The following is a 57,671-nucleotide window of genomic DNA, read 5'->3' as shown; positions in this document are numbered from 1 at the left end:
CATGACAAGGTTTTTAAATACCATACAAACATGAAAAACGAATATGAGATCAGTGATGGTTTGTGTGTAGAGCGTCATCAAATGCCGCAAACATTGCTGACAGATCCGCCGAATGAATTTTATGGATGGTCTGATACATTCCGTGATCAGCTGATGCATTGGGTAAATACAAACTCATATCCATCTCATATGAAGGTAGCTGATTTTGAAGATGGTTATCGCGCGCAGGCTGCGCTGAATACATGCTTCGAGAGGGAAGAGGCTGTCGTCTCTGCCCGTGCATATTAATGAAGAGGTGGAGCGGAGGATATCATAACTCCGCTCCTTTTTAGAGGAAGTGAAAAGATGAAAAAGGTGTTTTATTTTGGCTGTATCTTTTATTTTTTTATTGGGACCATTCATGTGTTTTTTGGCAGTTTAACGCCTTATTTGCTGTCTAGTTATGATAAGGGTCCTGGGGAATTATCTTCTTTAATCTTCTTTCAGTTTATTGGCTTTTTGACAGGCGTTCTTTTGTCGCCCATTCTTGTGAGGAAAAAAGGCTACGGCACTGTTCTGACGATGGGATTGCTGCTGATGATCGGAGCGCTTCTTCTTGGCCTTTTAGTGCCGGGCTGGACGATTCTTGTGGTGGCAGGTTTTTTCCTTGGGAGCGGTGCAGGCAGTCTTGAGACGACGGCCGGGGCGTATGTCATTTCAATGGCAAACAGTGCAAAGCGAATCAGCATCATGGAGGTCTTTTTTGGATTAGGTGCATTATTATTTCCTCTATTGATTCTGTTGACTGTGACAGAGGAAACGTGGCATTATGTGTTTTTATTTCAAGTCGGTGCACTGACTTTTTTTCTCATGCTCTGGCTTACCTTTATGAATAAACTCCCTCGTGGGCAGATGGCGGCTCCAATTCAAGACATGAAGAAACCGTCCTTGCTGTTTGATCGAGGGAATCGAATGATTGTGGTGTTGATGATCTGTTTTGCGTTTTTCTACGCAGGAATTGAAACGAACTTTGCGAACTTTTTACCGTCGATCATGCTAGAAAAAGGGGGAGACAACTGGGGTCTTTTTGCGGTCTCTACTTTTTGGACAGCGATCGTCATTGGCAGAACTGTCATTGCGAGAAAAGCCGATCAGCTGCATCCGCTGCGTTTTTTAAAGTTAAGCGCAGCGCTGATGATTGTGCTGCTCGCCATATTTGCTCTAGCCACCCACATCGCCGCGCAGCTAATTCTTATCTTTTTCATCGGTCTGTGCGCAGCTGGCATGTTCCCTATTGCCCTAACGGCATCTGCATTAATGATTGAAAATGCCATCGACGAGGCCACGAGTTATTTTATTGCCGCCGCTAGTTTAGGTGGAGCTTGTTTGTCCTTTTTGATTGGGTTTAGCCTTGAGTGGGCAGGTGCGGCAAGCGCCGTCTTTGTTTTCGCCTTTTTAGCTGTTCTCCTTTTTGCGGCTGCCATTCAAATGAATCGATCTCGGAAAAAAGAAACCATACCCACACAGCCGCCGGCGATGAAAGCAGATCGATAAGCAGCTGATCTGGTGGCTCCTCCTTTTGTATAGCTTATCTTCAGAAAAGGTGACGAAGGACTTGTACTAAAACAACGAAAGCGTGAATAACATGTACAAGTCAGCATCAAAAGGAGGACGTCTATGTGGCGGTGTTTTTTGGTTATATCTTTTTAGGGTTGTCACTTTCAGCGCCTGTTGGGCCAGTCAATGCAGCCCAAATCGACAGAGGGATTAAAAGTGGATTTTGGCACGCTTGGATTTTTGGTGTGGGGGCTATGGCTGCGGATATTGTCTATATGATCCTCATCTATTTTGGTGTCGCCCAGCTTTTGACTGCACCTCTTGTGAAAACCTTTTTGTGGCTGTTCGGCTTTTTCGTTCTGACCTATACCGGTATTGAAAGCCTTCGTAAAATCAATTTGCATGAAAGCCCAAAGAAGGACGGAGGAAACACGTCGATCGGGCATTCGTTCATGACGGGATTTTTCATTTCCCTTTCCAATCCGCTTAGTATATTATTTTGGCTTGGGATCTATGGCAGTATTTTAGCCAATACGATTGAAAAGTACGGGGCATCTCAAATGCTGATGTACAGCATTGCTATTTTCATCGGCATGCTCTTATGGGATTTCTGTATGGCGCTGCTCGCCAGTACGTTTAGACGGTATTTAAATGAACGGATTTTGCACGGCTTATCCGTTCTGGCAGGTCTCTCTTTACTCGGCTTCGGTGCTTACTTTGGATATCAAGGGATCATGGCGCTCATTGGATAGAATGGTTGATAAGAAAAAGGGCTAAAATCTAAATCATTTTAGCCCTTTTTCATATTTGACAATAATAGGACACTCTTCAATCATGATGGAAGATACATAAAATTGAAGGAGTTTTTGCCATGCGTATGTTCCTGCCAGCATTCAACTATGTGTGTATGATGATGTTGTCTGTGATCACAGCGACATTCGTTTATACCATGTTGTTTGCCCCACCTGAATCCAGATTCAGTTATGTGGAGGTCACCAGTCTTTTCATTTTGATCGCTTATGTCCTATTTGCTGCACCTATCCAAATGGTTTTACACCGTCATCCTGAGAAGTTTCGGCGCCGTGATTTATTGGTTTATTTTATCGGGGCGTGGGTGGTTTGTTCGGCGCTTGCTTTATGGATTGATTATGGTGTTGTCGTCTTTATTAGCTACAAAGTTTATCTATTTAGCTTTTGCGCGGCCTTTATTTATTGGCTGCTTGATTCCGTCTTTTTAAAGAAGAAACAATCATAAAGGCTTTTCCCGTTTTTTCTCTTGAACATGAACGTGTATGACCTTCGAGAGTCCGCTTGATACAAAAGCAAGAGCCGTCATCAGAAGGACCCAATATAGATTGCTAAGGTCAAATCCAGTATAAGCGAAGATGAAAATCATCGAGATCACGGACGTTAATATGAGGACAGGCCATATCCGCTTGAATAGCAGATAGCCAACAAATCCCCAAAGGAAAGCCATCACTGGTAGTGTAAATAAGATCAGATACATCGGATGGAGAAAAAGAAGACGCATGTCATTCACCCATTTCTTTTATGATGACCGACTCTATTAGATAGAGGCGGCTAAATGATGATATGCAGAAGCATACTCATACATGATTAGATAAATGGAAGTGAATTCCTGCTTCATCCGGCAAATCAACCACCCTGTGAATGTCCAGTGAAAGTCGTTGAAGGACAGTCACCACAGCTTTTTCCTCCTCATAGGCTATGGAGAAGACGCTAAAACGAGGTGGAAAAAAATGGCCCAGCTGTATGCAAAAAGTTGCCTTGATCAAAATCTACGATCACTAGATGAATGGAAGCAGGATGCTTTCACACAGTTTGGAAAAATGGTCGGGGATGAGGCAGATACATTTCCGTGTGTACCAGGCAGACAAGGATTTTTTCTCGATCATTTGCGTTATGGATTTGTCGGTGATCCGCGGGGAGAAGAGGCCGTGAATGAATTAGCAGAGCTTTTAAGGGAATACCAAAGCTGCTCTAGGGAAACCGGTCAATATGCTTCTTTCATTTGCTTTTTTGAAACACCGCAGGATATGAAGGAGTATTCGCTCGAAGAGTATGAGGAGCAGTTTTGGTCGATGGTTCAGCAATTACATCAAAAAGATGAAATGAAATGGCCAGAGGAAATTCCATCAGATCCTGAAAATCATGAATGGGAATTTTGTTTTCATGGGGAGCCTTATTTTATTTTATGTGCGACACCAGCGCATAAGCTAAGAAAAAGTCGTCACTTTCCTTATGTGATGTGGGCCTTTCAACCAAGGTGGGTGTTTGAAAAGATGAACGGTTCCACCACATTTGGTCAAAAAATGAGTAAACTCGTTCGGAAGAGGCTGAAGGCGTATGATCAAGTAGATGTACACCCAGCATTAAAATGGTATGGGGATCAGAAAAATTTAGAATGGAAACAATACTTTCTCTCAGATGATGAGGCGGAGAAACCAGCCTCCGCCAAATGTCCATTTACTGCTTTAAAAAACATGATGAAATTATGATGTGGCCTGATCCTGTTTCCACTTTTTTCTCATAAAGAGTACCATGATGCCAATGACAGCAATGATTCCAAGGCTAATAAAAAAGCCAGGTCGTCCGCTTGCCTCTGTCAGAGTACCTGAAACAGCTGCACCAATTAAGATCAGGGCAAGAACCATTTCGCACGTTTGGCGAGTGGATGGCTTTGACAGCTTTTTGCTCGAAAGCAGAATAAACACCCATGTGTACAAAAGAGTTAAACCGGCTGCTGTTGTGAGATGCTCGTAAATGTGTTTGGACAAAAAGAGTGCCAGCAAAATCGAGACAATCAACCCTGCAGCAGTTAAAAGAATTGAAGACCATCTGACATGAGATGGTTCTTTTTGTTTAAAACAAGCAGGTGCATCCTGATGCTCCGACATCGTGCCAAGCAGCGTCGTGACCGCATAGAGGGAGGCAACCAATGTGGAAAACCCGGCAATAATGAAAATGCCATTAAAGATATGAAGAAAAATGGATAAATGAAATGGCTCCAGTGATGTAATAAAAGGACTGCTATTCTCGTTAAAGGCTGTCACTGGAACAAGCAAAAGCGCAAGTCCGATGGAGACGATATAAATGACAGCAAGAATGATCAGCATCACACGTCCAGATTTTGCGGCGTCTTTCGGGTCTTTTAAATGAACCGCCATCAGCCCCATGACTTCAATCCCCCCGAAAGCATAAAACGCATAAATTAGCCCATTCCATAGACCGAGAGGACCGAGCGGCATCCATTCGTGGTCTTTATTTGGCAGGTGGAGGGTGGGCCTATGCTCTGTGAGAATGCCACATAAAACAAGAACCGCAAGGACGACAAACAATAGGATCGCCCCGGTCTTCAGCACGGCAAGGACATTTTCCGTCTTTTGAAAAGAAGAAAGCCCAATGATAATCACAAGCAGGGCAAGAGCGGAATAAATCGCTGAAAACACCCATAGTGGAATGGATGGAAACCAGTGACGAGTAAAAAGAGAAATCGCCGTCAGCTGACTCCCTGTGATGAGCATTTCTGAAAACCAATACACCCAGCCATTACTAAAACCCGCCCAGCGCCCATAGGCTTTTCGGGCATAGGAACAAAATGATCCCTTATCTGGGTTTTCGGCTGTCATCGCAGCCAGGTGTTTAAAGACGAGATATGTGCCGACTGCCGCAAGCAAAAATGAAATGCAGACGGAGTAACCGGACTTTGTAATGGCGATGCTGGAACCAAGGAAGAAACCAGTGCCGATTGTACAGCCGACTCCGATAAGAGAAAGCTGCCACCAAGATAAAGATTGTTCTTCTTTCAATGCATGTGCAACACCTTTCTGATTCAATAGCATTAGCTTGTGACCGCCTCTTTTTTTTATACATGATCAAGAGGACGTTTTGGGCATACTGTCAACATGGAAAGGAGTGCATGTGATGAACGGAGAATACGTGATTTTACCAAAGGATGGGCTTGGTTTTCGGTTAGGAAAAGGACAATGTATGCGAGTGGTTGATGTCGAAGGGCAGCAAGTAGCAGATGTGATGGCCTATCATGAAAAGGATTTTTATGAAAAATTTGATCAAGGCGCTACAATGGATAGCCTGTTCTCTTCCAAGGTGAAAAAGGGAGATCAGCTTTATTCTAATTTATATAAACCAATGTTTACGGTCATTGAAGATACAGTTGAATGTCATGATTTATATATGCCTGCGTGCCGGCAAGAAATGTATCAGCTCTTATATGGGCGTACGCACCTAGAGGTCATGCATACATGCTACGATAATCTCAGGACGGCCTTTGAGCCATTCGGGATTCCAAAAGAGGATATGTATTATCCTTTTAATGTCTTTATGAATACAGTCATTGATGACAAAGGAAAGTTGTCTGTCGAGCTGCCAAAATCGCTCTCCGGTGATTACATCCGCCTGCGTGCAGAAATGGACCTCATTGTCGCGGTGTCTGCATGTCCTGCCGACATTGGAAAATGCAATGGCTCAAGCTGTACATCCATCCGAGTGGAGATCGATTGAAAAGGAAAGACCAGTCAAAGCGGCTTGGTCTATTTCGTTTGTGAATGTTTGATCATTTATGAAAAAGGGGAACGTCTAAAAAATATCCTTTATCAAAACATGATATAATAAAGTGGCTAAAATCGTTGGTAAACCAATTGAATTGGAAGTAAAACCTGTTCTCTTCATGTAGAGGATGCTTAGGAGGAAAAGTGTATGAGTTTGCAGAAAAAAATCAGCCAAGAGTTGCATGTGCAGCCCTCAATTGACCCAAAGCAGGAGATCGAAAAACGGGTTGGATTTCTAAAGGCTTACTTGAAAAAGACCGGTGCAAAAGGATTCGTTCTCGGTATTAGCGGCGGACAGGATTCAACGCTTGCCGGCCGTCTCGCTCAGCTCGCTGTAAGTGAGCTTCGTCAAGAAGGAAAAGAGGATGCTGTCTTTATTGCAGTCCGTCTTCCGCATGGCACGCAGCAAGATGAAGACGATGCGCAGCTGGCTCTATCATTTATTCAGCCGGATAAGTCTTGGAAATATGATATCGCGCCTGCCGTGACGGCATTCAGTGAACAATATCAAAAGGAAACAGGCGGTGCGCTGTCTGATTTTAATAAAGGGAACGTCAAAGCACGCATGAGAATGATCGCACAGTATGCCGTCGGTGGACAGGAAGGATTACTTGTCATTGGAACGGATCATGCAGCTGAAGCTGTGACTGGGTTCTTCACGAAGTATGGTGATGGCGGTGCTGATGTCCTTCCGCTCACAGGTTTAACGAAACGCCAAGGACGGTTGCTGCTTGAGACCCTTCAGGCGCCGGAGCGATTATACTTAAAGAAACCGACAGCCGATCTGCTGGATGACAAGCCTCAGCAAACGGATGAAACAGAACTTGGTATTACGTACAATGAAATTGATGATTACTTAGAAGGAAAACCAGTTTCAGATCAAGCAGCAGAAGCGATTGAAAAACGCTATGTTCAATCAGAACATAAACGTCAAGTACCAGCTTCTATGTTTGATGACTGGTGGAAATAAAATAAGTGACCTCTCCAGAAGATGGAGGGGTCTTTTTATGTCAAATTTCAGCTGAATTTGACAGAATGAATCGAAAATGGTTCATTAATTAGTAGAACGATATACATAAGTCTGTTTGACTAAATAAAGGATGAATTGAAGAATAAGTGGTGAAATAATTAGTTCGATTCACTTAATTTCTCATCAAAAGACAGTATTTTCAGAAAAAATGATTGACGATAAAAAAGAATGCGCTTACAATGAAAACACATTCCAAAAAGTGAAATTGAATTCCACTAGACGGAATAAAAGGAGTCGTTCATCTCCAAATAAGTGGCTAAAGGAATGATTCACACAATGAAAAATCGAAGTGCACTGGAAATATACAAAGAAGGAGGCGCTTGGTGGGAGACTGAGATTAGTCATATTCAAAAAAATTCAATTGAACTTCGGGGCTATCCAATTGAAGAGCTTATTGGTCAATTATCGTATCCACAAATGCTTTATTTACTGCTTGTTGGTGAATTACTAGATGATTCGAAGGCAGCTCTTTTTGAAAGTGTTCTTGTCGCAGGTGCGGATCATGGGCCAAGGGCACCGTCTATTGCAGCGGCAAGAATGGCGGTTACGTGCGGCATTTCGTTTAATTCTTCTGTTGCAACAGGGGTGAATCTATTAGGTGATATTCATGGCGGAGCCGGAGAAAAGGCGATGCGTATGTTATACGAAGCCAAAGCAGCCTACGATGAACACAAGGATATCAAGTCTGCTGCAAAGCAAGTATGTCAGACATGGTTAGCTCGCAAGGAAAAAATTCCGGGAATCGGTCATCAGCTGCATGATGATGATCCTAGAGTGAGACGGCTGTATGAGCTGAGTCAAACATATGTGCAGCAAGGTGATATCAGCGGAACGTACTTACGGTTAGCTGAGGCGATTAGACATGAACTAGAACAATTAAAAGGGAAAAAAATCACGATGAACATAGATGGTGTATCTGCTGCGATCCAATGTGAATTAAACATTCCAGCTGAAGCGGCAAAAGGCATCTTTTCCTTATCCAGAGGAATGGGCATCGTGGCGCATGCATATGAAGAGCTGACAAAAGGTGCCCTAGTGAAAGGTCCTTGTCCGAATGAAGAAAGACTTGTTCGTTATGCGGGGGTCGGGACGCGTCACTTGAAGGAGGGTGAGAGAATTTGAGTGAATTGAAAGCGTTGTCATATATAAACGGCGAATGGCTGGATGCAAACCATGTCAAAGAAGACATTATCAATCCATACTCTGGGGAAATGATCGGTACATCCTATCTTGCATCCTCAGAAGATATAGAACAGGCGCTTTCTATTGCGCAGCAAGCTAAAAAACAAATAGCGGCAATATCAGCATTAGAACGCTCAACGCTTCTAACAAAGGTAGCCGCCTTATTGGAAGAACAAAAAGAGCATTTTGCAAAACTCATTTCTTTAGAATTAGGCAAACCGCTTAAAAATACAAGAGATGAAGTCTCACGATCAATTGAAACGCTGGCGCAGTCAGCCGAAGAAGCCAATCGACTAATCGGTGAGACCATTCCTGGCAATGTATCTTCCCGTGGACAGAGAGCAATGGCGATGACATTTAAAGTGCCGGTTGGGGTTGTGCTGGCGATTACGCCTTTTAATGCGCCTCTCAACTTAATTTGTCACAAAATCGGTCCAGCTTTTGCGGCAGGGAATGCCATTATTTTAAAACCAGCACCGCAAACATCAGCTGTTGCCACAGCGTTTGTTAAGCTCCTGCTTGAAGCAGGGTTTCCTGAAAAGAGCGTGCAGCTTGTGATTGGAGGAGTAGACGCCGGCAGACAGTTAGTCACTGATGAAAGAACCAATCTTGTTTCTTTTACTGGCGGTGCGGTGGGCGGAGAACATATTTCAAACTCTGCTGGATTAAAAAAGGTACTGCTAGAACTCGGAGGAAATGGAGCGACGATTGTTCATCATGATGCAGATATCGAGCAAGCCGCATCTCTTTGCGCTAAAACGGGCTTTAGCAACTCTGGTCAAAGCTGTATTTCTGTTCAAAGAATTTATGTTCACAAGCAAATTTTGTCGACATTTACTGAGACACTTAAACAAAAAGTAGAACAGCTCGTCGTTGGAGATCCGCTGTCTAGTGAAAGTGATATCGGCTGTATGGTTGATGTACAAGCAGCAAAACGTGTGGAGGCATGGATACAAGAGGCAGAGAAAATGGGTGCCGAGCTTCTATCTGGAGGACAACGAAATGGCTCAAGCATCACACCGGCTATTTTGCTAAACCCTCCAAAACAAGCCAAGGTTGTCTGTGAAGAAGTGTTCGGTCCAGTTGTCAGTGTCCTTCCATATGAGGAGCTGGATGAGGCAATCAAAGAAGCAAACGATAGTCGATACGGTCTGCAGGCAGGTGTCTTTACGAATCAGCTAGATGTTGCGTTACACGCAGCAAAAGAGCTTGAAACTGGCGGCGTAGTCATCAATGGGACATCGAATTTCAGACTAGATCACTGGCCATATGGCGGGATTAAACGAAGCGGTATTGGAAGGGAAGGCCCGCGTTTCGCCATCGAGGAGATGACCGAAACCAAAATGGTTGTGCTGCCAAATGGGCTATAAAGGGGGCAGATGGATGTGAATGTCTTTCAGCAAAAGGTAAAGAGTGCGCAGACAGGCGGTCAGCCGATGATTTGTACGCCGCTCATTGGACAAACAAAGGAAGAATTGTTTCTTGAAGTTGAGGTGTTAGCTGAGAAGAAGCCTGATGTGATAGAGTGGCGAGCGGATTTTTTCAATCACCTCAATGACAAGGAACAAGTCATCGACACCCTGAAAGGGATGATCGAAAAGGCAGGTAGCATCCCATTTTTATTCACCATTCGTTCTGAAAAAGAGGGCGGCGAACGCATCTCACTCTCAGAGGATGAAAAGGTTTCCCTGCTTGTCGAGCTTTGTGCCACTCAGCTTGTGGCTGCCGTTGATTTTGAATTAATGCATGATGTCTCGCATATCCAGCAAGTCAGTCAGGCGGCTAAGAGAAACGGGGTCATCTTGATTGTGTCGTACCACGATTTCCATCGTACCCCGGAGGCAGATCGGCTTGTGGAGCTATTCACCAATGCAGAATCGGTTGGCGCCGATATCGCAAAGATCGCCGTCATGCCGCATTCCTATGAGGATGCACTGACACTACTTTCTGCGACAGGCAAGGCGAACAAGCATCTGTCCATCCCCGTTATTTCGATGGCGATGGGAGAATATGGTGCCTTCACAAGAATGGTAGGTGGACTCTTTGGGTCTGTCATGACCTTTGCTGTAGGGAAAGAAAGCTCCGCACCTGGACAAGTTGCGATACAGGATTTGAATGCCGTTCTATCGATTGTGTTTTCAAAGAATCAGTGAGTAGCAGATTCATAGCTGCACCGTGAGAGGAGAGAAACATGAAGAAGAATATATCTACACAGGTCATTCAGTATTTAGAAAATCGAGGAGTTGAGCATATCTTCGGTCTGTGCGGTCATACGAATATTGCTTTTTTATCAGCGCTAGAAAAAAGCCGTATTCAATTTGTGAATGTCAGACATGAACAGATAGCGGCGCATGCAGCAGATGGTTATGCACGAGCGAAGAAACAGACGGCTGTTGTGCTCAGTCACTTAGGTCCTGGACTCACCAATGCGGCAACAGGTGTAGCGAATGCCGCACTCGATTCCATTCCAATGGTTGTCATTGCAGGAGATGTTCCAAGTCATTACTACGGAAAGCACCCACACCAAGAAATCAATCTTCATTCCGATGCTTCTCAATACGAAATTTATCGCCCATTTGTGAAAAGAGCATGGCGAGTCGACATTCCAGAATTATTTCCTGAAATTTTATCAAAAGCGTTTCAGTTAGCTGAAAGCGGCCGCCCTGGGCCAGTCCTGATTTCAGTTCCGATGGATGTGTTCTCAAAAGACTTAGATGTGTCGTTATTTGAACAAATCGCTCATCATACACACACCGTTGAAAAACCATCTATTGATGATCAAACAGCGAATCGGATAATAGATCGATTGCTGCAGGCAGACAAACCGCTCTTATATGTAGGGGGAGGCATTTTACTAGCCGATGCAGCAGAAGAGTTAAAGGCATTTTCTGATCATTTGAGTATCCCTGTTGCCCATTCTTTGATGGGGAAAGGGGCGATGCCAGATGATCATCCAATGACCCTTGGCATGACAGGGTTTTGGGGGACGAAATTTATCAATGATCAGTGTAAAGCAGCGGATTATATATTGGCATTAGGCACCCGTTTTGCTGAAGCAGATGCGAGTTCGTGGGAATCGGAGTATACGTTCAATTTCCAATCAACCAAGCTCATCCATATTGACATTGATCCGAATGAAATTGGCCGAAATTATCCTGTGGAAATTGGAGCAGTAGCAGATCTCAAGCAGGCGCTGACTGTACTTAATCGTGTGGCGAAAGAAAGGCTGCCAGAAGGTCTGGATCGCCCTCAATTGAAAAAGGACATTGCGGCATATCGTGAGGAATTTCAGAAGAGCAATTTGACGAATATTCAAGACGAGTCTTTCCCAATGAAACCACAGCGTATTTTGCAGGAAGTGCGGGAAGTATTGCCACCTGATGCCTTCATTACAACCGATGTTGGCTGGAATAAAAATGGGGTCGGACAGCAATTTCCTGTATACACGCCAGGCACTATTTTAACCCCAGGTGGTTTTGCGACGATGGGATTTGGCGCTCCTGCTGCACTTGGAGCAAAGGTTGCCCAGCCTGACCGTGTCGTTGTATCACTTGTTGGGGACGGCGGTTTCGGTCAAAATCCATCTGTTCTCGCAACAGCCATGGAAGAAAACATTCCTGTCGTGTGGATTGTGATGAACAACAGTGCGTTTGGGACGATCGCCGGCTTGCAAATGGCACACTATGAAACGACTTACGGCACTGTTTTTAGAAAAGATGGAGAAAGCTATTCGCCTGATTTTGCAGCCATTGCAAGAGGTTATGGGATGAAGGGGATCAAAATTACGGCGGCTTCTGAATTCAAAGAAGCTTTGGCTGAAGCAATCGCTTCTCAGGAGCCATGTGTCATTGATGTAGCGATGAAAAATGATCCAGTGCCTACTGATGGACATTGGAACATTAATGATATTTATTCACCAAATACAAAACGTTCACATGTCAGTGTGAACTAAACATGACTAGGGAGGAATCAACAATGAAAATTAAAGTATTAAATCCATTTCAAGACGGTCATCCATTATGGTTAGGTTTAGATCATCCAGAAGAGAAAATGATTCGGAAAGTGTTTCAAACGATCACACCAGATACCGTAGGGTCAGAGCATATGATGGCAGGTCTCACTATTTTTGAGCCGGGCGAAGCAAGCTCGGTACACAATCACCCGGGTTCAGAGGAATTTGATTATGTGATTAAAGGGTCTGGCGAAGTCATTTGCGATGGAGAAAGACAATCATTTAAGCAAAATGACTTTATGTTTATTCCTGATGGTGTCCCGCATCAGCATGTAAACACAGGGGACGAACCTTTATGGCTGATTTGGCTCTATACACCGCAAGGGCAGCTTCCGAAGGACTAAAAAACCTTGCACGAGAGAAAGAAGAAAAGGGGCTAAAATAGAAAGCATTTTAGCCCTTTATCAATTGAACGAAAGGGAGTCAAGCAATGAATAAGAATACACCGCTTGAAGGAATCAAAATATTAGATGTTTCTACGATGATTGCTGCACCATACGGCGCGGTGCTTCTAGGGGATTTCGGTGCAGAGGTCATTAAAGTCGAGATTCCTGGAAAAGGGGATACACTGCGGCATGTTGGTCCTTTTGCAGATGGTGAACCTTTGAGGTGGTCAGGGCTTTCAAGGAATAAGAAATCTCTTACACTCGATTTGCACAAAGAAGAAGCAAAAGACATTTTTAAAAAGCTGGCAGCGCAGGTTGATGTGATCATTGAAAATTTTCGTCCAGGAACACTTGAAAAATGGGACGTTGGGTACGATGTATTAAAAGAAATCAACCCTCGTTTAATTATGATTCGTGTTTCGGGTTATGGGCAAACCGGTCCATTTAAGGACAAGGCGGGGTTTGGTACACCTGCGACGGCGTTTAGCGGCTTTACATATATTCAAGGGTTTCCAGATCGGCATCCAGTCAGCCCGTCCTTTTCCCTTACGGATTATATCGCAGGAATCTATGTGGCGTTTGCCACTGTGACAGCGATGTATTACCGTGACACTCATTCAGAAGGAACTGGGCAAATGGTGGATTTGGCTCTCTATGAATCTGTGTTCCGCATGTTAGAGTTTTTGGTTGCTGAATATGACAAGCTAGGGAAGGTGCGTGAGCGTTCACCAGGGTTAAGCGGTCATTCAAGCCCTGCCGGCACCTATGAGACAAAGGATGGGCATTATTTGGTTCTTGTGACGAGTACAGATTCGACCTTTAATCGATTGGCAGAGGCGATGAATCGCTTAGATTTACTAGAGAACGAGAAATTCTCTGTGAATGCAGCTAGGCTGAAGCATAACGATGAAATGGATGCGATCGTCTCGCAGTGGATTGCGTCCAGAACAAGAGATGACGTCCTAGACATTCTAGATACACATGGTGTGCCTGTGAGTCCGATTCTAAGCATTCGGGATATCTTTGAGCATCCGCAATTTAAAGCACGAGAAAATATTGTCGAGGTGCATCATCCGCGTCTTGGAAAAGTGAAGGTGCCTGGGATCATTCCGAAGTTTGAAAAAACCCCCGGCCGTATTCGCCATATTGCGCCTGATTTAGGTGAACATAATTATGACATTTTAACGAAAATGCTTGGCTTCACAGAAGAAGAGTGTAAACAGTTAGAAGAAAAAGGGGTCATTTAAGACACTCAACCGATCCGCACGCTGCGGAAACAAAGGAGGATGGTTATGAAAGTGCATTCAGAACTGAAGGGGAACGACTTGCGGCCTGCTTATGTGAAACCAACAAAAGCTCGTTTCGGCATCTTGATTCTGTTGTTTTTTATTACCGCTATTAACTATATTGATCGAGCCAGTGTATCCATTGTTGCACCTGCGATTCAGTCTTCATTGCAATTAAACCCTGCCTTATTAGGCCTCATCTTTTCAGCATTTAGCTGGACCTATACAGCCATGCAGATCCCTGGCGGCTTTATTCTTGATAAGTTTGGATCAAAGGTAACGTATGGAATATCACTTGTGACTTGGTCTATTTTCACCGGTTTACAGGCGTTTGCGAACAGCTTTGCCTTCTTATTTGGCTGCCGTTTGTTTATCGGAATTACAGAATCTCCCGCATTTCCTGCGAATAACCGCATTGTGACCACATGGTTTCCAAGGCGGGAACGCGCATTTGCAACAGGGGTTTATACCGCTGGAGAGTATGTGGGGCTTGCATTTGCGACACCTCTTCTTTTTTGGATCATGACAACTTTCGATTGGAGAACCGTCTTTATCACTGCTGGTGCGCTCGGTATTATATTTGCTTTCTTTTGGTACAAGTTTTATCACGAACCGAAAGAGCATCCGAAGATCAATGAAGATGAGTTAGAATTGATCCGTCAAGGCGAAGGACTGACTGTGGCATCACAGGAGAAATTGAAATGGGCAGACTTTGCCGCACTTTTAAAATATCGTAAATTGATTGGACTCTATATTGGTCAATTTTCTGTTGCGTCTACCCTCTTTTTCTTTTTAACATGGTTTCCGACCTATTTAGCAGAGGCGAAAAATATGGCCTTTCTCAAAGTGGGTTTTGCGGCATCCCTGCCATACATTGCTGCATTCTTTGGGGTGCTGTTTGGAGGCTATGTGTCTGACTGGCTGCTTAAAAAGGGTGTATCGGTCAATGTAGCAAGAAAGCTGCCGGTTGTGGTCGGTCTGCTTCTGACAAGTACCATTGTTTTAGCGAATTTTACAACGAATATCCCGCTTGTGCTGACTATTTTATCCATCGCGTCCTTTGCGCAAGGACTGTCTAATATCTCCTGGACCATGCTGTCTGAGGTGGCACCAAGAGAAATGGTCGGGCTGGCTGGCGGCGTATTCAACTTTTTTGCTAACTTATCCGGCATCATCACCCCGCTGATCATCGGATTCATTGTATCGGCGACAGGCTCTTACAACGGCGGTATTTTATTCGTCAGCCTAGTGGCATTAGGCGGAGCGTTGTCGTATATCTTTATTGTAGGTAAGATTGAACGGATTCAATTAAAATAATAGAGAGTAAGAAAAAGAGAACTTATTGGGTTCTCTTTCAGCGTGTAGACAAACCCTCGCATTCGGTGTCAGTCCTGCGCTTCGGTGCTCACGAATGTCAAATTCGCTCCGCGCCGATGCTCGTCCTTCCTAGGCTGCAAAGGTTTTCTATCACGCTGAAAAGAAGACAAAGGGCTAAAATCAAGTTCATTTTAGCCCTTTGTCAACAATCTTAAAAGAGAACTCATTGGGTTCTCTTTTTCTATGAATAAAAGATGACGGTGATGATCGTTGCACATGCGATACCCATGCTGATATAAAAACCAGCAAACCAGATATTCCATCGAGTGATTCGGTAAGGGTTGACCTTCATCAAATCGGCTAATAGGGAGACAGATACATTATATGGGCTAAACATGACCGTTGAGGTTCCAGCGATAATGAGCATGATTGCGATGGGAAGGGCAGGCAGTTCATGAATGACAGGTGCCATCAAGCTCACTAAGAGAGCAAGCGAAACGAGCGGGTGAAAACCGCAAAGAGCGGTGATGAGAAAATACAGCCCGATGACCCCATAAACCCAAATGGCATGATCTGATATACTGACGATAAATGCTTGAATCGGCTGCAGGCTGTTTGTGACAAGTAGCATATCGACAAAGAAGCCCGCGCTTAAAAATAGACACATATAATTGGAGAGCTGGCGGGTTCGTTCTTTCCAATGGGGAATAGAGACAGCTACATATTGTTTTCGTTTTTTGATGATAGACGAGAATAATAGAGCGAAAGGAATAATCGTCAGCACAACAGCGAACAGATAACCTTTCCCAATCCAGGCGTCAACAAGCGAAACGACTGTCATAAAACTGAGCAGCATGAAAGCAAGCTGAATGGTTTTTCTCTTGATGCGATGAGGGTTGGAGTGAGCTTCCGCCGGCTGGATGATATGCGGCAATCGTTTGCTTTGACGAGAAAACAGCAACCAATCCGTCAACAGCACAAGCACCATTAAACAAAACGTAACGGGTGCAATCTGATAATATTTCAATTTGGTTGCATCAATGGTGACACTCACCAGTACTTCGACAGGACTCCAGCTAAGACATAGCGCATATGACCTTAAAAGATTGCGCGTATAAAGGTGCTGTTTGACTTGTTCCTGAAGGGCGTTCAGCGACGGTTTCAAGGATGTATATAATAAGGGAATCGTTGCGATATTTAAAAACATGCCAAGAACATGAGTGACAAATGAACTCTTGCGATAAAGCTGATTTGTACTTGTTGTATGTAAGGTAAGCAGTTTATTTAATTGAGTATCGAAATGTCCAACATGTATGAGAGAATGAATAAATGGCAACATGAAAAATAAAGAAAGCAAGCCTAGCATGGAATGAAAATGAAGAAAAAGCGTATGCAAAGGCTGTTCTGACCAGAAAAATAACACCAATCCAATCAAGAGAAACATAGCACCCGTTTTCAAATAAAGTCCATTGGCCTTCTTAAAGGAAATGGTGAGCGAAGTAGCCGCCAGCAGACCAACCAAATAGGAGAGAATGGGAGCAGGGAATAGTTGATGAACGATGTATAAGCTAATAAGAAGTGTGAAAAGTAGCAGGTAGATCATGATATCTCCTCCATCAAAACATCTATTGGTTTTATTCCGTACAGTGGAATTTGTTTTCTTTTAATGGAACATTTAAAATGGATTATAGCAAAATTGGTCAATCATGTCGATAAGAAATCAAAGGGGAAAAGGAGAAAGTGAACATGGCTGATAAGAAGTCAAAAGAAGAATCAGGATTGCGTACCGTTCAGCGCGCTTTGGATATTCTTTCTTGCTTTAGCGAAGAACGTCAAGAGTTGACGCTAACGGACATTTCAAAAGAGATGAACTTAGCAATGTCTACCACAACGAGACTGCTCAAGGCACTTGAAATGAATCATTTTGTGGAAAAGAACCAAGAGACAATGAAGTACCGGCTCGGTCAAAGACTTTATCTTCTCGGTTATATTGCTGGGAAGTCCATCAAATTGAGGGAACTGGCAAAACCGCTCATGTACACACTTCGTGATGAAACAAAGGAAACCGTCAACCTGTATGTGCTCGATCACAAAAGCAGGGTATGTATTGAACAAGCCGAAGGGCTGCAATCGATTCGGCATCTTGTGAAAATCGGTGAGAAGCTGCCGTTATACGCTGGTGCTGGTGGAAAGGTGCTGCTTGCTTTCCAAAGCGAAGAGTTTCAACAGCAAGTTTTCGCGTCTGAGGCTGATCACATGACGATGGAGGAATGGCAAAAAGAATGTCGGCATATTCTTGAAACGCATACCGCTTGCAGTATTGATGAACGGGAAGTCGGATCGGCGGCAGTGGCGGCACCGATCTTTAACATTCATGGGGAGGTGCAGGCATGTTTATCCATATCTGGACCGACCCAACGATTTACTGAAGATGTCATCCCTCAGCTGCAGCAAAAAGTGAAAGAGCATGCCGAGAAGCTCTCCGAACAGCTCGGTTACGTCGTCAAACACAATTTTTAAGAATGCCTATCTTTTCTCAGCCCATTTATCATATAATAGAAACATTATGTAGCATTCCTTGTCGTAAGGAGGACGTGTCACGAACATGAAAAACAATAGAGAGATTCCTGTGAGACAGCGAAATATTGTCCTCATTGGCTTTATGGGCGTTGGGAAAACAACCATTGGGCAGCTGGTTGCCAAAAAGTTATATAGAGATTTTATTGATGTTGATCAGGAGATTGAGAAAAAGTACAACATGACGATTCCAGAAATGTTTCAGCAAAAAGGAGAAGCGTTCTTCAGGCAGGCTGAAAAGGACTATATCGTCGATTTATGTGAACATACTCAGCTAAAGATCGTGTCTCTTGGAGGCGGTGCGTTTAAACAGGAAGAAATCAAACGATCTTGCTTAAAGCATTGTACGGTTCTTTTCCTTGACCTATCTTGGGAGAATTGGAAGCAGCGGCTGGATATTTTAATTGAAAACCGTCCTGTTCTTCATAACCGCACGCTTGACGAGATGAAAGAGCTGTTTGAAGAGCGCCGGGAAATTTATTCCCTTCATAACTCAAGAGTGGAAACAGATCATCTAGAAGCTGAAGAAGTCGCCAATTATATTGTCGACACACTCAAGCTTGGCTGGGATCTATATTCGAAATAAAAAAGTCTATCCTATGGGGTAGACTTTTTCTATTAGATCAGGAGTAGTCAAAGAAATCACAGTCTAAGTTGGATGATGGATGAAAAAAAGAAGAAAAGATGTTTTTTCCTTCGTCACTATATCAAAATGTATGCATCCTTTATGTGGTGTGTCTAGCCGTTTGAAAAAAGTGGTGATTAGACTACAACTAGGTCAAGATGATGAGGTTATTTGATTGATGTGGGAAACGAAATATATCTCTCATTTTCTTTTTTTGAAAAAATAAAATAGTATCTAAATTCCAATAATAGTTTTTTGAATTATTATAATTTTTAAAAATCTGGTTGACACCTTCGGTTATATCATTCTATGATTATTAACGTAAACGCTTACCGTAAACGTTTACTATAACGGATGGGGAGGAATTTGTTGATGAAAAATAAAAAAAAATGGAGCGGTGTATTCCCGGCAGTCTTAATTCCTTTTAAAGATGACTATTCAATTGATGAACCTGCTTTTCGTAAGCTTGTTCGCTGGGTGGCGGGGCACGAAGGGATTAATGGGATCGTTGTCAATGGACATACTGGCGAGATTATGACTTTGCTGCCACATGAACGAGCTGAAGCTGTGCGTATTGCAGCCGACGAATTAAAGGGAGAAATTCCTGTCATTTCTGGGGTTTCAGCTGAAGGGACAATTGAAGCGATCCAGCATGCAAAAGCAGTGGAGGAAGCTGGTGGAGAAGGTATTCTTCTTATGCCGCCACATTCATGGCTGAGATTCGGTATGCAGCCTGAGTCACCTGTCCAATTCTTTAAAGATGTTGCAGAAGCAATTGACATTTCAATCATCGTCCATCAGTATCCAACATGGACAAAAACCTCTTATACAACCAGTCAATTATTAGAAATGTCGGAGATTCCAAACGTTGTCTCATTTAAAATCGGTCAAAGAGACATGGCGCAATATGAAGTCGATGTGCGCGCACTGAAAAAGCATGCACCAGATGTATCGTTGCTCACATGTCACGATGAATATTTATTGCCAACATTAGTTCAAGGAATTGATGGGGCGCTTGTAGGTTTCGGCTGTTTTGTACCAGATTTGATTGCTGAGCTTGTGAAATGTGTGGAAGAACAAGACCTTGTAGCGGCTAATAAAGTGTACGATAGAATCTTTGAATTAAAGCATGCTGTGTATAAAATGGATGAACCTTCCTCTACCTCTCATCTGCGAATGAAGGAAGCGATGTTCCAGCGAGGTTTGATCAGCAGTTCGCTTGCGAGGAAGCCAGTATTACCTTTAACTCAAAAGGAAAAAGAAGAGATTCGTCAGGGCCTTCAAAGTGTTGGTTTACTTAAGGAAAACGTTAGTAAATAACAGACCATTGATTTCATGATGAAGGTGAGTCAGGTTATAATAGAGTATAAAACAACAGACTCCCGGAGGTATGAAATGTGTCAGTAAGTATTAAAGATGTCGCATTGAAAGCTGGAGTATCTATCGCCTCTGTTTCCCGAGTATTAAGTGGCAAACCAGGAGTAGGTGCTCAAACGGCTGAAAGAATTAAACAAGTGATTGATGAATTAGGCTATCGTCCTAATTTAGGAGCTAGAGGGCTCGTTAAAAGAAAGACTGGCAATATTGCTGTCGTGGTTCCGCGTGGTTCATATATTTTGAATAATCCATTTTTTTCGACGATTTTAGATGGGATAGCGAAGGAATTAGATGAGACTGAATTCAATATGTTGATGTCATTTACATCTGTACAGCAGCAGCGATTACTTGAAACGCAGGCTGTAGATGGTGCCATTTTATTTTCTCCAAGAAATGAAGAATTGAGCATGGATTGGTTAAAAAGTTTAGCTATTCCCATTATCGTTGTCGGAAGTTACTTAGAGGATTCTCCATTTCCATGTGTCAGGCCTGATGATGAAGAAGGTGTGTGCCAATCTGTCACGTCCTTATTTGATAAAGGTCATCGAACCATTGGACTGGTCAATGGTCCAATGAGTTCGATGCATAGTGTGAGGTATTACAAGGGGTATGAGCGTACACTGAAAAGTTTAGGATTAACAATGAACAAAGAGCTTGTGTTTGAGTTAGATGAATTTGATGGGGGAAAAGTAGTAGAAGTGGTTTCTCAATTTCTCCAAGGAAACCAGCACATGACTGGAGTTGTTTGCTCTTCAGATTTTTTGGCGATAGGGGTCATGAAAGCGGCAGATATCGCAAATGTGTCAATACCTCATGATTTGTCTGTCGTTGGTGCTGATGATGTGCCCATTGCAAGTTTTCTAACCCCTTCTTTATCTTCTGTTCATGTTGATTTAGTTGGAATGGGAAGAAAAGCGGTTTCTTTACTAACGCAGTTATTAGAAGGAGAACAGTTAGAGAAGATGGAACATATCTTCCCGATGTACTATGTAGATCGTGGCACCACGGGAACGCCAAAAAAGAAATGATAGATGCTGAAAACTCATATGATCGCTTTAGAATGTCTCTTCATTTAAAATGTAAGCGATTTCTTTTGTGCTCATCAGCATGTACTTTTGCATCATTTCCTCTATTAAGGAGGAGATATCATGACGTTAGAACTCAGCGGAAATTCAAATTCTCATGATGAGCAAGTTGTTGATAGAGCTTCACAACTATTGACTAGGATGGAAAGTGTACCTTTTTCGAGATGGCATTTAAAACCTCGTATCATTATGGGATCTGCTACCTTTTTTGATGCTTTTGATGCGCTATCTTTAGCGTTTGTTCTCCCAGTTCTCATCGGCATGTGGAATTTATCACCTGCTCAAATTGGTCTTCTTATTGGGTCTGGTTATATCGGACAAGCGATTGGTGCTATTTTCTTTGGATGGTTAGCAGAAAGACGTGGCCGTGTATTTAGTGCAAAGTGGACTGTATTTCTCATGTCTATTATGAGTATCGCATGTGTATTTTCAGGTAACTTTATGGCCCTTTTTATTTTTCGTTTTATACAGGGGATTGGAGTAGGAGGAGAAGTGCCAGTAGCGGCCTCATATATCAATGAGTTGTCCCGGGCCCAAGGCAGAGGGAGATTTTTTATGCTCTATGAGATGATTTTTCCATTAGGATTAATGATCTCAGCTCAAATTGGTGCATTTGTTGTACCTAGTTTTGGGTGGAAATGGATGTTCTTGATTGGTGGAATTGGCGGTTTAATCGTCTTTGTCTTCTTTTTCATGTTGCGTGAATCTCCAAGATGGCTTATTTCAAAAGGCAGGTTAGATGAAGCCGAAAGAATCATTGAAGAGATTGAAGCTAGTACGGACAAACGAATGCCTGTTGCAAAGCAAGTGTCCAGCAGCACTGAAAAAGGCGACTGGAAAGAGCTCTTTTCTACTTTTTATCGTAAAAGAACATTGATCGTATGGGGACTATGGTTTTCTGCCTACTTTGTATCGAATGGATTAAATAACTGGTTACCGAGTCTTTATAATACGGTTTACAATTTGCCAGTTGGAGATTCATTAAGGGCAGCCTCTCTCACAAATATTTTACAGACCATAGGGGTATTCGCTTGTGCATTTTTGATCGATAAAGTAGGACGGAAGCGCTGGGCAACCATTGCATTTATCGTAACAGGTGCTTTATTAACGGCTTTATGGATCAGCGGAGCAAATTCTCCAGAAAGCGTTATTTATTTAGGGTCCGCTGCCTACGGAATGATGGGGACCATTACAGTTCTTCTCTATTTATATACACCTGAAATCTATCCAACCCGTATGAGGGTAATTGGTACGGCATTTGCTACAGCGTGGCTTAGGCTGGCCTCAGCGATCGCTCCTATTATGATAGGTTTTATTTTAGAGGTGAGAGGTGTTTCAACTATTTTTATTCTTTTTGCAAGTGTGACTGTAGTGGGAGCAATTCTTGCTTTTAAAATGATCGAAACGCGAGAGAAAGTATTAGAAGATATTGCACCGTAAGTGATGCATGCAGTGAAGAACTTATTCTAAAGAGGGTAGGTTCTTTTTTTATTCAGAGGATTTACGTACACTTTTGAAAAAGCCTAACCTACCTCAGTGCAATTATCTTATAATAGAAACATTATCAGTACTCCTTGTCATAAACATGAAAAGTAATATCTATCAGATAGTGTAAATGTATATTCATAATATAAAAGTCTACCGGCTAGGGTAGACTTTTTCGATCAGTTTAATGTTTGATCCCTTGAAGTAGTGCGGCTTTTAGGCAAAAGGATATTGGCTGACGATGTTCGTCGAATTGCAGTTGAAACAGCTGTTTCGTTTCATCGTCTGCAGCATGAAGGTGGGCAACGATTTCCTTTTGAACATTTTCTGGTGTACGTCCTCGTATAATCCAGTCCTGATAATCAATATGCAGATCCCAGTAACGGATATCTTCTTTCGTCAGATGGTTGTCAGCGAAAAGCTCTTTCCATTCTGATAACGAGCTTTCTCGCACATGGGATGGATCTCTCAGTCTATTTAAATGATTAATAAAGTCATCCTGTGCTTGGTTTTCAGGTGCATAATGATCGACAAGTAGAAATTTGCCGCCTTTCTTTAAGACTCGGCTGATTTCAGACATGGCTGCCGGGAGATGTGGGAAGTGATGAGCAGCAAATCGGCATGTGACGAGATCAAATGATGCATCAGAAAAGGGCAATGCGTCTGCGGATGCCTGCTCAAACGTAATGTGGTTCAGCTGGCGCTCATCCGCAAGTGCTGTAGCAACCTCGATCATTTTGTGTGTGACATCAATCCCGATTCCTTTAGAGATGACGTCTGAAAAGGAAAAAACGGTATGACCTGCCGCGCAGCCGATATCAAGTAGATGCTCATCGCCCTTTGCCTTCGCCGCCGTTTTCATCCATTCAAGTTCTTTTCCAGCTGCAAAGATAGGTGAATCTCGGTAGTTCTCTGCATTTTGTGAGAATTGTTTCTCGGCTTTTGAATATGGATTCATTCCTTTACCCCCTTTTTGTTGTTTCTTTATCGTAGGGTTCTTCCCGTGATTTGTCTAAGACATAAAAGATATGATATGAATAGTTAAAACCTATGAGGTGAGAGAAGTGGATATACGAATGATGGAATATGTCATGGAAGTGTACCGGCAGCAAAGCTTTACAAAAGCAGCGGAAAAACTTCACATTGCACAGCCCTCATTAAGTCAGCAAATTAAAAAACTTGAGGAGGAATTAGATACTCCTCTGTTTATTCGGAAGTATGGACAAGTCACTCCTACACCTCAAGGAAACCGATTGATCAAAAGAGCAGAGACCATTTTGAAGGAACGAGATGATTTGTTACGTGAGATGGGGGAAGCTGCTTATGAGGTAGGGAAAGAACTGAAGATCGGTGCGCCAGCTGTCACAGGGGGATATGTCCTGCCAAGTTTATTAAAAACCTATTGTCAAACGTATCCGCACGTTCACGTTCATTTGATAGAAGAATCGCCTCGTGAGCTAGAAAGACGTTTACTCGCTGGGAAACTGGATCTTGCGATTCTTTCTCTGCCTGTCGAGCATGAATCATTGAAAACAAAACAAATGCTGACAGAGCCGCTTCTCCTCGCCATTCCGCAAACGGCTCAACCGTGGTTGACGGATGAACTCAATGAAATCATCAATCAAGCGGATCAAGAAGGGTCTGTCCCGTTTCACCTTCTGGAAAACGCCCCATTTATTATGCTGAAAGAGGGATATGGCTTTCGGCAAGTGGTCATGGAACTGTGCCGTCATCATGGCTTTCGGCCGAGGATTGCATTTGAAACAAGTCATATTCAAACAGCTCAGGCATTGGTTGAAAATGAGCTAGGTGTGACGGTGGTGCCGAAAATGGTGGCACAAGAGGAAAGGAAAGCAGTCACTTATTTACACATTGATTCATGCCCAACCCGCACACTTGTATTTGCATATGTGGAAGAAAGATATTTAACGAAAGCCGCTCAAGCCTTCATGGACCTTCAACAGAATCAAGGAAAAGCTTAAACAAACGTTTAATTAAACGCAAAAAGCAGGGGAGCCCCCTGCTTTCTAATATAAATCCAGCCGCTGATCTGTCATGACGGGGATTTGTTGTCTCACTTCATCTACGAGCTGAAGATCAATGTTTGCATAATAAATGTCTTCTTCATCATTTGTCTCAAGCAGAATGCGTCCGAGCGGGTCAATCACCATGGAGTGACCAGGGAATTCAGTGTCTCTGCTTGTGCCCGTCCGGTTCACCGCAATCACAAATGACTGATTCTCAATGGCTCTTGCGATGAGCAGACTGCGCCAATGGTCCACTCTTGCTGACGGCCATTGAGCGGTATTAACAAGCACCTTCGCCCCTTTGTTCACGAGCGTCCTAGAAAGCTGAGGGAAGCGGAGATCATAGCAGATCATCGCACCAATCTTGACATCTTCACCATAGTCAAATAAACCAAGCTGATCACCAGCGGTTAAATAGTTATGCTCATCCATTAAGCGGAATAAATGAATTTTATCATAATCTAACAAAAGCTCACCTTGACGGTTAAAGACATACATTGTATTGGTGATGTTTTCATCTTCTGTCCTCTTATTTAAAACACTGCCTGCGATGAGATACACTTGGTGCTTGCGGGCAAAGGAAGAGAAGAGTTGTTTTGTTCGCTCGCCATCTGCATCGGCAAGCTCATCCGCTTGTTCCAGCGCATAGCCGGTATTCCACATTTCAGGTAGAATAATCAAATCAGGCTGTTGGCGGATGGCTTCTTCTAAACATTCTTCTGCTTTCTGAAAGTTTACATCAGGTTCTCCTATTTGTACGTCCATTTGAATCAGGGCGATGTTCATGTCGGTCTGCCTCCTTTATTCGTTTCATGCAATGAATGGTTCGGGTGATATTGCCTGAAGCATCTAGTCTTCAAGCCAGTTTCTTTATCATAAAGCTTTCCGCCATCTTTGCCAATAGAAATGTCAGAAGGTTTTGTTAAATGACTTTCTCAATCAAGAAATGAGTGGTATGATACTCATAACTAATAAAACAAAGGGGAATAGTATGATATGCAATTGTTCGATTTATCACTAGAAGAGCTAAAGAAATATAAACCAAAGAAAACAGCACGTCCTGATTTCTCAGACTTTTGGAAGAAATCGCTCGAAGAACTGCACCAAGTGGAGGCAGAGCCAACACTTGAATCTTATGAGTATCCAGTGAAAGGCGTCAAGGTGTACCGCCTGACGTATCAAAGCTTTGGACATTCTAAAATTGAAGGCTTTTATGCTGTGCCTGATCAAACTGGTCCGCATCCAGCGCTCGTTCGTTTTCATGGCTATAATGCCAGCTATGACGGCGGCATTCACGACATCGTCAACTGGGCGCTGCATGGCTATGCGACGTTTGGAATGCTTGTCCGTGGTCAAGGTGGCAGTGAAGACACATCAGTGACGCCAGGCGGGCATGCATTAGGGTGGATGACAAAAGGCATTTTATCGAAGGATACGTACTATTATCGAGGCGTTTATCTAGATGCTGTTCGTGCACTCGAAGTCATTCAGTCTTTCCCCGAAGTAGATGAACACCGTATCGGCGTGATCGGTGGAAGTCAGGGGGGTGCGTTAGCGATTGCGGCAGCAGCCCTTTCAGACATTCCAAAAGTCGTTGTGGCAGACTATCCTTACTTATCAAATTTTGAGCGTGCGGTTGATGTTGCCTTGGAGCAGCCTTATTTAGAAATCAATTCATACTTTCGCAGAAACAGTGATCCTGAAGCTGAAGAAAAGGGATTTGAGACATTAAGTTACTTTGATTTAATCAATTTAGCCGGCTGGGTGAAACAGCCAACATTGATGGCGATCGGTCTGATTGATCAAGTGACACCGCCATCCACCGTGTTTGCGGCATACAATCATTTAGAAACAGATAAAGAGCTGAAAGTGTACCGATATTTTGGGCACGAGTTTATTCCTGCTTTTCAAACAGAGAAGCTGTCCTTTTTACAAAAGCATTTGCTTCTATCAACATAAGAGCATGACAAAGAGCTAAAATGACATTCATTTTAGCTCTTTGTCTTTTTTCAGCTATTGGAGCGATCAGCTTAATAACTGGTGTTCTGTCTTGTTTTTTCATCAGGTACTAATGCTGTAACGATCAGGGCAAGGGCTGTAATGATGTGAAGGATGAATCCGAGAATCGGAATCCATGCAAGGCAGGATGTGACAATTCCAATGATACTTCCGATCATTGGTCCCTGGTCTCGCTTCGATAAGACGAGTGTGATAATATGCAGAATAAGCATGACCATGAGCGGTGAATAGCCATTGCTGATAACGAATAGACCTCCGATCACAGGGATAGCAAGGCAAGCTTCAAAAATCCCAGTGATCCATTTCATAATGCGAGATATAGACATCAGATCCAACTCCTTTTTCATATATGTCTTATTCGTATTTTCCCAAAAGGTGAAGAAGTCATGCAGAATTCTATAGAAAGAGTTGATGGACACTTGAGAGAGAGAATTAAGGAAGAGCTGAAAATCATTGAAAAAACGTATGACATCAAGATTTGTCTCGCCGTTGAATCGGGCAGCAGGGCATGGGGATTTCCTTCAACTGACAGTGATTATGATGTTCGCTTTTTATACGTTCCCCGGAAAGAATGGTATTGGGCGATGGAAGAGCATCGTGATGTCATTGAACGGCCAATTGATGACATGCTTGATATAAGCGGCTGGGAGCTGCGAAAGGCGTTGCGTTTATTCAATAAATCGAATCCATCCATTATGGAATGGCTGTCTTCTGACATCATTTATGCTGAATCCTTCTCTCTAGCCAAGCAGCTAAGAGAATTAAAGGATCGAGCGTTTTACCCTGCGGCTTTGATGTATCATTACCTCAATATGGCGAAGCGGAATGAGAGCCGGCATTTACGAGGAGAGCAGGTGCGAATCAAGAAGTATTTCTATGTGCTTCGTCCGCTGCTTGCCTGTCAGTGGATTGAACGTTATCGAACAGTTCCACCAATGGACTTTCATGAATTACTCAAGGAGCTAGTGGAGGAAGGCCCGCTGTTAACAGAAATTCACGAACTGCTCAAACGTAAAATGGACGGAGAAGAAATGGATGTAGAGAACCGTCTCGCTCATGTCCATCCATTTATTGATCAAGAGCTGGCGCGTTTTGATGAATTGGTGAAAAGCTACAATCAGCCGAAAGATAATCTGATGCAAGAATTAAATAAGCTGTTGCAGTCTACCCTTGATGAGGTGTGGGCGTAAGCATGAAAGAGCCAGCCGGTTAGCGGCAGGCTCTTTTTTATCTCTTATTGTGATAAAACCACAAAAAAAGTCAGAATTTTTGTCATCTTCAAATATTGTAGCGGACAGCTCATGAGCCTTACAATAAAGACATAGCTTACAAAGAGTGGGAGGTGCCCTTTATGGAGTCGGTCACAAGAAATTTCTTCTTGTTTTTGTCAAAGAGCAGTCTCTTGAACCATATTGCTCGTAATTGGGGAAGTGCTGTTGCATCAAAGAAAATCATCGGTGGGAAGGATTTTGAGAGCGCTATCCCTGTCATCAAACGATTAAACGATCAAGGTATGGCCGTAACGGTCGATCACCTCGGTGAGTTTGTCACAAAGGCAGAGATTGCAAATGAGCGGACGAATGAGTGTATTCAAACCATTCAGCGAATTGCAGAGGCGGGACTCAATTCCCACGTGTCACTTAAAATGACATCGCTTGGCTTAGATATTGACGATGACCTTGTGTATCGCAATATGAAAAGCATTTTAGATACGGCAGAGAAACACCGTATTATGGTGACAATTGATATGGAGGATGAACAGCGCTGTCAAAAAACGCTGGACATTTTTAAAGAAATGAAATCTCAATATGAGTATGTCAGTACGGTTTTGCAGGCGTATTTGTACAGAACAGAACAAGATCTTGATGACCTAAATGAGTTGCAGCCATTTTTAAGACTTGTAAAGGGTGCCTATAAGGAATCTGCCGAAGTGGCGTATCCAAACAAAAAAGACGTCGATCAGAATTACAAGAAGCTGATCGAAAAGCAATTACTCTCAGGGAACTATACAGCCATTGCGACACATGACGATCAAATGATCGAATTTACGAAACATATTGTGAAAAAACACAATATACAGAGAGATCAGTTCGAATTTCAAATGCTGTATGGCATGAGATCAGAAACGCAGCAAGCACTCGTGAAGGAAGGCTATCAAATGAGGGTCTACACCCCGTATGGACGAGAGTGGTATGGCTACTACATGAGACGCCTTGCAGAACGACCGGCAAACATTGCATTTGCTTTAAAAGGGATGACGAGAAAATAATTTGAAACGGGAGCGTGACAAAGATGACAACACCTTACAAGCATGAACCATTCACGGATTTTAGCCAGGAAGAAAATCGCCAAGCGTTTGAACAAGCATTAGCCAAAGTAACAGAATCACTTGGGCAAACCTATCCGCTTGTGATTAATGGAGAAAGAATCGAAACAACAGACAAGATTATCTCGATCAATCCGGCGAAGAAGGAAGAAGTCGTGGGTACCGTATCAAAAGCTGGGAAAGAAGAGGCAGAGCAAGCGATTCAAGCTGCGGCAAAAGCGTTTGAAACATGGCGCTACACGTCTCCAGAAGAAAGAGCAGGCGTCTTATTCCGCGCTGCGGCAAGCATTCGCCGTAAAAAGCATGAGTATTCAGCCCTTCTCGTAAAAGAAGCAGGGAAGCCTTGGAATGAAGCGGATGCAGATACAGCAGAAGCCATTGACTTCCTAGAGTATTATGCCCGTCAAATGCTAGAGCTTGCGAAAGGCAAACCGGTGAACAGCCGCGAAGGGGAACGCAATCAATATGTGTACACACCAACTGGCGTGACGCTTGTCATTCCACCATGGAACTTCTTGTTTGCGATCATGGCAGGAACAACAGTAGCGCCAATCGTCACTGGGAATACAGTTGTTTTAAAACCAGCAAGTGCGACGCCTGTCATTGCTGCCCGCTTTGTAGAAGAACTGGAGCAAGCAGGTCTTCCGAAAGGTGTTGTCAACTTTGTGCCAGGTAGCGGAGCAGAAGTAGGAGATTACTTAGTAGATCATCCGAAAACAAGCCTTATTACATTCACTGGATCAAGAGAAGTGGGCACACGTATTTTTGAACGTGCGGCAAAAGTACAGCCAGGACAACAGCATTTAAAGCGTGTCATTGCTGAAATGGGCGGTAAAGATACAGTCGTTGTAGATGAGGATGCAGATGTTGAATTAGCGGCTAACGCCATTTTCACATCAGCCTTCGGTTTTTCAGGTCAGAAATGTTCAGCTGGATCTCGTGCTGTCGTCCACGAGAAGCTGTATGACCAAGTCGTTGAGCGAGTGAAGGAAATCACAGAAACGAAAACAACAGCGAATCCGTTATCAGCTGATGTGTACATGGGACCTGTCATTGATCAAGCTTCCTTTGACAAGATCACAGAATATATCGAGATTGGCAAGCAAGAAGGCCGTCTAGTCACTGGCGGAACAAGTGATGATTCAGAAGGGTACTTCATTCATCCAACCGTGTTTGCAGATCTAGAGCCAACATCTCGTTTAATGCAAGAAGAAATCTTTGGACCTGTCCTAGCTTTCTCAAAAGTCTCAAGCTTTGATGAGGCGCTTGAAGTAGCCAACAACACAGAATATGGGCTAACCGGTGCGGTCATTACAAATAATCGTGATCACATCAACCGTGCGAAGCAGGAGTTCCATGTCGGGAACCTTTACTTTAACCGTAACTGTACGGGAGCGATTGTGGGATACCACCCATTTGGCGGCTTTAAAATGTCAGGAACTGATTCAAAAGCAGGCGGACCAGATTATCTTGCTCTGCACATGCAGGCCAAAACGATCAGCGAAATGTTTTAATATGGAAAAGCATGAACTCGTGCAGGCGAGTTCATGCTTTTTTTACCTGTCTACGACTTGTTTCTATACAAATATGACTGGAAAGAAGTATGATAAATGTATCACTTATTCAGGGAGCAATCGGGATGGAAGAGATATTAGAAAAGCTTCATACATTTTTTGATGTCGATAAATTAATTGCATTTATTAGTGGTTATTTAAAGAAACCAGTCATTTTAGAAAGTACTGAATGTCAGCTGCTTGCTTATAATTCTTACAGCATCCAGCAGTTCGACCCAGTCAATCAGCAAACCATTTTCTCAAAGGAATGTCCGGGTGCTGTGGTGGATTGGTTAAACAAAACAGGGGTCATTGAGCAGCTATATACAGATTCAAATCCTTTTTATGTGAATGGTCATGAGGAGCTCGGGTTTAATCGACGAGTAGCTGTGAGCGCCAAGCACAAGCAAGAGGTTGTCGGCTTTATTTGGGTGCAGGACATTGAAGATTCTCTCTCTCAAGAGGAGCTGCAATTCTTACATGAGGCATCGTTTCAGGTTGGAAAAGTTATTTATAAAAATAAGAAACAGTTGGAGAAAAAGGAAGGCAAGATTGAAGAGTTCTTCAAAAAGGTCATGGATGATCATTTTTATACAGAAGAAGAGCTAAAATGGGAAGCTGAGAATTTAAGCATTCCACTGCCAGCTGTCTTTACTGTGATGGTTGTTCATGCCGCCGATAACAAAAGTGAGACGGCAGAAGATGTGAAGGATGTGATTAGAACCTATTTACAGCTAGAAGACAAGGTCAATCATGTCTACTCTGTGCAAGCAGACATCGTCGTGATATTAGGCAGTTTGTCAGATCGCCACTCACCAAAAGCGACCGCTGCGGATGTCGTCGCCCATCTTCAATCGAAAACGCATACACACCCATCTCCTTTATATATTGGGATGGGAAGAGAATATCGAGATGTCATGAAAATGAGCACAAGTCGATTTGAAGCGATAGAAGTCGTGAAAGCAGTGAAGATTGTCGGCGGACAGGAATTGATTCCATACGATTACGAGCATTTGGGGGTCTTCCGGTTCTTAGACTCGATTTACAGTCACCAAAAAAAGAAAAACGACTTTAATCCAGATTTGTTGCGCCTAAAGGAAAAAGACCGTGACAGCCAAACATCATTTTTAAAAACCTTAGAGGTCTACTTATTGAATAATTGCAAGCTAAAACCAGCTGCAGAGCAGTTGTTTATTCATCAAAATACACTAAACTATCGAATGAAACAAATTTTTGAAATGACGTCTATTGATTTAAGTCATTTTAGCCAGCGATGTGAGTTATTTATTGAATTGATGCTGATGAAAAAAGATCAATAGGCGTGGACTCCGCAGGTGCAAAGGATGACCTGCGGATTTTTATGCGAGATCATAAAATGGCATACAATTGCCTTATTTCGTTGTATGATAGATAAAGATTTTATGAGGAAAGTGAAAGGAGGGCCACCTTTGGGATCAGTCACCTTGGCCATTTTGATTTTCATCATGACCCTCGTCCTTGTCATTTGGCAGCCAGGACGTTTAACCATTGGATGGTCAGCGTGCGGGGGAGCGATTCTTGCTCTTGCTTTTGGGGTCGTTCATTTGGGCGATGTATGGGAAGTTACCCAAATTGTCTGGAACGCCACCTTTGCATTTATTGGAATTATCATCATTTCATTGATTTTAGATGAAATTGGTTTTTTTGAATGGGCGGCACTTCATATGGCAAAAGCCGCAAGAGGGAACGGGGTCCGCATGTTTATTTATTTAACATTGCTCGGCGCTGTGGTAGCAGCTTTTTTTGCCAATGATGGAGCGGCACTTATCTTAACCCCGATCGTTTTATCTGTGGTCAGAGCGCTGAAGCTGGATGAGCGTATGATCCTGCCATTTGTCATGGCAAGCGGCTTTATTGCAGATACGACGTCTCTGCCATTTGTCATTAGTAACTTGGTCAATATCGTATCAGCCGATTATTTTCATATTGGCTTTCTTGAATATACAGCAAACATGTTCGTCCCAAACCTTGTATCGCTTGGCGCTAGTATGCTTGTGCTGTATGTGTTTTATCGGAAACTCATCCCGAAAACGTACGATGTTTCGCAGGCGAAGGAACCAGCTTCGGCCATTCGTGATCTGCGCATGTTCCGGTTATCTTGGTATGTGTTAGGATGCTTGCTTGTTGGATATTTTGCTGGGGAATTGGCAGGCATTCCGGTGTCAATCATTGTAGGCGGCATTGCCATTGCTTTCTTATGGCTGGCGAAACGGAGTCCACAAGTGGCGACAAAACGAGTCGTCAAAGAAGCACCTTGGTCGATTGTGTTTTTCTCTATCGGCATGTATGTCGTGGTGTATGGGCTGAAAAATGTCGGCCTGACAGAAATTTTAGCGGCGTGGATTGAACAGGGGGCGTCACACGGTTTACTTGCGGGAACGATGTTTATGGGGGTCCTGGCAGCAGTGCTATCTTCTGTCATGAACAATCTCCCAACCGTTTTAATTGATGCGATTGCCATCGGTCACACAGATACAGCAGGTGTGATGAGAGATGCACTGATTTATGCCAACGTCATCGGCTCAAACCTTGGCCCGAAAATGACCCCAATCGGTTCATTGGCGACATTGCTGTGGCTTCATGTCTTGAAGAAAAAAGGTGTGCATATTTCTTGGGGGGCATACATGAAAGCTGGAATCATTCTAACCATACCGACTCTGATCATCACGTTATTGGGGTTGTATGTGTGGTTATGGCTGATACATTAAAAAGCAGATCCCATGGATCTCAGCGCATAGACAAACCCTCGCATTCTTTGTCAGTCCTGCGTGCTGGTGCTCACGAATGTCAAATTCGCTCCGTGCCAGTACTCGTCCTTCCTAGACTGCAAAGGTTTTCTATCACGCTGAAAAGAAAACAAAGGGCTAAAATCAAGTTCATTTTAGCCCTTTGTTAACAATCTGAGCAGATCCCATGGATCTGTTTTTTGTTGTTATAGATATTTTGCATAGCGTTTTTCCAAAAAGTCTTGGAGCAATGAGACCACACTGCATATGCCCCAGTAAATCAAGGCAACCAATATATACATGGTCATATAATCGAATTCTCTTCCGCCCACAATTTTTGCTTGCTGGAAGAGTTCGGGCACAGTAATCATTGCCGCTAGTGAGGAAGCTTTGATTAAATCAAGCATGACGTTGGTCAGGGGCGGTAGTGCAATGCGCACGGATTGAGGCAAAATGACTCCGCGCATCGTTTGCCAATAGCTGAGACCAAGTGATTTGGCGGCTTCCACTTGACCACTTGGAACAGAGGAGAGGGCCGCCCGGTTAATTTCGGCAATGTATGCAGCACTATTGAAGCTGAATCCAATAATAGCAGCAGTGACAGCTGTAAATTCAATGCCGATGTAAGGGAATCCGAAATAAAGGATAAACAAAATGACCAGAATGGGAACCCCTCGCATGAATGAAATATACAGCCGTGCAGGCAGCCGAAGGAACCATGTATTTGCCATTCTAGCAAGGGCAATAAAAAAGCCAAGAATCGTACCAAAAAACATGCTCACAAAAGAAATGAGCAGCGTCAGCCAGATGCCTTTCATCACAAACGGAAATGACGCTTTTGCCAGTGCAGGATTAAAGATATATTCTAAATGAATATCTCCCACGGCTGCGGCTCCTTATTTAGAAATGTCGACATCTTCGACATCAACATCAATTTTCTTTGAGACGTCAGCATGATTAAAGAATTTCTCCGAAATCTTTTTCATGGTTCCGTCTTTTTTCATCTCTTTTAATACACGATTTAATTCTTTTTGAAGCTCTGTATTGTCTTTTTTCATCACAAACCCTTGTTCATTCGGCATGTATTTTAAGTCTGGATGGATCGTAATATTTAGCTTAGGGAATGCAGCAAGCGCCAGTGTTTGCAAGTAGTAGTCATTTAAAATGACATCTGTACGGCCGTTTGCGACATCCTTTAAATATTGCTCGTTTGTAGCATTATCATAAATGACTTCTTTTGCACCATACTTACGGGCAACATCCATATAAATGGTCGTTGCAGCACCTGCTGCTTTCTTTCCTTTTAAATCCTTTAGCGTTTTAATACCTGACAGATCATCTTTTCTGACGATAGCGGTTCCATATGAGTATTTATAAGGTGTTGAAAAGGCGAACTTATCTTTCCTGTCATCTGTGATGTCGATATCGTTTGCAGCGGCATCCACCTGACCTGAATTAATGGCACTGAGCATACCATCATAACCCATTTCTTTAAATTCTACTTTTACGTCAAGGCGCTTAAATGCTTCTTTGACGACTTCCACTTCATAGCCAGTCAATTGATCCTTGCCGTTCGATGTATCATGGTAAGACGTAGGATACAAGGTGCCTGAAGTAGCGACCACGATTTTCCCTTTCTTTTGAATCTGATCCCACTTTGATTCTCCAGACTGAGATGAGCCTGATTGATTGCAAGCAGACATGACAAGCATGAGAGCAGACACAACAAGCAACATCCATATAGGTTTTCTATGATAAAAACGACTCATTTAAGAATCCTCCTCTATTTTTTATACAAAACAAAACATAGCACGCTTTTTCAGTTAGGACAACGTTTTCAGATGAAAAGCGAAAAAGTAAGAATATTATGTGCAATTTGACGGTGTGAATAATGTATAAAAAAGGAAAGGATGCGCAAATTAAAATCGAATAAAGGAGGGAACGACAGAGATGAAAAAAACAAGTGGTTTGATCATACTAACGATGGTGATATTATTTGGTTTTCAAGTGAATACGGCTCATGGAGAAACACCCCAAATGGAAAAGCGCCCCGTCACGCATCAAGTAAAATTAACGACAGAGCAACAAAAACAAATTGAAGTACTTGAACAGCAAATTTTGTCTAAACGAAAAGAAGTGATCGAAAAATACGTTCAGTATGGTGTGTTAACGAAGGAACAAGGCACGCACATCACAAAACGAATGGATGAACATTACAATCACTTAAAAAATAACGGGTTTGTTCCATTACTAAAAAAACCACAGCACCATCGACCATAAGTTTAAGAAAACCGGCAGCAAGGTGCCGGTTTTTATTGTTTATGTGTTAAAAGGTCAGCGTCTCACCATCTTGAGGGACAAAAATGGCCTGATCTGCATGATTCTCTTGAATGTAAGATTTTAATGCGGCTCTTGTTAATAAACAATGATTCACGGCTTCAAGGTGACAGGCGATGATTTGAGCTTGTGGTTGAGTATGGTGAATGTCTACAATCTCTTCCTTTGTCATCGTAATTGGATCTCCCTCTAAAAATTGGGCAGCCCCACTATTGACCACAATAATATCTGGCTGACATGTATTCACAACCTCTTTCGGCTCATCACACCAAATGGTATCTCCTGCAATATAAAGAGTAGGCTCATCAGGATGAGAGAAAACAAAACCGCTCACTTGTCCCATCCGTTTAGCGGTTTCTCCTGTCCCGTGCTGCCCGCCAGTTCGTTTGATATGAACACCGCAAACATCCATTTCATCTTCAATGCATGTAACATGCTGAAATCCAGCTTCTTTTACTTCCGTGCGATCTTTCTCTGATTGAGTATAGATCGGCAAAGTTTGAGCTAATCTCTTTTTTGCCTCGTCGTCAAAGTGATCTACATGTAAATGAGTGAGCAGGACAGCATCCGGCTGTAATATCTTGTCCAAATCAATGTTTGCAGGCAGCTCAACAATTGGATTGTTTGCATGTTGATTGGCAGTATGCGGGAACGGTGGATAGGTTCCTTTTGCTGCTAAAAAGGGATCGATTAAAAATGTTGACGGACCATATTGAAGGTATAAAGTAGCATTACGAATGAGTGTTATTTTCATTAGAAAGGCCTCCTTTTTTTCTCATTAAGTTTACAGTATATTAAAAGAGCCTCATGTGACAGAGGATCATGAAAGTCTTTCAGCGGAACGACTTGATTTTTGAAAGAGGTGAGCCAATGCTAGACAAAACAGATATGGATATATTAAAAGAACTCTCAAAGAATAGCCGATTGACGATGAAAGCACTTGGTGAAAAAGTCCATTTAACCGGTCAAGCTGCTAAAAATAGAGTTTTAAAGCTTGAAGAAGAGGGGATTATTGAAGCCTATACCATTTCAATTAACTGGCGGACACAGCAGAACATCCAAACATTTTTGCAGCTCTTTACCCGAAGTCATGATCATGAACCGCTTTTATCGTTTCTCCATCAAAAGGAAGAAATCAAAAACCTGTTTAAAATTAGTGGAGATGGCTGTTATATGGCTGAAGGACATTTCTCCAGTCATGATGAGCTTGATCAATTTTTAACGGAGCTAACAAAGCATGCAAATTATAAATTGTCTATCGCTGTGAAACGTCTCACTCATCAAGAATAGATGAGGCGCAGGAGGAAATAAACGATGAAAAAATTAATCGAACATCAGGTTGAGCCGATCACAAAGGAAAGAATCAAAGCGGATTTGGTTCAACTCGGTGTGAGGCAGGGCATGACCTTATGTGTCCACTCATCCTTGTCATCTATTGGCTGGGTGAATGGAGGGGCCATAGCAGTTATCCAAGCTATGATGGATATTTTAACAGATGAAGGAACACTGATTATGCCGGCACAAACATTAGAGCTGTCTGATCCTGCTGATTGGATCAATCCGCCTGTTCCTTATTCTTGGTGGAAACCGATCAAAGACACGATGCCTGCATTTGATCCGGCTTACACAGCTCCAACAGCAATGGGAAAGGTAGCGGAGACCTTTTGGAAATACCCAGGCGTAGAAAGAAGCAATCATCCTCATTTCTCATTCACCGCCTGGGGGAAAAGGAAACATGAAGTGTTGAACCACCATGCGCTTCCTTATGGTTTAGGAGAAAATTCACCTCTTGGACGTATGTACGATCTTGATGCAAAAGTGCTGCTAATTGGCACATCATTCGAGAGTGTTACAGCTTTTCACTTAGCTGAATATCGAATCTCACAGCAAGACCTCATGACACGAGGGGCCCCCATTTTAGAGAATGGTTGGAGGGTGTGGAAAGAGTATCAAGATATCATCACAAGAGAAGAACTATTTGAACAGATTGGTCGTGATTTTTTACAATCAGAATGTCGTTATAACCACAGTCAAATCGGGCTAGCCAATTCGTATTTATTGCCGATGAGAGAATCAGTCGATTTTGCAGAAAAATGGCTTGAGCAGTACGACCAGGCGTGATCTAAGCAGTCTGAAAATCAAAATAATAGAGATCTTGATCAGGGTGCTCAGATATATAGCAGGTGAGCTGATAGTCTCCTTTTGGAATGGAGAAAGACAGTACCTGTGCCATGACGCTTGTCAGATAAACATGATCACTTGAATGAGTAAATGGCACTGTGATGACTCTATTAACGGATGATGGAGGCTCATGGCTGTTTAATGTCACGATAATAGAAGCTTTTCCGTTATTGATGCCTTCAAAAGAAATACCTCGATCCCCAGTTGCGAATCCTTGAAGAATATCGTCATCTGTCCAATCAATCACAGGTGGCGTCGTGCTTCCAGTGTATACGGTGATTTGGTGATAGGAGATAGATAGGGGATACGTTTGATTTAAATCATTCATAATAGATAACTCCTTTATTCATAAAATTTGTCCAGCTTGGAATCATGTTGAAAAGTGAATGTTTGAAAGTAAGATAATTGAAGAGAATGTTAGGCAGCAAGACGATTGTCGCCGTCTTGCGCTACTGTATGAGGGATCTAGATGTGAAATTGCGAAACCATTTCTTTTAGGTCTCCTGCTAAATGGGCGAGAGCCTCTGATGAAGCTGTTACTTCTTCCATTGCTGCGAATTGTTCTTCTGTTAAACCTGCTACTTGTTGTGAATGTTCACTCGTCAGTTTAACGCCTTCTGTGATAGAGGCAAAGGTTTGCTTCGCATCATTTGTATAAGCTGCGATTTTTTGGGATGCATCTGATAAATGTTGAATGCCATCTGCCATTTCCTTCATTGACTGCTGAATGTCAATAAATGATTCCTCTGTATGAGAAATAAGAACAGCCCCTTGAGTCGCTTCCTCTCGTACTCGTTTAATGGCACTCGTCGAATGATTCATCTCTTTTTGTATTTCGGAAATGAGATGTGAAATCATGTTGGATGATGTTTGCGATTCTTCTGCGAGCTTCCTCACTTCGTCTGCCACAACGGCAAAACCTTTTCCGTGTTCACCTGCGCGTGCTGCCTCAATGGCCGCATTAAGAGCAAGTAGATTTGTTTGGTTAGCGATATCTGTAATCACTTTGGAAATCTGATCAATCTCGGCTGAACGTGTTTCTAGCGCTTGAATTGCTGTACCATTCTCTTCAATTGATTTTGCAATAGATGTCATTTGTGAATTAACTTCACCGATATTTTGTACACCTTTTTGGGCCATTTCTTGTGCGGACTGACTTCTTGTTGCCATTTGTCCTGCATTTTCAGTGATGTTTACCAGCTCGTTAGATACTTGTCTCATCGTGTGCTCACTAGCTGTCATTTGGGCTGATTGCTGTTCAGACGATTGAGCGACTTCTTGAATGGTATGGGTAATTTTTTCTGATGCTGCACTCGTTTCTTCTGCGCTAGCTGACAGCTCCTCAGAAGAGGTGGCTACTAATTCAGATGTTTTGATCACATTTAAGATGGTTTGATTTAATTTCTCACGCATCTTATTAAAGTGACCTGCCAGCTCAGAAAGTTCATCGCCTGTGTGATCTGTCACGTTGATGGTTAAATTTCCTTCGCCCGCACTCTTAATAGCAGATGCCATATGTTTGAGACGTGTCTGAATCCGCTTTGTGAAAATAGAAATAATGATAACAGAAACAATTAAACTTAACAGTAGGACCGTGACAAATTGAATAAAGAAAGACTGAAGCATTTGTGAAATCATGCTTTGATTTGCACCGGTATAGAAAATACCAATCGTTTCCCCTGTATCATTTTTGATGGGCATATAAGCCGTTTGGTAGTCTTTCCCGGCAACATTGGCTGTTCCGTAATAATTCTCGCCTTTATCCAAAACAGCGGCCTTTACTTCAGGTGAGACTTCGGTTCCTACAGCTCGTTTCCCGTTTAACATGACATTTGTGGCAACACGGGTATTTCCTTGGAAGATCGTGATTGTATCACCAGTATATTCGGCTAATTGATCAACCAATGTGTCATGGTTATTGATTTGAGTATTTCCTTTGTAAAGCTTGCCATCTTTTATCTGCCACGAGCCAGCAACCTTTTCAGTTAGATAAGCGTATCCTAGCTTTAGATCGCCTTTTGCTTTTTCGGTGGCCATTTGCTTAATGTTCTCTGTCATTTCGCGGTTCACTACATAACCAACCACTGCTGAAAATACGATGAGGACACTTAAAAAGATCAGCATTATTTTGGCGCCAAGCCTCAGTTTTCCTTTTTTCTTCATGCTTTTTACTCCTTTAGGTATAAGGTAGGGTATCCCTCCTTAAAGATTATCGGCATGAAAAAAATGTTTGATATACGTGAATGCACTTACACAGAAATTTTTGTTATGAAAAAAGGAAAGATCGTGCTACTCGATAATAAATTGGATTCTTGTGCCATCAGGATCATCTGATAATTGATGACTTACCCAAGAGCCTGCCCCCCTATTATCCGAAGGACGTACATATTTGACAGAAGCCCCTGCTCCACCTTCTTTACACATCGCCATTGGCCATTCATCACGATCATAACCACGCTTTGTTGGAATGCCATGAAGTGATTTGTCTCTTTGCTCATCACTATTTTTTCGATCAATGGTGCAAATGGAAGAATGACCTTCGTCAATAGCTTCTTCTATGTGCTTCGCGGTTTCTGGATATCGATCTGATGGAAAGTGAATGGTTTTGTCATAAGAAGAGTTTGTCGTCTCTTGTTTATGTTGCCCTAGTTGGACATAGCCTGTCGCTATACCAATGACAATCAATAAAAGCAAGAGAATGGTTTTAAGAAGTTTCATAGATGCTAGCTCTCTTTCTCTTTAGCGTATTTTGTAAACAGAAGTATAGCAGAATTACTTACCAATTTCTCCTCGTTTTGAAAAAACGTCTTTTAAAGTTCGAAAAACGTTTTTTACCTGTTTATGCTCTTTTCCTATTTGAACAAAAATCACAAAAATTTTAATTTTGCTGCTCATATTACAATTCTGCTTATGTAAAATGGCTTTATCACAGGTTTTTAGGCTAATTTCAAGATTTTAACACACAGAAATTTCAAAAAAATAAAATTGACTAGACCGATATGCTTTAATAATATGGAGTCAAATATCAAAAAATGTCGTAATTTATCAAAATATGATTCCATTTACATTGCAGGAGGGAAGTACAAATGGCGGATGTCTCTTATCGGCTCGGAATAGACATAGGTGGAACATTTACTGATTTATCGCTGATGAATGAAGCAACAGGGGAGCTAACTGAACTCAAGACACCTACAGTGACAGATGACCCAGCTCAAGGAATAATCAATGGGCTGAAACTTCTAAAAGAAAGAGGTGTCGATTTATCCAAAATCCAATATCTCGTACACGGCATGACAATCGGTCTTAATACATTATTGCAGAGAAAGGGAGCAGATTTAGCCCTTTTTGTAACGGAAGGTTTTCAAGACATTTTGTCATTACAGCGTTTACGTCTACCCATTCCTTATGACTTCAATTCTCAATTGCCAGAACCATTGATACCACGAAAACATGTATATCCAATCTCTGAAAGGCTCATACACGATGGTTCGATCAAAAAACCTCTCCAACTGCAGCAATTAGATGATGCTGTCCAGCAGGTCATCTCTAAAAAACTAGCAGGCATTGTCATTTCTTTTTTACATAGCTATCAAAATCCAGTTCATGAATTACAGGCAAAAGCCTATATTCATCATCATTACCCACAGTTAGAAGTCCTGACATCATCAGAATTATGGCCACAAATGAGAGAATATGAGCGGACAGTGATGTCTGTTGTCAATTTGTACATTCAACCAAAGGTGAAACAATATTTACAAACGTTGAAAAACCGCTTGAAAGAAGAAGGTGTACCAATTTCTCCATACATTACCCAATCAAATGGTGGTTTAATGGATGCAGAAAGTGCAGCTACTTCACCCGTTAAAACTCTTTTTTCTGGCCCGGCAGCTGGTGTAATTGGTGCAGCAAGAATTGCAATATCTGCAAATGAACCCAATTTAATTACGTTTGATGTTGGTGGCACAAGTGCAGATATCTCGATCATTCAAAATGGGCAGCCTACAATGGCTCAATCGAATCAGCTTTCAGGATTTCCGATCATTCTTCCATCTGTTGCAATGTATTCGATAGGGGCTGGCGGAGGTTCTGTCGCATGGCTTGATCAAGGCGGGCTTCTTAAAGCAGGACCGGAATCAGTTGGCTCGCAGCCTGGTCCTGCTTCGTATGGAAAGGGAAAAAAAGCTGCTTTAACCGATGCATTTCTCATATGCGGTTACCTCAATCAAGAACGGTTTGCCGGAGGACATTTACAATTGCAGCGGTCTGCAGCGGGAATAGCCTTTCAGCCAATTGCTGATCAGCTTCATAGAACGGTCGAACAGGCGGCTGACCAGTTGATTCAAGTGGCTGTTGCCAATATGTACACAGAACTAAGCAATGTCATGGAGCAGCAAGGGTTTGATCCTAGAGATTTTAGTTTGTTGGCATTTGGCGGGGCAGGGCCTGTTGTTGCGAATTTCCTTGCGAGAGAAATTCATGCAAAAAATGTGGTCGTCCCTCCAAGTCCAGGAACATTATGTGCGCTAGGTGCACTTACAGCCGATTTTATCCATGATGCTGTGTTGTCTAAGAAAATCTGTTTACAAGACTATACGATGGACGAATTAAAACAAGATTATGAAATGCTTTCTCGCAAAGCAACGGATTGGTTCAGCCAGCAAAACATTCAACATATCAAACAAACGTCCATTTTGTTATTAGCAGATGCCCGCTATCAAGGACAGGCATTTGAGATTGAATTGCCATTATCGGTGGATTGGCTAAAGCAGGAACAAGACGTCTATCACCTGATTGAAGCTTTCCACAACCTGCATGAGCGTCAATATGGCCATAGAGATGATCAGGCGAACATTGAATTTACTCATTTGCGAGTTCGGGTTATAGGTGAAACGCCTCCACTGCCTTTCTCTCTTGGTGATGAAAGCAGCGGACAGCCTTTAATACCACAATCATACAGACGAATCTTTATAGAAGAAAAAGAGTACGAAGCATCTGTTTACAATCGGAGTACTTTGTCATTAGGTGCTGTTGTGAAAGGACCTGCCATCATTGAGCAAGATGATACGACAACATTGATTTTGCCAAACTGGGCAGGCAGCATAGACCATTCAGGAAACTTGGTGATTTCAAGGGAGGCGGCTTTACATGGGAACTGATCCAGCAAAGCTTGAGATGATGAGGAGTTATTTTAATGCGATTGCATCAGGCATGGGACATGTCATTGAGCGGACATCCTTTACAACATTCGTAAAAGAATCGGCGGATTTTGCCACAGCATTAGCCACGCCTTCTGGAGATTTCTTTGTTTACCCAAAAACAGTCGGTGTCACGATCTTTTTAGGGCTGAGTCTCAAAAAAGCGATTGAAGAAAGCGGACCGATGCAGCCGGGTGACATTATCATCACAAATGATCCTTATACGACAGACGGTTTAGCGACTCATTTGCCAGATGTTCATATCATCAAACCTATTTTTATAGAAGATGAAATTGTCAGTTATGCCTGGTCTTTTGTTCATGTAAGTGATGTGGGAGGTCTTGTCCCTTCAAGCATTTCTCCAACTGCAACAGATGTTCATCAGGAAGGATTAAGAATTCCACCAGTGAAAATCTATGAAGGTGGAAAAGAGAATCAGGTTGTTCGTACCTTTTTAAGAGCTAATAGCCGGGCGAGTCATTTAAATGATGGCGATATTAATGCGATGATTGCCGCTGTTAATACAGCAGAAATCAGATTAAAAGAAATGATCGAGAAATTTGGAAAAAACGAAGTGAAGCAAGGAATGATTGATCTGCTGAAGCAAGCAGAGGATCGCGCAGGAAAAGTCATTGAAGCCATCCCTGATGGAACGAGTGAATTCGCTGATTACTTGGATGATGATATGATTTCGGACGTGCCGATCCGATTAAAGATCAAGCTGACGGTCAAAGGGAAACAGCTGACACTGGACTTCTCTGAGTGTGACCCGCAAGTTAAGACAGCTTTTAATCTTGTCACCAATGGTCAAAAGCACTCCTTCTTATATCAAGGATTGATCAATTACATTATTAGTAAAGATCCTTTTATTCCGATTAATGGTGGGATTACGTATCCGATAGACGTGATTTCACCTAAAGGAACGCTTGTCCATCCAGAATATCCGGCTTCTGTCGGTATTCGGCATTCCATTACAATGAGATTGTATAATGTCGTGCTAGGTGCTATTGGTAAGCTGTTGCCTGAAGCAGTGCCGGCGGCAGGTGCAGGGCAATCCGCTATCGTCGTTCTCTCTGTTCCTGATGATCAAACAGGAGGCAGAAAAATGTCTGTGGTCGAACCGTTAGGCGGAGGCGGCGGTGCTCAAAAAGGGACTGATGGAGTAGATGGAATTGATCATTCGTCAGGATTTTTAAAAAATACACCCATTGAGAGCTTGGAACAGCATATTGATATTCATGTACACCGATATGAACTGCTGCCAAACACAGGTGGAGCAGGGGAACATAGAGGGGGACATGCAATTGGTTTAGAATTTGAAATGATCAAGCCAGAATCGATGGTGACGGCACGAGGAATGGAACGAATGAAGTTTCAACCTTGGGGGTTAATGGGCGGACGTGCAGGAGCAATTGGTGAGGTGAAATTGACCAAACCAAATGGGGAGACACAAAACCAGCCGAAAATTGATGTCATGCGTCTTGAAAAAGGCGATATTGTTCAATTGGTTTCACCAAGTGGAGGAGGATGGGGGAATCCATTTTCTAGAACGAAAGAAAAAGTCCTTCATGAAGTGGAAGCAGGGCTATTAAGTGAAGAAAGAGCACTTCAGCAATATGGCGTCAAAGTCTATCGAGATCATAATGAATGGAAAATTGATGACGAACAGACGAGCAGGCTTCGTGAAAAGATGAATGATGCTGATGCTGTCGCTTGGGATTTTGGAAAACAAAGAGCAGCTTATGAGAAAGTGTGGACGGACGAAGCCAGCAGTGAGCTTGCTGTGCAGCTTCGTTCGTACCCAGCAAATGAGCGTACGCACTATAAACATGCGGTTCATTCTCATTTTAGTCATAGACAGGAACCATTAACAAAGATGGATATTATTCAAGCACTTCGTCAGTTGAATCAACAAAAAGGGGGAAATGAATCATGAAAAGAAGAGTAATCGCCATATTTGCAGGTGTCCTATCCGTCATGTTACTGCTGTCTGCATGCGGTGGAAATGGGCAGGACCAAAGTAAAAAGCAGCAGACTGTGATCGTTGGTGTCTACGGAGGGGATTGGGAAAAGAATATTAAGCCAATCCTCGAAAAGTTTGAAAAGGATACAGGCATTAAAGTACAAACGGTCTCTGGGGCAGATTCTGAATGGTTTACAAAATTAAAAGCATCTAATGGTAAAAATCCACCGTATGATTTGCTTATTTTACAGCCTGATACGATTCAAAGAGGTATTGCGGCAAACGTTCTTGCGCCTATTGATGAAGATCAAGCACCAAATGTGAAAAAGCTTTATCGTTCTGTTCAAAAGAAACTCACTGTTGATGGAAAACAATATGCAGCAGGCTTTAGTATGGGACAGCTTGGAATTGCTTATAGAAAAGATCTTGTCAAACAGGAGCCAAACAGCTGGACAGATTTATGGAGCGATCAGCTGAAAGGGAAAGTGGCGATTTCTTCCCCAACTTATTCAGCGGGTTTACAATTTTTCTCTGCACTTGTCCATGCTCAAGGAGGGACAGAATCAAATCCTAAGGATATTGATAAAGCATTTAAAAGCCTCGCACAATTAAAAGGGCGTGTAGCTGCTTTTCCTGATAACCCAGGGTCTATTCAAACGCTGTTAGAACGTGGTGACGTGACGGCAGTTCCATATTGGGATGGCCGAGCATTTGCACTTGAAGAAGAAGGGATGGATATTGGATTCTCATATCCGAAAGAAGGCGCTGTGGCAGCGGTTGCTAGCTGGGCGCTAACAAAGGGAAGTCAGCATGAGGAAGCGGCTTATAAGCTATTAAACTACCTTAGCGGGAAAGAAGCTCAAGAAGCCTTCTCAGAAAAATCTTACTATGGCATGTCGAATTCTGATGTGAAATACGGAGACAAAATTAAGGGAAAAGTGAAGGTTGGCGAAAATTATTATAGCAAGCTGACTTGGGTAGATTACGAAACAGCGACTTCAGAGCTCGGTCAATGGACAAATCGATGGAATGAAGTATTAGGCGGAGGAAAATAGGTGATCGCATGAGTGGAATCAATTTAGAACATATCAGCCAGCATTTTGGCGAGCAGATTGCTCTTGATGATGTCAGTCTTACGGTAAAAGAGGGAGAGTTTTTCTCCCTTCTTGGCCCTAGTGGCTGCGGAAAATCAACTTTACTCAATATCATTGGTGGTTTTTTAGAACCGACAAAAGGAGTCGTCTATATTGGTGATCAGGATGTGACGACTTTACCTCCTTATCAAAGAAAAACGGGGATGGTCTTTCAAAGCTATGCACTTTTCCCACATCTCACCGTATTTGATAATGTTGCATATGGGTTGAAGGTTCAAAAGAAAAAGAAGGCGGAAATCAAGCAAAAGGTGATGGAGAGTTTGTCTCTTGTTCAATTAGAGTCATTTGCCAAACGTATGCCGCACCAATTAAGTGGAGGTCAGCAGCAACGGGTCGCCATTGCACGGGCACTTGCCATCCAGCCTGCCGTTCTTCTTCTGGATGAACCACTCAGTAACCTAGATGCAAAGCTAAGAAAAAATATGCAGACGGAGCTGCGAAATATTCAACGGAATGTCGGGATTACGACTATTCTTGTGACGCATGATCAGGAGGAAGCCTTAAGTCTTTCCGACCGAATTGGGATATTAGGTGAGGGGAAAATTCAGCAGATTGGGACACCTTTAGAAGTATATCGTCAGCCAAATAATCGTTTTGTTGCTGAATTTATCGGACAGGTCAATCTATTTGAAGCGGAATATGATGAAGTTACTTCCACATACACTGTTCCACATTTCATTCAATCAAACGGGAAGCAAGTTCAGCTAAAAGTTGCCGCATTTAAAGAGAAGAGCGAGAAGCATTTACTCATGCTGCGTCCTGAGAGAATCAAGTTATCTTCTGTCGGGGAGGAAGTTCAGCCAAATCATGTCACAGGCGTGTTGGCAGATGTCAGTTATATTGGGCACTCTTTACGTTTGGTCGTTGGGCTTAATCAAGGTGAAATCATTGTCCATGCATCAGACGCAGCGTTTCCCGAGCTGCCTCAAGTTGGAGAAACTGTGCATATTCATTGGCAGCCTGAAGATATTGTGTTCTTAGATTCGAAGGTGCATGTGTGATGCGAATCAAAAAAAAGAATCAGCGATTTCATTGGTTTATGCTGCTGCCAGCTTGTTTGTTTCTAGTTGTATTCCTTCTTGCTCCGCTTGTGATGATGTTTGTCCTCAGTTTTCGTGATGTGGATTCGATGATGAATACGTTACAATCCTATAGTTTGTCTCAATATTTACATGTATTTACGACAGATGCATATGTGAAAGCAATTGGAAGTACTGTGTGGGTGGCCTTACAGACAACGGTGATTTGTTTATTGATGGCATATCCAGCAGCTTATGTGCTAGTGAAAGCACCTCACCCAAGATTGCGGGCTTTTTTCTATATCTTACTTGTATCGCCGCTTTTGACGAGTGTCGTCATTCGGACATTTGCATGGATCGTGCTTCTTTCGCAAAATGGCTTGATCAATGGCATGCTGATCGATTTACATCTGATTGAGAAACCGCTATCGATGCTGTGGAATATGAATGCGGTCATTATTGCTTATGTTCAAGTGATGCTGCCTTTTGCAGTGCTGCCTATTGCAACTAGCTTAACTGATATGGACCGTCACTTAAGACCGGCTTCTATGAGTCTTGGTGCTGGTCGTATTCGGACATTTTTTCATGTGACCTTGCCGCTTACGATTCCAGGCATGATCACCGGAGCAATTATTGTCTTCTCACTTGCAGCAGGAAGCTATATTACTCCTTTGCTAGTCGGCGGACGGATGCAACCGCTCTTGCCACTGTCCATTTATCAGCAGGTCATGCAGGTGTATAACTTGCCTCTTGCCGCTGCGATGTCCTTTACTTTATTGATTTGTGTGCTAGCGGTCGTCAGTCTATTAAGCTATTTATTGAAGCGTTGGGAGGCGAGGATGCATGCGTAAAAAATCAATAGGTGACCGTTTGCTTTCGGTTCTGATATGGACCGCAGGCTCACTCGTTTATCTCTTTTTAACCGTACCTGTTCTTGTCATTGTTCTTTCTGCTTTTAGTCCGAATGCTTTTCCTGAATTCCCGCCGACTTCGTTTTCCGTTCGCTGGTTTCATGAGGTCGTGTCGAATCCAGAATGGATGGAATCTTTGCGTATCAGCGTGATTCTGTTATTGATTGTGACGCCGCTTACTGTTCTTTTAGGAACGATGGCTTCTTATGCTTTAGCAAGGCTTTCCTTTAAGGGAAAGGAAGCTGTTCAAGCCTTTATTTTGTCACCTCTTATGATTCCTCAAGTGGTATTAGGGATTGCGATGCTGTATTTGTTTACAGCTATGGGCTTTACAGGGTCTTTGTGGGCATTAGTCATTGGGCATGTCATCATTGGTTTTCCTTATGTGGTACGAACCGTGGGTGTCAGTGTTTCAAATCTTGATCCACGTCTTGAGCTAGCTTCCATGAATCTTGGTGCAGGGCCCATACGTACTTTCTTTCGTGTGACACTGCCCTTGATCAAGCCTGGTATTATCGCAGGTGGGGTGTTTTCTGCTGTGACATCATTTGGTGAAATCTCGATTAGTTTGTTCGTTTCTTCACCTCAAACCATTACGATTCCCGTGAGGACGTTTAATTACATTGAGCAAACTTTTGATCCGAGTGTCAATGCGATATCTGTCATATTTATTATCATTTCTATCATTGCGTTGCTCATTATTGAGAAAACGATTGGTCTGTCTAAGGTGATGTAAATATAATGAAGAAACAAGGAGCTGTCATTTGAAATGACAGCTCTTTTTGTATTGTTTTTTATGGTAAAAATATTCAAAGTTTTATGGAATATAGTTCTTAAGGTTTAAGAAAATGCGAGGCGTGATAGGAGACCTCTCTCCTACATTTTCGGTCATATTTGAAAAATTTAAGGAAAAACATGAAATTTTTGCGGTAATTGGTCATTTATTTTCGGTGGAACGCAACTATTATTAGTTATTTTCGGTAAATATCGTAAATTATGATGTGATCCCTTCGGCATAACGCATGAATCTTTACACCCATTTTTCGGTGAAAAAAACAATAATTTCATATAAAGTGGACGTAAATAGAAAATATCTAAAAGAAAAGAAGAAAAAGGCAAATCTATGGAAACATAGAGACGCAAAGCCATGTCCTAAGGTAAAAGTTGCTTTTTTACTATGGTCGGCAGGTTACCGAATCAAAATGGGAGTCCCTCCGTTTTATTCGGGGTGGGCTCCTTTTTTGTTATTCCGTCTATTTTAATGAAATAGACTTGGTTCTTTTGATATAGAGGGTGCAGGGTATCACAGTTGGTGGAGAAAACATAGAAGAGCGGAGGATGAGAATGAGTACAGTTTATTACCCCTTAACACATGCGCAAAAGCGAGTATTCTACACGGAAAGATTTTATCCAGGCACAAGTATTTCTAATTTGGGTGGGTTTGCCAAGTTAAGATCGGTATCAGGTCTAAATCCTTCTTTGATCGTGGATGTGCTTCAAGCGTACATTCGTGAAACTGATTCTCTTCGTTTAAGGCTGGTGTATCGACATGAGCAGGAGGAGCCCGTTCAATATATCAAGCCATATGAAAAACAGCCGATTCGTTTGGTGAAAGGCTGGAGTGAAAAGGAAGTCAGAGCGTGGGCGAACGAGGAGATTCGTGAGCCGATGGAACTGATTGATCGTTCCTTAATTGAATTTACGGTCTTTCAAATCAGTGATCAAGAGTGCTGGCTGTTCTGTAAAGCACATCATATTGTGGCTGATGGTATTTCAATTATCTTGATGGGAAATCGAATCATTGATCTATACCATGACATGCTGCAGGGGACAGACATCTCCCCAATTGAAGACATTTCCTTCGTTGATCACATCATGAGTGAGCAAACGTATGAATCTTCTAAACGTTTTCAGAAAGACCAAGCTTTTTGGAACGAGCAATTTTCCAATATTCCAGATTTCGCTTCTTTAACACCGCATAAAGGTTACGAGATGAGCTTACATGCGGAGAGATTTTCAGGGGATATTCCTGATTCTTTAAAGGAGAAGCTTCGAGTCTTTTGTGAAGAAGAGAAAGTCAGTATGCTTTCTATGTTTATGTCCGCTGTCTATATTTACTTGCACCGATTTAGCGGCATGGAGGATGTGGTCCTTGGCACTTTTATGGGCAATCGGACAAATGCAAAGGAAAAAAAGATGATTGGGATGTTTGTGTCGACCATTCCGATGCGCGCATCTGTGCAAGGATCCCTCACGTTTCTTGATTTCGTGAAGCAGGTCATGGCGGATCAGATGAAGATCTTGCGTCATCAAAAATATCCTTACAATGTGCTCATGAATGATTTAAGGGAAAGAGATGGATTTACAGGGCGCCTGTTTGATATTTCTTTAGAGTATCAGGTCATGCAGTGGCAGAAAAAAGAGAATCTTTCGTTCATTACGGAGCCGATTTTTAGTGGAAGCGGGATGAATGATATATCGATTCATGTGAAGGACCGCTGGGATACAGATACATTGACCATTGATTTGGATTACCGTACAGACCTATTTAGTGAAGACGATATGAGTAAGCTGTTTGATCGATTGATCATTTTGCTGGAGGCGGCGGTCTCTCAGCCAGATCAGCTGATTGGGGCTCTCTCTTTACTGCCAGCAGATGAACAAAAGCAACTGCTTCAATTATCTAAGGGAGAAGCATTTGATTTACCAGGAGCGAAACCAGTTCACCACTTATTTGATGAGGTAGCTAAAACGTATTCAGAACGGGCAGCTGTGGTAGCGGAAAATGGAACGTTCACTTATGGAGAGCTGTATCAAAAAGCGGACAAACTGGCACGGTTTTTACAGATGAAAGGTGTCTCGCGTGATGTACCAGTTGCCGTTTTAATGGAACGGACGGCAGATGCGATGGTTGCCATTTTTGGGATATTAAAAGCTGGCGGTGCATATGTACCGATCGATCCGGCATTACCTGAGGAACGCATTCAATTTATTGTAGAAGATTCTGGTGCTTCTATCGTTTTAACAGAAGAATCGTTTGTTCAGCAATATTCATCCATTGCGGAAAAAATGATTGTCCAGCAGCATATGGAATTAGAAGATCGTCCGCTGCCTGAGCTGATCGATCAGACGACATCACAGGATTTGGCTTATCTTATTTATACATCGGGTACAACTGGAAAGCCGAAGGGAGTGATGATCGAGCATCTTCAGCTGCATCATTTGGTTCATGCCCTGCATCACGAAGTGTATGAGGGGGCAAATCAGCTTCAAGTGGCGCTTCTTGCACCGTTCCATTTCGATGCATCTGTTAAACAAATCTTTGCTGCTCTTTTATTTGGACATACGCTTCATATTGTGCCAAGAGAAACGACACGAAACGGTGTACAGCTAGCGGCTTATTACAAAGAACATCAAATTAAGGCAACAGATGGAACGCCAGCACATGTGCAGCTTTTACTTGCAGCTGATTTGGATGGGCTTGCACTGACTCATATGCTGATTGGGGGAGAAGCACTCCCTGCGAAAGCAGCGCAGGCGCTGATTGAAGCTGTGCGTGTCAGCCAGCCGGATTTTGCCTTGTGGAATGTGTATGGTCCGACAGAAACGTGTGTGGATGCGGCGGTTCACCGTCTAGATCTCAGTGAGCTGCAGAAGTCACCAGAACAGCGCTATGTGTCAATTGGAAAGCCACTGGGCCATCACCGGATTTATATTTTAAATGAACATGAACAACTACAGGTGCAGGGAGCTGTGGGAGAACTATGCATTGCGGGAATAGGAGTTGGACGGGGCTATGTGAATCAGCCTGAATTGACGGAGAAGGCATTCAGACCAGATCCATTTTTTCCTGAAGACCGGATGTATCGCACAGGTGATGTAGTGAGATGGCTTCCAGACGGCACAATTGATTACCTTGGAAGAATAGATGACCAAGTAAAAATAAGAGGTTACCGCATCGAAACAGGTGAAATTGAGGCGGTCATGGAGCAGGTAGACGGAGTCGATCAGGCTGTTGTCCTTGTCGTGGATGAACCGGACGGTGGAAAGGCTTTAAGTGCTTACTATCAAGCACGACAAGAATTTCTTTCCGTGGACACCCTGCAAGCCGCTATCAAACATCAGTTGCCAGCTTATATGATGCCGCTTTATTTCAAGCAGCTTGAGGCATTTCCACTGACAGTGAGTGGGAAAGTCGACCGGCGTGCGCTTGCTGTATTAAAAGGAGACAAGGCTGTCAGTGCTGTTTATGTAGCGCCTAGAAACGATGTAGAAACGAAGCTTGTTCGTTTGTGGGAAGACGTTCTTCATCAAGAGAACATAGGTGTGTACGACTCATTCTTTGACCTAGGCGGGCATTCACTCAAAGCGATGAAAGTTCTTACACTCGTTCAGCGGGCTTTTCAAGTGGAGGTCCCTTTATCTGTTTTATTTGAACAGCAAACGATTTCAGCACTTGCTGTTTATATTGAACAAGCGGAAAAGTCTTCACAAGTGGTCATACCGAAAGCACCGACTGCCGCCGATTATCCACTGTCACCAGCGCAGCAGCGTGTTTATATGGTGACTCAGCTGGAGCAGAGCATCGCCTATCATATGCCTGCCGTTGTGAAATTAAGAGGAACGCTGCAACGAGAGAAGTTGGAGGGAGCTTTTGAAAAACTGATCGCACGTCATGATATGCTGCGAACTTCTTTTCATACAGTCAAAGGAGTCCCTCGTCAGCGGGTAGCTTCATCCGTCCCATTTCAAATAGAACAGCTGACAGGCAGCACGATGGAAGAGAACATGCGTCAATTTGTCAGACCTTTTCATCTTGAGCAGGCTCCGCTTTTGCGTGTTGGGCTACAGTCTTTACATGATCAGGAGCATCTTCTCTATTTCGATATGCATCATCTGATTTCAGATGGTCTTTCAATTGATTTGATGCTGCGTGAGCTGTCTGACGCATATGAGGGATTAGTGAAAGCGCCATTGAAGCTTCAATATCAAGATTATGCTGTTTGGCAAGAACAACAGGCAGAGCAAGGCGATCAAATAGATGAAGCATTCTGGCTGAAAGAATTTTCAGGAGATATCCCTGCTTTGCAGCTTCTAACTGATTATCAGCGTCCGGCTGTCCAGTCTTTCACTGGGGACCGCGTTCTCAGAAACATAGATGAGACGTTAACAGGCCGTTTGCAGGAGCTTGCAGCGAATCATCATACGACGCTGTATACCGTGTTGCTTTCTGCTTACTATACATTGCTTGCGAAATACACAGGTCAAAAGGAGTTTGTTGTGGGGACACCGACAGCAGGACGGGTGCATGCAGATTTGAATGACATGATCGGCATGTTTGTCCAAACACTTGCTTTACGTTCAGAGGTAGATCCGAACGGTTCAATGACGCAGTTGATTGAGCAAGTAAAGGAAAAGACGATGAGGGCGTTTGAGCATCAGCAATATCCATTCGAGCGGCTGCTTGAAAAGCTAAATGTGCAAAGAGATTTTAGCCGCCATCCATTATTTGATACGGTCTTTACTCTAACGCCAGATCATTCAACAGCCCAGCATATTGGAGAGATGAAAGTCGAAGTTGAGGAAACCAATTTCCATATTGCAAAGTTTGATCTCACACTTCAAGCGATGGAGTCAAGTCATGGTCTTTCCTTCGTCCTCGATTATAGTACGGCGTTATTTAAACGAAGTACAGCCGAGCAGCTGCTCAAGCATTATGTTTATCTTCTGGAGCAGATGGTCGAAGTGCCGGAGCAAGCGATTCAATCATACCGCTTACTGTCTGAACAAGAGGCAGAGGCTCAATTGAAGATGTGGAACCCGTTACCTACGCCTTATCCTGTGGAAGAAACCATTGTGACGCAATTTGAATCGCAAGTAGAGCAGCACGGTCATCAGCCTGCTTTGCAATATAAAGACGTGGTTCTTTCTTATCAAGAGCTGAATCACAGAGCGAACCAGCTGGCTCATTATTTACGTGAACATGGTTTTGAAAAAGGGATGACAGCGGCTTTATTCTTTGAACGTTCCAATGAGATGGTGTTGTCGGTTTTAGCTGTGCTAAAGGCTGGCGGTGTCTATGTGCCAATCGATCCTGACTTCCCTGATGAGCGCATCAAGCACTTTTTGACAGATAGTGGTGCACAGTTTGTCCTGACCCATCAGGTGCTGCGTCATCGTTCTGTGCTTACTGCGTTTGAAGGGAAAATCATAGAAACAGAAGATCAAGCCGTTGATCAGCAGTCAGAGAGCAATCCAGTTGTATGTGTTTCGCCTTTGGACTTGGCGAATTTAACCTATACATCTGGTACGACAGGCAAACCTAAAGGGAACATGGTGACGCATCGGAACATTTTGAGAACAGTGAAGCAGTCGAATTATCTTACCATTCATCATGAAGACACGGTGATGAGCCTTTCAAACTATGTATTTGATGCATTTATGTTTGATGTGTTTGGCGCTTTATTGAACGGAGCGAAACTCATTGTTTTGCCAAAGGATCACATTTTAAATATGAATGAGCTTTCTGGCGCGATTGAGAAGGAAAAAGTCAGTATTTTAATGATCACGACCGCTCTATTTCACTTGCTGATTGATATGAAAAAAGGCAGCCTGAAAAACGTCAGAAAAGTGCTGTTTGGCGGGGAACGTGCTTCTGTGCCGCATGTTGTGGCAGCGCTTGAAACGGTTGGAGAAGACAAACTCATTCATATGTATGGACCTTCTGAAAGCACGATTTTCACAACGTATTATCCGGTGAATCACATTGAAGAACAAGCACTGTCAATTCCGATCGGAAAGCCGGTGAGTCAAACGGCTGTTTATATTGTCGATGAGTTTGGACATGTGCAGCCGCCGGGAGTAGCTGGAGAGCTTTGTGTCGCAGGTGACGGACTGGTCAAGGGGTATTATCGCCAGCCAGAATTAACGAGCGAAAAGTTTGTTGAAAATCCTTTCCGATCTGGTGAAGTCATGTACAAAACGGGCGATCTCGCACGATGGCTGTCAAATGGAGATATTGAATTTATTGGGCGAATAGATCATCAAGTCAAGATTCGAGGTCAGCGTATAGAGCTTGGCGAAATTGAACACCAGCTATTGCAGCATCCGCAAGTGAAGGAAGCCGTTGTCATTGCGATATCAAATGATACATTGTGTGCATATTTCACAGCAGAAGGTGCTGTTCCACTGTCGGATTTACGTGAGCAAGCAGGACGAGAACTCCCTGTTTATATGATGCCAGCTTTCTTCATGCAATTAGACGAATTGCCACTAACGGGGAATGGCAAGGTAGACAGACGGGCATTACCGGTACCTGATGTAAGTGAGCAGGCGGCAAATGAATACGTCCCTCCTCAATCAGATACAGAGCGTATATTGGCACACATTTGGGAGGAAGTTCTTGAAGTTCCGAAAATCGGCAGACGTGATCATTTCTTTGAATGCGGTGGTCATTCACTGCGCGGCATGAAAATGCTGAACAGGCTCTATGAAGAGATGCATGTGGAATGTACGTTGAAAACATTATTTGAATCACCCACTTTAGAGGCGTTTGCCCTTGCGGTGGATCAAACAGATCGAACTGAAATCAGGCGAGTGGAGAAAGCGGAAGAAGCAGCTGTTTATCCTGTGACATCTGCTCAGAAAAGATTGTTTGTTCTGCAAAAAATGACAGATGCCGAGCAGAGCTATCATATGCCAGCTGCTTTAAAGCTTGAAGGTGTATTTGATGAAAAACGATTTAAAAAAGCCATTGACCAGCTTGTTCATCGTCATGAAGCATTCCGTACGAGCTTTGACTTCGTTCAGGGTGAACCTGTTCAGCGAATTGAAACGAATGTTTCTGTGAACATTGAAAACATCGAAGGGGAAGGCCGAGACATTCATCAATTAATGAATGATTTTATCCGTCCATTTGATGTAGAAAAAGCGCCGCTGCTTAGAGTGGGACTTGTGTCTGAATCGGAGAGTGTTCATTATCTGTTGATTGATATGCACCACATCATTTCAGATGGTGCGTCTGTCGGTATTTTAATTGATGAGCTATCGATCTTGTATCGAGGAGACCAACTTGATGAATTGCCTATTCAATATAAGGACTATGCGGTTTGGTCAAACAGTGAAGAATCTCTTGTGAAAAAAGAGGCTGAAGCGGCGTTTTGGTTGGAACAATTACAAGGAGAACTGCCTGTTTTGGCACTGCCTGAGGATCTTCCGAGACCAAAGGTTCAGACGTTTGAAGGGGGCCGCGTCGAATTCGCTATAGACGGTGCGCTTAAATCGCAATTGGATGAGCTGGTTAGATCACTCAACAGTACAACGTATACAGTACTGCTTGCTTGCTACAGTACGCTTTTAAGCAAACTTTCGAGACAAGAAGACATCATGATCGGTTCTCCAGTGGTGGGCAGAACCCATCCTGATATTCAATCAGTCATCGGCATGTTTGTGAATACGCTGGCACTCAGAACAAAACCAGAAGGACACCAGACATTTTCTCAATTTGCGTCAACAGTTCATGAGCTTGTGTTAGCGGCAAATGAACATCAACTTTACCCATTTGAAGAATTGGTGGACCAAGTGCAAACGGTTCGCGACACAAGCCGCCATCCAATCTTTGATGTGGTGTTCTCGATGGAAAATGCAGATATTCGTGACCTGTCGATGGATGGACTTGATATCATTCCCCAGCCGTTCAATGAGAACATAGCGAAATTTGACTTAACCTTAACTGGAAACGAATCTGACGATCAAATCGAGCTTGTGTTTGATTATAATTCTTCTATCTTTGAACGGTCGTCGATTGAGAAGTGGAAGGAGTATTTCCTTTACTTGATCGAACAAATGGTGTCAGCACCAGATCAATTATTAGATCAGATGCAATTATTATCACCAGCGCAGCAGCAAAAACTGCTTGATGAATGGTCAGGCCCTATCCTAAATGTCCCGACAGATCAAACGGTTCATGCATTGATTGAGGCGAAGTCACAGGAAGTACCTCATCAAAAAGCCGCATCCTTCTGCGGCACAAGCTGGACGTATGAAGAACTGAACAACCGGGCGAATACAGTCGCCGCAAGACTCATTTCCAGCGGCACAAAACCGGGAGACCGCATCGGCATTCTCACGCGTCCATCGCTCGAGATGACAGCCGCTGTTCTCGGTGTGCTCAAGGCAGGTGCGGCATTCGTGCCAATTGATGCCGATTATCCAGCGCAGCGCATTGCCTACATGTTGGAAGATGGCAGGGCAGAGGTCCTTCTGATTCAGAAAGGGCTCACTGCACCACCTTCTTTCACAGGTCATACCCTCTCAATAGAAGAGGCGGTAGAAGGAGAAGCGCACGAGATTCAGGTTCCTATCAAACCAACGGATCTCGCCTATATGATTTACACATCTGGAACGACTGGACAGCCGAAGGGTGTCATGGTCGAGCACCAGTCCCTTGTCAATCTCGCCTACTGGCACAATGATGCCTTCCAGGTGACGAAACAAGACCGAACCGCCAAATATGCCGGCTTTGGCTTTGATGCCTCCATTTGGGAGATGTTCCCGACGTGGATGGCCGGCGCAGAGCTCCATATCATCGACGAAGCGATTCGCCTCGATATGATCAAGCTCAATTCGTATTTTAATCACGAAGGCATCACCATTGCGTTCCTGCCAACACAGCTATGTGAGCAGTTTATGTCGATGGACAATCATTCTCTCCGTTACTTACTGACAGGCGGGGA

47 protein-coding genes and 1 riboswitch (1 of these 48 running past the window's edge) are annotated in these 57,671 nt (G+C 43.0%); of the genes, 36 read left to right on the top strand and 11 right to left on the bottom strand.

Translation table 11 applies throughout. The features are described from left to right. The 5 genes from KVT11_RS16730 to KVT11_RS16705 form a co-directional block, all read left to right on the top strand. Positions 1–288 carry the 3' end of a Gfo/Idh/MocA family protein gene (locus KVT11_RS16730; protein ID WP_007498302.1) on the top strand. The gene continues 759 nt to the left of window position 1, outside the view, so only the last 288 of its 1,047 coding nucleotides appear in the window; its start codon lies off the left edge, out of view; the stop codon is at positions 286–288. A gap of 57 nt (positions 289–345) precedes the next feature. Then, positions 346–1,533, top strand: coding sequence for an MFS transporter (locus KVT11_RS16725; protein WP_217609085.1), 1,188 nt, complete (start codon positions 346–348; stop codon positions 1,531–1,533). A 125-nt stretch (positions 1,534–1,658) separates the two neighbouring features. Next, positions 1,659–2,288 carry a LysE family translocator gene (locus KVT11_RS16720; protein ID WP_008342111.1) on the top strand — a complete coding sequence of 210 codons (630 nt, stop codon included), beginning with the start codon at positions 1,659–1,661 and terminating at the stop codon, positions 2,286–2,288. 119 nt (positions 2,289–2,407) lie between these two features. Next, positions 2,408–2,791: a UPF0715 family protein gene (locus tag KVT11_RS16715; protein WP_217609084.1), complete on the top strand. Its 384-nt coding sequence runs from the start codon at positions 2,408–2,410 to the stop codon at positions 2,789–2,791. A gap of 505 nt (positions 2,792–3,296) precedes the next feature. Continuing rightward, the gene (locus KVT11_RS16705; RefSeq protein ID WP_017358572.1) at positions 3,297–4,055 is read left to right on the top strand and encodes a YqcI/YcgG family protein; all 759 of its coding nucleotides are present in this window, start codon (positions 3,297–3,299) and stop codon (positions 4,053–4,055) included. Here KVT11_RS16705 and KVT11_RS16700 read toward each other — a convergent pair. After that, on the bottom strand, positions 4,050–5,399 hold the full coding sequence (locus KVT11_RS16700; RefSeq protein ID WP_216099417.1) for an amino acid permease: 1,350 nt from the start codon (positions 5,397–5,399) through the stop codon (positions 4,050–4,052). The genes KVT11_RS16705 and KVT11_RS16700 overlap by 6 nt on opposite strands. 82 nt (positions 5,400–5,481) lie before the next feature. Between KVT11_RS16700 and KVT11_RS16695 the strand changes: the two genes are divergently transcribed. The 9 genes from KVT11_RS16695 (at position 5,482) to KVT11_RS16655 (ending at position 15,338) form a co-directional block, all read left to right on the top strand. Beyond that, entirely contained in the window at positions 5,482–6,078 is a 597-nt protein-coding gene (locus tag KVT11_RS16695) for a DUF1989 domain-containing protein (RefSeq protein ID WP_008342104.1), read from the top strand. Between the two features lie 195 nt (positions 6,079–6,273). Continuing rightward, positions 6,274–7,095, top strand: a complete 822-nt coding sequence (gene nadE, locus KVT11_RS16690; protein ID WP_007498287.1) for an ammonia-dependent NAD(+) synthetase — start codon at positions 6,274–6,276, stop codon at positions 7,093–7,095. A gap of 324 nt (positions 7,096–7,419) precedes the next feature. Next, on the top strand, positions 7,420–8,277 hold the full coding sequence (locus tag KVT11_RS16685) for a citryl-CoA lyase (protein WP_025206709.1): 858 nt from the start codon (positions 7,420–7,422) through the stop codon (positions 8,275–8,277). Further along, entirely contained in the window at positions 8,274–9,707 is a 1,434-nt protein-coding gene (locus KVT11_RS16680) for an aldehyde dehydrogenase family protein (RefSeq protein ID WP_217609083.1), read from the top strand. Before KVT11_RS16685 ends, KVT11_RS16680 begins: the two co-directional genes overlap by 4 nt. 9 nt (positions 9,708–9,716) lie before the next feature. Further along, on the top strand, positions 9,717–10,490 hold the full coding sequence (gene aroD / locus KVT11_RS16675; RefSeq protein ID WP_217609082.1) for a type I 3-dehydroquinate dehydratase: 774 nt from the start codon (positions 9,717–9,719) through the stop codon (positions 10,488–10,490). Positions 10,491–10,528: 38 nt separating this feature from the next. Beyond that, complete coding sequence (locus KVT11_RS16670) at positions 10,529–12,289, top strand: thiamine pyrophosphate-binding protein (RefSeq protein WP_065459796.1); 1,761 nt, start codon at positions 10,529–10,531, stop codon at positions 12,287–12,289. A gap of 23 nt (positions 12,290–12,312) precedes the next feature. After that, a complete protein-coding gene (locus tag KVT11_RS16665; protein ID WP_017366575.1) occupies positions 12,313–12,693 on the top strand; it encodes a cupin domain-containing protein in 381 nt (126 codons plus the stop codon). 86 nt (positions 12,694–12,779) lie between these two features. Continuing rightward, positions 12,780–13,982 carry a CaiB/BaiF CoA transferase family protein gene (locus KVT11_RS16660; protein WP_046342582.1) on the top strand — a complete coding sequence of 401 codons (1,203 nt, stop codon included), beginning with the start codon at positions 12,780–12,782 and terminating at the stop codon, positions 13,980–13,982. Between the two features lie 45 nt (positions 13,983–14,027). After that, on the top strand, positions 14,028–15,338 hold the full coding sequence (locus KVT11_RS16655; RefSeq protein WP_046342583.1) for an MFS transporter: 1,311 nt from the start codon (positions 14,028–14,030) through the stop codon (positions 15,336–15,338). A gap of 241 nt (positions 15,339–15,579) precedes the next feature. Here the strand turns inward: KVT11_RS16655 and KVT11_RS16650 are convergent, their stop codons facing one another. Continuing rightward, positions 15,580–16,941, bottom strand: a complete 1,362-nt coding sequence (locus KVT11_RS16650) for a hypothetical protein (RefSeq protein ID WP_098680993.1) — start codon at positions 16,939–16,941, stop codon at positions 15,580–15,582. 143 nt (positions 16,942–17,084) lie between these two features. Here KVT11_RS16650 and KVT11_RS16645 point away from each other — a divergent pair, with 143 nt between their 5' ends. From KVT11_RS16645 to KVT11_RS16625, 5 genes are all read left to right on the top strand, one after another. After that, on the top strand, positions 17,085–17,858 hold the full coding sequence (locus tag KVT11_RS16645; protein ID WP_017366579.1) for an IclR family transcriptional regulator: 774 nt from the start codon (positions 17,085–17,087) through the stop codon (positions 17,856–17,858). 85 nt (positions 17,859–17,943) lie between these two features. After that, entirely contained in the window at positions 17,944–18,501 is a 558-nt protein-coding gene (locus tag KVT11_RS16640) for a shikimate kinase (protein ID WP_007498270.1), read from the top strand. Positions 18,502–18,912: 411 nt separating this feature from the next. Then, on the top strand, positions 18,913–19,860 hold the full coding sequence (locus tag KVT11_RS16635) for a dihydrodipicolinate synthase family protein (protein ID WP_098680994.1): 948 nt from the start codon (positions 18,913–18,915) through the stop codon (positions 19,858–19,860). A gap of 77 nt (positions 19,861–19,937) precedes the next feature. Next, positions 19,938–20,945: a LacI family DNA-binding transcriptional regulator gene (locus KVT11_RS16630; RefSeq protein WP_098680995.1), complete on the top strand. Its 1,008-nt coding sequence runs from the start codon at positions 19,938–19,940 to the stop codon at positions 20,943–20,945. 120 nt (positions 20,946–21,065) lie between these two features. Next, positions 21,066–22,442: an MFS transporter gene (locus KVT11_RS16625; protein WP_060832061.1), complete on the top strand. Its 1,377-nt coding sequence runs from the start codon at positions 21,066–21,068 to the stop codon at positions 22,440–22,442. A 229-nt stretch (positions 22,443–22,671) separates the two neighbouring features. Here the strand turns inward: KVT11_RS16625 and KVT11_RS16620 are convergent, their stop codons facing one another. Continuing rightward, positions 22,672–23,445: a class I SAM-dependent methyltransferase gene (locus KVT11_RS16620; protein WP_035390510.1), complete on the bottom strand. Its 774-nt coding sequence runs from the start codon at positions 23,443–23,445 to the stop codon at positions 22,672–22,674. 118 nt (positions 23,446–23,563) lie between these two features. Here KVT11_RS16620 and KVT11_RS16615 point away from each other — a divergent pair, with 118 nt between their 5' ends. After that, positions 23,564–24,469: a LysR family transcriptional regulator gene (locus KVT11_RS16615; RefSeq protein WP_116307386.1), complete on the top strand. Its 906-nt coding sequence runs from the start codon at positions 23,564–23,566 to the stop codon at positions 24,467–24,469. Positions 24,470–24,514: 45 nt separating this feature from the next. Here KVT11_RS16615 and KVT11_RS16610 read toward each other — a convergent pair whose 3' ends face one another. Then, positions 24,515–25,300, bottom strand: a complete 786-nt coding sequence (locus tag KVT11_RS16610) for a carbon-nitrogen family hydrolase (protein ID WP_116307388.1) — start codon at positions 25,298–25,300, stop codon at positions 24,515–24,517. Positions 25,301–25,510: 210 nt separating this feature from the next. Here KVT11_RS16610 and KVT11_RS16605 point away from each other — a divergent pair, with 210 nt between their 5' ends. Next, positions 25,511–26,473 (top strand): acetylxylan esterase, encoded by a 963-nt coding sequence (locus KVT11_RS16605; protein ID WP_046527177.1) that lies wholly within the window; start codon positions 25,511–25,513, stop codon positions 26,471–26,473. Positions 26,474–26,544: 71 nt separating this feature from the next. Here the strand turns inward: KVT11_RS16605 and KVT11_RS16600 are convergent, their stop codons facing one another. Beyond that, the gene (locus KVT11_RS16600; RefSeq protein WP_008342068.1) at positions 26,545–26,859 is read right to left on the bottom strand and encodes a hypothetical protein; all 315 of its coding nucleotides are present in this window, start codon (positions 26,857–26,859) and stop codon (positions 26,545–26,547) included. Between the two features lie 60 nt (positions 26,860–26,919). On the opposite strand from KVT11_RS16600, the gene KVT11_RS16595 reads away from it, so the two are divergent. The 5 genes from KVT11_RS16595 (at position 26,920) to KVT11_RS16575 (ending at position 33,159) form a co-directional block, all read left to right on the top strand. After that, entirely contained in the window at positions 26,920–27,723 is an 804-nt protein-coding gene (locus KVT11_RS16595; RefSeq protein WP_082181628.1) for a nucleotidyltransferase domain-containing protein, read from the top strand. Positions 27,724–27,884: 161 nt separating this feature from the next. After that, complete coding sequence (locus KVT11_RS16590; protein ID WP_017366585.1) at positions 27,885–28,802, top strand: proline dehydrogenase family protein; 918 nt, start codon at positions 27,885–27,887, stop codon at positions 28,800–28,802. Between the two features lie 23 nt (positions 28,803–28,825). Then, on the top strand, positions 28,826–30,373 hold the full coding sequence (gene pruA, locus KVT11_RS16585) for an L-glutamate gamma-semialdehyde dehydrogenase (RefSeq protein ID WP_035390504.1): 1,548 nt from the start codon (positions 28,826–28,828) through the stop codon (positions 30,371–30,373). Positions 30,374–30,498: 125 nt separating this feature from the next. Beyond that, positions 30,499–31,731, top strand: a complete 1,233-nt coding sequence (locus KVT11_RS16580; RefSeq protein ID WP_116307390.1) for a PucR family transcriptional regulator — start codon at positions 30,499–30,501, stop codon at positions 31,729–31,731. Positions 31,732–31,860: 129 nt separating this feature from the next. Continuing rightward, positions 31,861–33,159 carry an arsenic transporter gene (locus KVT11_RS16575; protein WP_008342056.1) on the top strand — a complete coding sequence of 433 codons (1,299 nt, stop codon included), beginning with the start codon at positions 31,861–31,863 and terminating at the stop codon, positions 33,157–33,159. Positions 33,160–33,383: 224 nt separating this feature from the next. Here KVT11_RS16575 and KVT11_RS16570 read toward each other — a convergent pair whose 3' ends face one another. Beyond that, complete coding sequence (locus KVT11_RS16570; protein WP_008347854.1) at positions 33,384–34,061, bottom strand: amino acid ABC transporter permease; 678 nt, start codon at positions 34,059–34,061, stop codon at positions 33,384–33,386. A 12-nt stretch (positions 34,062–34,073) separates the two neighbouring features. Next, a complete protein-coding gene (locus KVT11_RS16565) occupies positions 34,074–34,889 on the bottom strand; it encodes a transporter substrate-binding domain-containing protein (protein ID WP_370529221.1) in 816 nt (271 codons plus the stop codon). A 238-nt stretch (positions 34,890–35,127) separates the two neighbouring features. Between KVT11_RS16565 and KVT11_RS16560 the strand changes: the two genes are divergently transcribed. Further along, positions 35,128–35,457 (top strand): YckD family protein, encoded by a 330-nt coding sequence (locus KVT11_RS16560; RefSeq protein ID WP_007498247.1) that lies wholly within the window; start codon positions 35,128–35,130, stop codon positions 35,455–35,457. A 46-nt stretch (positions 35,458–35,503) separates the two neighbouring features. On the opposite strand, the gene KVT11_RS16555 is transcribed toward KVT11_RS16560, so the two are convergent. Continuing rightward, the gene (locus tag KVT11_RS16555; protein WP_017366587.1) at positions 35,504–36,268 is read right to left on the bottom strand and encodes an MBL fold metallo-hydrolase; all 765 of its coding nucleotides are present in this window, start codon (positions 36,266–36,268) and stop codon (positions 35,504–35,506) included. A gap of 116 nt (positions 36,269–36,384) precedes the next feature. Here KVT11_RS16555 and KVT11_RS16550 point away from each other — a divergent pair, with 116 nt between their 5' ends. Both KVT11_RS16550 and KVT11_RS16545 read left to right on the top strand, forming a co-directional pair. After that, positions 36,385–36,804, top strand: coding sequence for an Lrp/AsnC family transcriptional regulator (locus tag KVT11_RS16550; RefSeq protein ID WP_210552297.1), 420 nt, complete (start codon positions 36,385–36,387; stop codon positions 36,802–36,804). Between the two features lie 24 nt (positions 36,805–36,828). Beyond that, positions 36,829–37,635: an AAC(3) family N-acetyltransferase gene (locus KVT11_RS16545; RefSeq protein ID WP_210552298.1), complete on the top strand. Its 807-nt coding sequence runs from the start codon at positions 36,829–36,831 to the stop codon at positions 37,633–37,635. A gap of 1 nt (position 37,636) precedes the next feature. On the opposite strand, the gene comJ is transcribed toward KVT11_RS16545, so the two are convergent. The 3 genes from comJ to KVT11_RS16530 all read right to left on the bottom strand — a co-directional run bounded on the left by comJ (position 37,637) and on the right by KVT11_RS16530 (position 40,413). After that, positions 37,637–38,023, bottom strand: a complete 387-nt coding sequence (gene comJ / locus KVT11_RS16540; protein ID WP_017366590.1) for a competence protein ComJ — start codon at positions 38,021–38,023, stop codon at positions 37,637–37,639. Between the two features lie 137 nt (positions 38,024–38,160). Next, positions 38,161–39,858 (bottom strand): methyl-accepting chemotaxis protein, encoded by a 1,698-nt coding sequence (locus KVT11_RS16535; RefSeq protein WP_210552299.1) that lies wholly within the window; start codon positions 39,856–39,858, stop codon positions 38,161–38,163. Between the two features lie 126 nt (positions 39,859–39,984). Next, positions 39,985–40,413 carry a NucA/NucB deoxyribonuclease domain-containing protein gene (locus KVT11_RS16530; RefSeq protein WP_007498233.1) on the bottom strand — a complete coding sequence of 143 codons (429 nt, stop codon included), beginning with the start codon at positions 40,411–40,413 and terminating at the stop codon, positions 39,985–39,987. A 368-nt stretch (positions 40,414–40,781) separates the two neighbouring features. On the opposite strand from KVT11_RS16530, the gene KVT11_RS16525 reads away from it, so the two are divergent. The 7 genes from KVT11_RS16525 to KVT11_RS16495 form a co-directional block, all read left to right on the top strand. Beyond that, positions 40,782–42,851 carry a hydantoinase/oxoprolinase family protein gene (locus KVT11_RS16525; protein WP_206114180.1) on the top strand — a complete coding sequence of 690 codons (2,070 nt, stop codon included), beginning with the start codon at positions 40,782–40,784 and terminating at the stop codon, positions 42,849–42,851. Further along, the gene (locus KVT11_RS16520; RefSeq protein WP_050826930.1) at positions 42,841–44,826 is read left to right on the top strand and encodes a hydantoinase B/oxoprolinase family protein; all 1,986 of its coding nucleotides are present in this window, start codon (positions 42,841–42,843) and stop codon (positions 44,824–44,826) included. The genes KVT11_RS16525 and KVT11_RS16520 overlap by 11 nt, the downstream gene beginning before the upstream one ends. Further along, complete coding sequence (locus KVT11_RS16515) at positions 44,823–45,908, top strand: ABC transporter substrate-binding protein (protein ID WP_007498227.1); 1,086 nt, start codon at positions 44,823–44,825, stop codon at positions 45,906–45,908. Before KVT11_RS16520 ends, KVT11_RS16515 begins: the two co-directional genes overlap by 4 nt. Before the next feature lie 8 nt (positions 45,909–45,916). Then, entirely contained in the window at positions 45,917–47,008 is a 1,092-nt protein-coding gene (locus KVT11_RS16510; RefSeq protein ID WP_138825048.1) for an ABC transporter ATP-binding protein, read from the top strand. Continuing rightward, complete coding sequence (locus KVT11_RS16505) at positions 47,008–47,877, top strand: ABC transporter permease (RefSeq protein WP_008347830.1); 870 nt, start codon at positions 47,008–47,010, stop codon at positions 47,875–47,877. Before KVT11_RS16510 ends, KVT11_RS16505 begins: the two co-directional genes overlap by 1 nt. Then, on the top strand, positions 47,870–48,673 hold the full coding sequence (locus tag KVT11_RS16500) for an ABC transporter permease (RefSeq protein ID WP_007498221.1): 804 nt from the start codon (positions 47,870–47,872) through the stop codon (positions 48,671–48,673). Before KVT11_RS16505 ends, KVT11_RS16500 begins: the two co-directional genes overlap by 8 nt. Before the next feature lie 368 nt (positions 48,674–49,041). Next, a riboswitch (cyclic di-GMP riboswitch) is annotated at positions 49,042–49,134 on the top strand. A 141-nt stretch (positions 49,135–49,275) separates the two neighbouring features. Then, on the top strand, positions 49,276–57,671 hold an 8,396-nt coding region (locus KVT11_RS16495; RefSeq protein ID WP_217609081.1), incomplete at its 3' end, for a non-ribosomal peptide synthetase.

Source organism: Bacillus sp. GbtcB10, from assembly GCF_019091365.1.
Lineage (GTDB): Bacteria > Bacillota > Bacilli > Bacillales > Bacillaceae > Bacillus > Bacillus altitudinis.
The sequence above is the reverse complement of the archived record's forward strand: the minus strand, read 5'-3'. Positions and strand labels throughout refer to the sequence as shown.

Coding starts and splice junctions, on each gene's coding strand:
- KVT11_RS16725 (WP_217609085.1), top strand. CDS start 346: ATGAAAAAGGTGTTTTATTTTGGCTGTATCTTTTATTTTTTTATTGGG.
- KVT11_RS16715 (WP_217609084.1), top strand. CDS start 2,408: ATGCGTATGTTCCTGCCAGCATTCAACTATGTGTGTATGATGATGTTG.
- KVT11_RS16705 (WP_017358572.1), top strand. CDS start 3,297: ATGGCCCAGCTGTATGCAAAAAGTTGCCTTGATCAAAATCTACGATCA.
- KVT11_RS16700 (WP_216099417.1), bottom strand. CDS start 5,399: ATGCTATTGAATCAGAAAGGTGTTGCACATGCATTGAAAGAAGAACAA.
- KVT11_RS16695 (WP_008342104.1), top strand. CDS start 5,482: ATGAACGGAGAATACGTGATTTTACCAAAGGATGGGCTTGGTTTTCGG.
- nadE (WP_007498287.1), top strand. CDS start 6,274: ATGAGTTTGCAGAAAAAAATCAGCCAAGAGTTGCATGTGCAGCCCTCA.
- KVT11_RS16685 (WP_025206709.1), top strand. CDS start 7,420: ATGATTCACACAATGAAAAATCGAAGTGCACTGGAAATATACAAAGAA.
- aroD (WP_217609082.1), top strand. CDS start 9,717: ATGGATGTGAATGTCTTTCAGCAAAAGGTAAAGAGTGCGCAGACAGGC.
- KVT11_RS16670 (WP_065459796.1), top strand. CDS start 10,529: ATGAAGAAGAATATATCTACACAGGTCATTCAGTATTTAGAAAATCGA.
- KVT11_RS16665 (WP_017366575.1), top strand. CDS start 12,313: ATGAAAATTAAAGTATTAAATCCATTTCAAGACGGTCATCCATTATGG.
- KVT11_RS16660 (WP_046342582.1), top strand. CDS start 12,780: ATGAATAAGAATACACCGCTTGAAGGAATCAAAATATTAGATGTTTCT.
- KVT11_RS16655 (WP_046342583.1), top strand. CDS start 14,028: ATGAAAGTGCATTCAGAACTGAAGGGGAACGACTTGCGGCCTGCTTAT.
- KVT11_RS16650 (WP_098680993.1), bottom strand. CDS start 16,941: ATGATCTACCTGCTACTTTTCACACTTCTTATTAGCTTATACATCGTT.
- KVT11_RS16645 (WP_017366579.1), top strand. CDS start 17,085: ATGGCTGATAAGAAGTCAAAAGAAGAATCAGGATTGCGTACCGTTCAG.
- KVT11_RS16640 (WP_007498270.1), top strand. CDS start 17,944: ATGAAAAACAATAGAGAGATTCCTGTGAGACAGCGAAATATTGTCCTC.
- KVT11_RS16635 (WP_098680994.1), top strand. CDS start 18,913: ATGAAAAATAAAAAAAAATGGAGCGGTGTATTCCCGGCAGTCTTAATT.
- KVT11_RS16625 (WP_060832061.1), top strand. CDS start 21,066: ATGACGTTAGAACTCAGCGGAAATTCAAATTCTCATGATGAGCAAGTT.
- KVT11_RS16620 (WP_035390510.1), bottom strand. CDS start 23,445: ATGAATCCATATTCAAAAGCCGAGAAACAATTCTCACAAAATGCAGAG.
- KVT11_RS16615 (WP_116307386.1), top strand. CDS start 23,564: ATGATGGAATATGTCATGGAAGTGTACCGGCAGCAAAGCTTTACAAAA.
- KVT11_RS16610 (WP_116307388.1), bottom strand. CDS start 25,300: ATGAACATCGCCCTGATTCAAATGGACGTACAAATAGGAGAACCTGAT.
- KVT11_RS16605 (WP_046527177.1), top strand. CDS start 25,511: ATGCAATTGTTCGATTTATCACTAGAAGAGCTAAAGAAATATAAACCA.
- KVT11_RS16600 (WP_008342068.1), bottom strand. CDS start 26,859: ATGTCTATATCTCGCATTATGAAATGGATCACTGGGATTTTTGAAGCT.
- KVT11_RS16595 (WP_082181628.1), top strand. CDS start 26,920: ATGCAGAATTCTATAGAAAGAGTTGATGGACACTTGAGAGAGAGAATT.
- KVT11_RS16590 (WP_017366585.1), top strand. CDS start 27,885: ATGGAGTCGGTCACAAGAAATTTCTTCTTGTTTTTGTCAAAGAGCAGT.
- pruA (WP_035390504.1), top strand. CDS start 28,826: ATGACAACACCTTACAAGCATGAACCATTCACGGATTTTAGCCAGGAA.
- KVT11_RS16580 (WP_116307390.1), top strand. CDS start 30,499: ATGGAAGAGATATTAGAAAAGCTTCATACATTTTTTGATGTCGATAAA.
- KVT11_RS16565 (WP_370529221.1), bottom strand. CDS start 34,889: ATGCTTGTCATGTCTGCTTGCAATCAATCAGGCTCATCTCAGTCTGGA.
- KVT11_RS16560 (WP_007498247.1), top strand. CDS start 35,128: ATGAAAAAAACAAGTGGTTTGATCATACTAACGATGGTGATATTATTT.
- KVT11_RS16555 (WP_017366587.1), bottom strand. CDS start 36,268: ATGAAAATAACACTCATTCGTAATGCTACTTTATACCTTCAATATGGT.
- KVT11_RS16550 (WP_210552297.1), top strand. CDS start 36,385: ATGCTAGACAAAACAGATATGGATATATTAAAAGAACTCTCAAAGAAT.
- KVT11_RS16545 (WP_210552298.1), top strand. CDS start 36,829: ATGAAAAAATTAATCGAACATCAGGTTGAGCCGATCACAAAGGAAAGA.
- comJ (WP_017366590.1), bottom strand. CDS start 38,023: ATGAATGATTTAAATCAAACGTATCCCCTATCTATCTCCTATCACCAA.
- KVT11_RS16535 (WP_210552299.1), bottom strand. CDS start 39,858: ATGAAGAAAAAAGGAAAACTGAGGCTTGGCGCCAAAATAATGCTGATC.
- KVT11_RS16530 (WP_007498233.1), bottom strand. CDS start 40,413: ATGAAACTTCTTAAAACCATTCTCTTGCTTTTATTGATTGTCATTGGT.
- KVT11_RS16525 (WP_206114180.1), top strand. CDS start 40,782: ATGGCGGATGTCTCTTATCGGCTCGGAATAGACATAGGTGGAACATTT.
- KVT11_RS16520 (WP_050826930.1), top strand. CDS start 42,841: ATGGGAACTGATCCAGCAAAGCTTGAGATGATGAGGAGTTATTTTAAT.
- KVT11_RS16515 (WP_007498227.1), top strand. CDS start 44,823: ATGAAAAGAAGAGTAATCGCCATATTTGCAGGTGTCCTATCCGTCATG.
- KVT11_RS16510 (WP_138825048.1), top strand. CDS start 45,917: ATGAGTGGAATCAATTTAGAACATATCAGCCAGCATTTTGGCGAGCAG.
- KVT11_RS16505 (WP_008347830.1), top strand. CDS start 47,008: ATGCGAATCAAAAAAAAGAATCAGCGATTTCATTGGTTTATGCTGCTG.
- KVT11_RS16500 (WP_007498221.1), top strand. CDS start 47,870: ATGCGTAAAAAATCAATAGGTGACCGTTTGCTTTCGGTTCTGATATGG.